The 41,941-nt window shown below is 43.5% G+C and carries 28 protein-coding genes and 2 pseudogenes (1 of these 30 running past the window's edge); 11 read left to right on the top strand and 19 right to left on the bottom strand.

The window, feature by feature from the left end; translation table 11 throughout:
* Positions 1–140: 140 nt before the first annotated feature.
* Positions 141–371, bottom strand: a pseudogene (locus tag LC605_RS01875) (J domain-containing protein); the annotation flags it as partial.
* Positions 372–386: 15 nt separating this feature from the next.
* Positions 387–773: pseudogene (locus LC605_RS01870) on the bottom strand (pyridoxal-phosphate dependent enzyme); the annotation flags it as partial.
* Here LC605_RS01870 and LC605_RS01865 point away from each other — a divergent pair.
* Positions 724–876: a hypothetical protein gene (locus LC605_RS01865; RefSeq protein ID WP_229545881.1), complete on the top strand. Its 153-nt coding sequence runs from the start codon at positions 724–726 to the stop codon at positions 874–876. The pseudogene LC605_RS01870 and the gene LC605_RS01865 overlap by 50 nt on opposite strands.
* A 496-nt stretch (positions 877–1,372) precedes the next feature.
* Here the strand turns inward: LC605_RS01865 and LC605_RS01860 are convergent, their stop codons facing one another.
* The 4 genes from LC605_RS01860 to LC605_RS01845 all read right to left on the bottom strand — a co-directional run bounded on the left by LC605_RS01860 (position 1,373) and on the right by LC605_RS01845 (position 6,735).
* The gene (locus tag LC605_RS01860; RefSeq protein WP_229545880.1) at positions 1,373–3,124 is read right to left on the bottom strand and encodes an iron uptake porin; all 1,752 of its coding nucleotides are present in this window, start codon (positions 3,122–3,124) and stop codon (positions 1,373–1,375) included.
* Between the two features lie 489 nt (positions 3,125–3,613).
* Positions 3,614–3,895: a 4a-hydroxytetrahydrobiopterin dehydratase gene (locus LC605_RS01855; RefSeq protein ID WP_229545879.1), complete on the bottom strand. Its 282-nt coding sequence runs from the start codon at positions 3,893–3,895 to the stop codon at positions 3,614–3,616.
* Positions 3,896–5,180: 1,285 nt separating this feature from the next.
* Positions 5,181–5,636 carry a DUF4332 domain-containing protein gene (locus tag LC605_RS01850; protein ID WP_229545878.1) on the bottom strand — a complete coding sequence of 152 codons (456 nt, stop codon included), beginning with the start codon at positions 5,634–5,636 and terminating at the stop codon, positions 5,181–5,183.
* 301 nt (positions 5,637–5,937) lie between these two features.
* On the bottom strand, positions 5,938–6,735 hold the full coding sequence (locus tag LC605_RS01845) for a PhzF family phenazine biosynthesis protein (RefSeq protein ID WP_229545877.1): 798 nt from the start codon (positions 6,733–6,735) through the stop codon (positions 5,938–5,940).
* Positions 6,736–7,229: 494 nt separating this feature from the next.
* Here LC605_RS01845 and LC605_RS01840 point away from each other — a divergent pair, with 494 nt between their 5' ends.
* Positions 7,230–7,484, top strand: a complete 255-nt coding sequence (locus LC605_RS01840) for a hypothetical protein (RefSeq protein ID WP_229545876.1) — start codon at positions 7,230–7,232, stop codon at positions 7,482–7,484.
* A gap of 389 nt (positions 7,485–7,873) precedes the next feature.
* Entirely contained in the window at positions 7,874–9,256 is a 1,383-nt protein-coding gene (locus LC605_RS01835; RefSeq protein ID WP_229545875.1) for an aminopeptidase P family protein, read from the top strand.
* 124 nt (positions 9,257–9,380) lie between these two features.
* On the opposite strand, the gene LC605_RS01830 is transcribed toward LC605_RS01835, so the two are convergent.
* Positions 9,381–10,076 (bottom strand): class I SAM-dependent methyltransferase, encoded by a 696-nt coding sequence (locus tag LC605_RS01830; RefSeq protein WP_229545874.1) that lies wholly within the window; start codon positions 10,074–10,076, stop codon positions 9,381–9,383.
* Positions 10,077–10,373: 297 nt separating this feature from the next.
* Positions 10,374–11,489: an iron-containing redox enzyme family protein gene (locus LC605_RS01825; RefSeq protein WP_229545873.1), complete on the bottom strand. Its 1,116-nt coding sequence runs from the start codon at positions 11,487–11,489 to the stop codon at positions 10,374–10,376.
* 672 nt (positions 11,490–12,161) lie between these two features.
* Here LC605_RS01825 and LC605_RS01820 point away from each other — a divergent pair.
* From LC605_RS01820 to LC605_RS01810, 3 genes are all read left to right on the top strand, one after another.
* Positions 12,162–16,004, top strand: coding sequence for a choice-of-anchor I family protein (locus LC605_RS01820; RefSeq protein ID WP_229545872.1), 3,843 nt, complete (start codon positions 12,162–12,164; stop codon positions 16,002–16,004).
* 242 nt (positions 16,005–16,246) lie between these two features.
* Positions 16,247–21,670, top strand: coding sequence for a phytase (locus LC605_RS01815; protein ID WP_229545871.1), 5,424 nt, complete (start codon positions 16,247–16,249; stop codon positions 21,668–21,670).
* A gap of 665 nt (positions 21,671–22,335) precedes the next feature.
* Positions 22,336–25,443 (top strand): esterase-like activity of phytase family protein, encoded by a 3,108-nt coding sequence (locus LC605_RS01810; protein WP_309143253.1) that lies wholly within the window; start codon positions 22,336–22,338, stop codon positions 25,441–25,443.
* A 524-nt stretch (positions 25,444–25,967) separates the two neighbouring features.
* On the opposite strand, the gene LC605_RS01805 is transcribed toward LC605_RS01810, so the two are convergent.
* The 5 genes from LC605_RS01805 to LC605_RS01785 all read right to left on the bottom strand — a co-directional run bounded on the left by LC605_RS01805 (position 25,968) and on the right by LC605_RS01785 (position 31,248).
* The gene (locus tag LC605_RS01805) at positions 25,968–26,138 is read right to left on the bottom strand and encodes a photosystem II assembly protein Psb34 (protein WP_229545869.1); all 171 of its coding nucleotides are present in this window, start codon (positions 26,136–26,138) and stop codon (positions 25,968–25,970) included.
* Between the two features lie 435 nt (positions 26,139–26,573).
* Positions 26,574–28,208 carry a mucoidy inhibitor MuiA family protein gene (locus LC605_RS01800; RefSeq protein WP_229545868.1) on the bottom strand — a complete coding sequence of 545 codons (1,635 nt, stop codon included), beginning with the start codon at positions 28,206–28,208 and terminating at the stop codon, positions 26,574–26,576.
* A 228-nt stretch (positions 28,209–28,436) separates the two neighbouring features.
* A complete protein-coding gene (locus LC605_RS01795) occupies positions 28,437–29,378 on the bottom strand; it encodes a LysR family transcriptional regulator (protein ID WP_229545867.1) in 942 nt (313 codons plus the stop codon).
* Between the two features lie 251 nt (positions 29,379–29,629).
* Complete coding sequence (locus LC605_RS01790; protein ID WP_229545866.1) at positions 29,630–30,418, bottom strand: BMC domain-containing protein; 789 nt, start codon at positions 30,416–30,418, stop codon at positions 29,630–29,632.
* Positions 30,419–30,474: 56 nt separating this feature from the next.
* The gene (locus LC605_RS01785) at positions 30,475–31,248 is read right to left on the bottom strand and encodes a transferase (RefSeq protein ID WP_229545865.1); all 774 of its coding nucleotides are present in this window, start codon (positions 31,246–31,248) and stop codon (positions 30,475–30,477) included.
* On the opposite strand from LC605_RS01785, the gene LC605_RS01780 reads away from it, so the two are divergent.
* A complete protein-coding gene (locus LC605_RS01780; RefSeq protein WP_229545864.1) occupies positions 31,247–31,384 on the top strand; it encodes a hypothetical protein in 138 nt (45 codons plus the stop codon). The genes LC605_RS01785 and LC605_RS01780 overlap by 2 nt on opposite strands.
* A 135-nt stretch (positions 31,385–31,519) precedes the next feature.
* On the opposite strand, the gene LC605_RS01775 is transcribed toward LC605_RS01780, so the two are convergent.
* From LC605_RS01775 to LC605_RS01760, 5 genes are all read right to left on the bottom strand, one after another.
* Positions 31,520–33,181, bottom strand: a complete 1,662-nt coding sequence (locus LC605_RS01775) for a ribulose bisphosphate carboxylase small subunit (RefSeq protein WP_229545863.1) — start codon at positions 33,179–33,181, stop codon at positions 31,520–31,522.
* Positions 33,130–33,255, bottom strand: coding sequence for a hypothetical protein (locus LC605_RS32730; RefSeq protein ID WP_267868375.1), 126 nt, complete (start codon positions 33,253–33,255; stop codon positions 33,130–33,132). Before LC605_RS32730 ends, LC605_RS01775 begins: the two co-directional genes overlap by 52 nt.
* A gap of 80 nt (positions 33,256–33,335) precedes the next feature.
* Complete coding sequence (locus tag LC605_RS01770; protein WP_229545862.1) at positions 33,336–33,638, bottom strand: EutN/CcmL family microcompartment protein; 303 nt, start codon at positions 33,636–33,638, stop codon at positions 33,336–33,338.
* Positions 33,639–33,644: 6 nt separating this feature from the next.
* Positions 33,645–33,989, bottom strand: coding sequence for a carbon dioxide-concentrating mechanism protein CcmK (locus tag LC605_RS01765; protein WP_010995041.1), 345 nt, complete (start codon positions 33,987–33,989; stop codon positions 33,645–33,647).
* Positions 33,990–34,079: 90 nt separating this feature from the next.
* Positions 34,080–34,388 (bottom strand): carbon dioxide-concentrating mechanism protein CcmK, encoded by a 309-nt coding sequence (locus tag LC605_RS01760; protein WP_015209255.1) that lies wholly within the window; start codon positions 34,386–34,388, stop codon positions 34,080–34,082.
* 658 nt (positions 34,389–35,046) lie between these two features.
* Here LC605_RS01760 and LC605_RS01755 point away from each other — a divergent pair.
* The 4 genes from LC605_RS01755 to LC605_RS01740 all read left to right on the top strand — a co-directional run bounded on the left by LC605_RS01755 (position 35,047) and on the right by LC605_RS01740 (position 40,366).
* A complete protein-coding gene (locus LC605_RS01755) occupies positions 35,047–36,903 on the top strand; it encodes an NAD(P)H-quinone oxidoreductase subunit F (RefSeq protein ID WP_229545861.1) in 1,857 nt (618 codons plus the stop codon).
* Positions 36,904–36,993: 90 nt separating this feature from the next.
* Positions 36,994–38,493: an NADH-quinone oxidoreductase subunit M gene (locus tag LC605_RS01750; RefSeq protein ID WP_229545860.1), complete on the top strand. Its 1,500-nt coding sequence runs from the start codon at positions 36,994–36,996 to the stop codon at positions 38,491–38,493.
* Between the two features lie 100 nt (positions 38,494–38,593).
* A complete protein-coding gene (locus tag LC605_RS01745) occupies positions 38,594–39,724 on the top strand; it encodes a CO2 hydration protein (RefSeq protein WP_229545859.1) in 1,131 nt (376 codons plus the stop codon).
* A 261-nt stretch (positions 39,725–39,985) separates the two neighbouring features.
* Positions 39,986–40,366 carry a hypothetical protein gene (locus tag LC605_RS01740; RefSeq protein WP_229545858.1) on the top strand — a complete coding sequence of 127 codons (381 nt, stop codon included), beginning with the start codon at positions 39,986–39,988 and terminating at the stop codon, positions 40,364–40,366.
* Between the two features lie 52 nt (positions 40,367–40,418).
* Here LC605_RS01740 and LC605_RS33235 read toward each other — a convergent pair whose 3' ends face one another.
* Positions 40,419–41,941 carry the 3' portion of a GUN4 domain-containing protein gene (locus tag LC605_RS33235; protein WP_306426834.1) on the bottom strand. Its footprint extends 1,270 nt past the window's final position, so only the last 1,523 of its 2,793 coding nucleotides appear in the window; its start codon lies off the right edge, out of view — the gene reads right to left on this strand; its stop codon occupies positions 40,419–40,421.

Below are 41,941 nucleotides of genomic sequence, written 5' to 3'. Positions count from 1 at the left end.
TAGTCATTGGTCATTTGTAAAAAACAAAGTCCAAAAGACAAATGACAAATGACAAAAATTATTGACCACAACACTTATCAATTCCCAGGCTTTCTAAGAGTAGATCGCTGACGGCGTTGGCGATCGCTATTTAATTTGTGAGAGTCATCTTGCAGTTGTTGGTCATAATTGCGGCGATTATGATTATCGCCTAAGACCTCATAAGCTGCATTGATGCGGATAATCTGCTCGTGATCGGCTGTATCCTGATTACTGTCAGGATGAAATAACTTAACCAAGCGGCGATAAGCTTGCTTAATCTCCGCAAGGCTTGCACTTGGACTAACTTTGAGAGTTTCGTAATGGTTAGAAACGTGCTTAGAATTGACCATTAATTCAATGTAGCGCTAACTAACGCTAGTGGCTAACCTTGCATCCAGGTCTTGCAACAACGGCGTACTCAAATACCCCTCACCAAAACTCGGCTGAATCATCACAATTAAACGCCCCTTATTTTCTTGACGTTGGGCGACGCGAATTGCTGCACATAAAGCTGCTCCACTGGAAATACCAGATAGTAGCCCTTCTTCTTTTGCTAAACGCCGACTGTAGGCGATCGCTTCTTCATCGGTGACAGTAATCACTTCATCAATCAATTTTATCTTTAACACTTGGGGAATAAACCCAGCCCCAATTCCCTGGATTTTGTGGGGCCCTGGTCGTCCCCCGGATAAAACTGGGCTATTGGCTGGTTCAACTGCGATCGCCTTAGAACTAGGTTTGCGTGCTTTTACGAACTTTGGGGGTTTAAGTCAAGAGTCTCTACAGGCAGAACGTTTTGGGTCGGGGTCTAAATCCCCGTCACAAAACTTAATTACGAATTACGAATTATTTTAATCAGTTCTGCTAGACCAAAAAGCCAAAGAACTCTAGTTCCAGGCGGGTGAGGAAGCCAACAGTTAAGCTGTTTCTAAGCTTTTGTTGACACCAATGGGCAATGCCGTTGCCCCTACCAGAGTATTTGTGTCATTTTTAAAGTAAAATAGTATTAACTCAAAACTTTTAACTCACCACTCCTAACTTTTCTATTATACTCCGGTTCACTACTGGAGTTTTTCTATAGGAATCCGATTTGATTTTTGAACAAAATTAGTATTTGTAGGGTGCGTTAGCGTTTCGCGTAACGCACCACTCTTAAGGGTTTAGTGCGTTACGCTGTCGCTAACACAACGCCAGTTCGCTCAAGTCGGGAAACCCGCCCACACGACTGGCTCCCCTACGTATATTTTCAAAAATCAAATATGAGTCCTATATTGCTGCTAACTACAACAAAAAGCCCCACCTAATGGTGGGGATAAATAGAGTTCAAAATTGTTGGTGGATAGTCAACACTCTAGAAGGTGAAAGTTGTTCTCAGCGTACCGATAATTGCATCGTCGTTATCACTGTTTTGACCAGGAGAGGTCAACCAGATTACACCAGGGGTAACAGAGATGTTATCCGACACGCGATATTTGTAGAAGCCTTCAAAGTGATAGGGTATATCATTACCACCAACGAAATCTGGACGGTTAAAGGAATAGGGCTGTGCACCAGCAAAGAAACCTAAAACGTTACCCTGTTTCCCAAAATCAGCTAATGCAACCCCAGCACCGTATGACCAAGCTTCATAATCATCACCTCTACCAAAGCCACTGATATCGTGGTAAGAGACGAAGCCACTAATTGACAGTTTGTCGCTGGGTCTAAACGCAGCAGACACACCGTAGGAATTACTTGAAGATGGGTTTGCTACAGGAGGTATTGCTGCATTACCTGCTGCATTACCTAAAAAGTTAGCTTGTCTAGTACCTACTGCAACAGATCCAACTGTTCCGTCTGACGTAGAACCAGAGTCGAATAAAGCACCACTTGCGTTATATCCGTGAACGTAGGTAGCAGCTAAAGCCAAGCGATCGCCAACACTAAAGTTCAACTGTCCTAAAGCGGCATAGTCGCCGTTGGTCAGACCTGAACTAACACCAGGATTATTAGCTTCTGATGCCAAGTAACCCGCAGTGATTGAGCTATTTCCCAAGATACCGCCACCTTTACCAAGGGGTAGATTGAGCGCTATACCTGCACCGCCACCAATCCGATAGATGGGACTTTCAGAGGCAAAGGTAGATAAAGCACCGTTACCGCCGTCGGTCTTGTCAAAAAAGTAAGGATTGTTCACAGCAGCATAATGGCTGTGTCGTCCGCCACTGGCTGCGAGGTAAACTTGGGCTGGGCCTACGGGAGCTTCGTAGGTCAAACGGTCTATCTTGACAGCGTTGTTACCAGTGCTACCAACTTGAAATGTTTGTGTGCCTTCGGCAGTATTGATCTGATTACCAACATTATCAAATTGTGTAAAGGCTGTTGCATTACCTGCTGCGAGACGAGTATGTAAAACGTCTCTACCAGTGAAGCTGGTTTGCAAGTCTAAACGTACCCGATCTTGGAAGACGGTGTTGTTGTTGTCACCAGTGTTACCCCCAAACACATCACTGACGGCAAAAATAGCTTCACCGACTAGTTTTGTGGTAGTAGAGAACTGATTAGCTTCCAATTCAGCAGTCCGCGCTTCTAGGGAATCTACGCGACCGCGTAGAGTTGCTAATTCTGCGGAAAACTCTTCTTGTAACCGTTGTAAAGTAGCTAAATCTTGTTTAGTCACCAAGTCAGCTGTTGCTGTAGCAATCAATTCGTTAACCCGATCCAAACAGGCGTTCAAACCAGCAGCAAATTCATACCGGGTCAAAGCCCGATTACCGCGATAAGTGGCATTGGGATAACCTGCAATACAACCATAGCGCTCAACCAAGGACTGCAATGCTTGGAATGCCCAGTCCGTGGGTTGTACGTCGGAAAATTGAGAAACCGATGTTACTTGAGACTGAGAGTTATTTTGGTTGCCTTCGTTGCTGTAGCGATTAACTTGATCTATCGTTGTTTGAGCCAATATTTCTGGCTGTTGGGCAACTTCAGTGACACTTGCTTGTTCGGCTGGTGAGACTTCAGTGGTTGTGTTTGGAGACGCAATTGCTGTTGTCGAAACTAACAATGTTGCTCCCAAAACTGCTGGGCTAACCACCAAGGATTTCCACAATAGATTAGACATCTTTTCTTTACTCCTCACACCTTGTTTAGACAATTGGCTTCGTTGCACCTAATTCTCAAAAATGCGACATCTCATTGAAACCTGTGGATGAGGCATACTTGCCAATACTACAATTTTAGTTTTTGCAAAGCTAATAAACGATTAACTTAGGGTTAAAAACCTATGGGATTAACTTATGCAAAAACATATCTTTATATCATAACATTATAAAACATTTGATCTGGTTGGCAAGATTGGAGCGATCGCCTTAATAACTGTCACACCTACTTGTCTAAATATCTAAGCAGGGAGTAGGCTTTAGCTTATTCACTTCTGACTTGGGTAAATTACTGAAAGCTTTAGACAGTGTCGCGGTCACTTACGCTCGTTTAATAGACATCTGGTGAAATTAAATATGCGTTACCCAGAACCCTTGTTTTGACGTAGCACTGCTACGTCAAAACAATTCTTTTTCGGATATGTCTAATGTAAAATTCCAGAATAAATCACTTAGTTGATTTGGGAAATCGCCCCCGCTAGATCAAAGTCTGCCTGCGTCAACCCGCCTGCATCATGTGTTGTGAGTATAATCTTCACTTTGTTGTAAGAAATCTCTATATCTGGATGATGTCCTGCTGACTCAGCCGGCTCCACCAGCTTATTGACAAACTCAATTGCTTGGATAAAATTTTTGAATGTGCGGGTAATCTGCAACTTGGAGTCTTCAACAGTCCAACCTGACAGAACCTTTGCCTGTTCTTGAATTTCCGCTTCGGTGAGTAGTTGTGCCATATCAAAAAATTCCTACTTATATATCAATACAGTTCAGTTAAGGCTAAAACTCTTTGCCAAAGTCAATTTTTTTAACGAACCGCCTTCGCCTTAGCGTCTCCCCTTCTCCCAAAGGGAGAGGCTAGCGCCAAGGGAGAAGGACGCCAACGCGGAACGTTTCGTAAGAGTTGGACGCAAAGAAAGAGAAGAAAGAGAACAAAGAAATGCTTAACTGAACTGTATTGACTTATATATCTGTTAGAGGACGTTTGAAAAGTCCTCTTGTTGGTATCAAAAGTTCTAGATCCCCCTAAATCCTTAAAAAGGGGGACTTTGATTCTTCCCCCTTTTTAAGGGGGGTTAGGGGAGATATAAAAGTGCCTAAAGTCACAGTGAAATACTTTTCAAACTGCCTCTTAGATTTTGCATCTGACAAAGGCAAACCCCTTTTATTATTCACACAAGAAGTATGGGAGGATAGACTAAGGCATAATGCATACGCACATATTTAATCAGACTTGGTAGGTAGCCACTATTCCTCACATCTAGTCAGACCCAAAGGTTTGCTACAAGATATTTTTATTTTTAATAAAACTTAAACATACTGGCTTTGCTCATCACAGGTATCGCCATGTAACCTTTTAAAAAGCAACCATTAATAAAATAAAAGTCATTTATAAAAAACTATCCGCCCTAATTTAGATCGGATGATCTAAATTAGGGCGGTCTAGCGGGTCTTCAGGTTGCAACCAGACTGCCGGAAGGAACTCCGAGCTTGCCTAGCTACTTGAGCTAACTTAGTATCTCAAAGATGACTAAGGCTAACTTTTAGAGAACAGCCCCGGCGCACAGCCGGCTAACTGCAACCTGATGACCCATGCATTTACTACTTTCTATCATGGGCATCACCTCCTTATTGCCTAATCGGTCTTAGTCTCAAAAGGGCAGAGCATTTACTCTGGGTTTATAACCTTTACCTAACATAACATATAAATTTCGAGATATTAACCATATAGTTCCAAATCTCATAGTCAAATATAGTCAGACGTTTGAAATTTAGGTTTAAGCTACCCCAAATTCAGGATGGACATCCTTGGATATTGGGATTAGTGGCCTTGGATGTACTACCAGACATCCCCTATCCCTTGACGGGATTACTTTTTTTATTGATTAAGGTCTTCTTAATCAGTCTGAGGTAGCTTCTTACTGCTCTCAGTAGAGATTATAGCCAATAAATGGCTATATCTGAATAGATTTTGTTTAAAGTTTTCTAATACCTGTCAGCTACTCCCCAGTACTGAAGCGATTAATCGCGTATCTCCCTACTCCCGACTATTTTTGCTTGCTGACTCCACTGTTGTACTAGCTCAATCGCTGGACACAGATCTCTTCGCTGCATTGTTGCTACCTGCAAGCGCATAATTTGTTGATGCAATCTGTGAGTTGGAGTTTGAGCTAACTGCGCCACAGAAGCAATACCTGCATGGAGTAATAAACCACAATATTGTATGCCTACACTGGGAATACGTGCTAAGTCAGCTAAAGCCATCCATTTATTTACGTACTGAAGATGAATCTGTAGTTTATTTGCTAACGCTAGTCTTTCCTCTAGGGTTTTGCCTTGTTTGACTAGCGCTACTGTGCTGATAATCCCACAATTTTGCAGTTGAGATTGTTCGTCTTGGCTGAGTCCAGGTAATTGCTCAATTGGCCAGTCACGAGATTGCATAGGATTTCTACTATCTTTGTGTTTAGCAGACATTTTTAAATTTCAAATATAAACTTGTTTAAATATTGTGACAGTCGCTTCTTCGCAAAAGTACGTTTTTGCGGTTTAGTGTTTGTATTGCCGTGCCATCTGAATTCAGCCTCTTGCAATGGCATTGTTTGGAGTCACAATGGCATTGTTTGGAGTTACAATGGCATTGTTTGGAGTCACAATGGCATTGTTTGGAGTCACAATGGCATTGTTTGGAGTCACAATGCCATTGTATCGCCTAACAAAGACTTTTCAAACAACCTTTAAGGGCTAAAGTCTTAACTACAAACATTCAAAATTAGCTTCAGGTAAATAATTCGCCTCGCATCACAGTTACCGCTTGTCCGCTAAGAAAGACGCGATCGCCTCCGTCATAATACACCCTCACCACGCCACCGCGACTGGATGCCTGATAAGCCAACAGTTGATCTTTGTGCAAGCGATCGCGCCAAAAAACAGCGAGACAGCAATGAGCCGCTCCAGTCACCGGGTCTTCATTAACACCTACTCCCGGTGCAAAGAAGCGAGAGACGAAATCATATTGGGAATCAGGTGGTGTGAGGCTGGTGACAATCACACCAGAAATAGGCAACGTTTTTAGTAGTTGAAAATTAGGCTGTATTTGCCGCACTAATTCTTCAGACTCTAGTTCTACTAAATAGCCGAGAGCATTTTGGCAGACAGATTTGTATGGTACACCTAAAGCTTGTCCCAGTTCTGGAGGTGCAACTGTGGCTTGAGAGTGATTCACTGGAAAATCTAACTCAATCCATTCACCTTGTAACTTAGCAACGAGTACTCCACTTTTGGTATAAAAACGCGCAACTTCATTGGGTGATAAATGTCCCTCTGACCAAAGTACATGGGCACTAGCTAGAGTTGCATGACCACAAAGGGGTACTTCCACCGTTGGCGTAAACCAACGCAGATTGAAGCGATCGTTTTGTTTGACTACAAAAGCCGTCTCAGATAAGTTCATCTCTTGCGCGATGTTTTGCATCCAGGTATCATTTTGGGGAGTAAGCAAAACACATACAGCAGCAGGATTACCTGCAAAGGCTGTATTAGTGAAAGCATCAACCTGGGTAATGATTTGTCCCATAAAATTACTCTGAAAGTAGTATCATACGCAAGTGTCACAAAAAATAAAAGCTTTTAGTTTGTAGTCAGGGCTACCCTACGGGAACGCTCCGCGAACAGCCCGGATTTTGAGACGCACTCGCGTTGACTACAAACTCAAAATAATATGCCAGTTACGTAATATTGGTGTCAACTTAAGTTCAAACGCTAGACCTCTCCCCAAACCCCTCTCCGAAGCGGAGAGGGGCTTTGAAGATTGACTCCCCTTCCCTTGTAGGGAAGGGGCTGGGGGTTAGGTCTGAGAGGGGAGATTTTGTCAGTAGACAAAAGCGGGGTCGGGTTGCGAGGGTATAATTAGTAATTGAGTAGGCTTGGTATAACGCCATTGCAAGGGTTTCACGTTAAGTTGACACCAATGGTTGCGTAAGTCCTATTCTGATTTTTCTCAAAAAGATTCGTAAAAACTGCGGTAAAAATAGAATGAAATAGCTCTACTCTACATCCAACCCCAAATCAATGTTGAATCCAAATGGAAACTTAACGATAAAAATCTTCAGAAGCATCTTTGCTGCTGTCAACTTAGCGCTGATTTTTGGAGGATTAGTTAGTTGTGGTGTTCAAGCACCGCAGCCACCAGCTCCAACTGAGCAACAAAAACCAGTCCTACAGCCTAACCAGGAACAACAGAACGACAAAGATGACGACGACAAAGATGGCGACGACAAAGATGGCGATCGCAAAGATGGCGACGACAAAGATGATAACGACTAAATAAAGCAGGACTTACGCAAAATCATGAAAAAACGAACCGCAAACGCGAGTGCGTCTACCCCTGGGAGAAGGACGCAAAGGAGAGGCAGCGCGGTCTTCTCCCAAGGGGAGACGCTTTAGCGCATGGGGGTTTCCCCCATGAGCGACTGCCGTCACAAAGGAATAAGGTTTTACAGAGTTATTGCGTAAGTCCTATAGGAATCCGGTTTGATTTTTGAACAACATTAAGTATTTGTAGGGTGCGTTAGCGACAGCGTAACGCACCATTCTTAAGGATTCGGTGCGTTACGCGAAACGCTAACGCACCCTACATATCTGTTCAGAAATCAAATAGTAGTCCTATATAAAGGTAAAAGTATCACCTTTATCCTTTTTTTGAGTTTAGATTTATGCTGATCCAACAAACTTCTAGTTCTCTGATCGATACATTACGCCAGCGACGGGAACAACTAGCCAATCTGATTGATTTCCCGGCAATTCTGTGGTCAGGTAGCAACAGTCCGCGCAACTTTCCTGCAAATTCCCTTCCGTTTCGTGCTAGCAGTCACTTCCTCTATTTCGCCGGACTGCCATTATCAAAGGCGGTAATTCGTCTAGAAGCAGGTAAGTTAGAACTATTCATCGACGATCCGTCACCCAGCAGTGGGCTTTGGCATGGAGAAATGCCAACGCGCGAGGAAATAGCGCTACATATTGGGGCGGATGTTGCTCGACCAATGGCAGAATTAGAGTCTTGGATAGAAGATGCTGCCACACTTGCTGTACAAGATGCTGCTACTTGGACGCAACAATCGCAGCTATTAAATAGATGGGTTTTACCACAGAGTCCTCCTCAAGGAATTGACTTGGAGTTAGCTAAGGCGATCGTTTCTGTGCGCCTCACTCACGATGATGCGGCATTAACCGAGTTGCGAAAGGCTGCGGCTGTCACCGTTGAGGCACACAAAGCTGGTATGGGTGCAACATCGAAAGCGAAACTCGAAGCAGAAGTTCGTGCAGCGATGGAAGGGGTAATTATTGCCCACAATATGACCACTTCCTACAATAGTATTGTCACAGTTCACGGTGAAGTTTTGCATAACGAGCAGTATCACCATCCCCTGCAACCAGGTGACTTACTCCTTGCTGATGTTGGCGCTGAAACGGAGACGGGTTGGGCAGGTGATGTCACTCGCACGTGGCCAGTTTCCGGTAAGTTTTCATCTACCCAGAGAGATATTTATAATATTGTATTGGCAGCCCATGATGCTTGCATTGCCAAAATACACCCTGGTGTAGAGTATGGGGATATCCATCTGCTAGCTGCTACGGTGATAGCTGAAGGTTTAGTAGAGTTAGGAATTTTACAAGGAAATCCCCAAGATTTAGTAGAGATGGATGCCCACGCCTTGTTTTTCCCTCATGGTATCGGTCATCTATTGGGTTTAGATGTCCATGATATGGAAGATTTGGGCGACTTAGCAGGTTATGAAGAGGGACGTGAAAGGAGCGATCGCTTTGGCTTAGGCTACCTGCGTTTAAATCGTCCCCTGCGTCCGGGAATGTTAGTCACAATTGAACCTGGTTTTTATCAAGTACCAGCAATTTTCAATGATGCCAGTGTTCGCTCAAAATATCAGAGGGTAGTGAATTGGCAGCGTTTATCTGAATTTGCTGATGTGCGTGGAATCCGCATTGAAGATGATGTTTTAGTTACTTCAAATGGGAGCGAAGTTTTAACAGCCGCATTACCGAATGATGCCGATACTATAGAAAATCTAGTCAATGGCTGAGAACCATAGTCCTGTAGAGACGTTGCAATGCAACGTCTCTACACTGTCCACTGCACAAGGGTTTTAGTCTTATCCCAAGGGTATTGCACCATAGCTGCCTTGTCTTGTAAATTGTTCTCGATTTTCACAAACTAGTCATAACCTGAGCTAATTGATTAGATAAATCAATTACAGACGAATGGCATTTTTTAAATAAAACACCAGCTAAAAAATAATAATCGCCAGAATAAAATGCCATCTGATTTTTTCGGAGATGTTTGATGTGTTTCTTTACCTTGGGATCGGAGCTATAATAGCCAAACTGCAAAGGTAATACCATGAAGTTTTGAACATAATAACCATTTTCTTTTGCTAGGTTTAGGGTACTTCTTGGATTAGAAAAGCTAGATATTAAAACCAAGACATTTTCATAACCTAACAACAAAAGCTCGTTAGTAATTGTGGCTCCATCTACGCCCCCAAATAAGAGTGGCATATAGATATCGTTATCAGGTGCAGGGAGATAGGGCGGATTGGCTACAAGATACTCGGCATTGGGTTGAGAAGAATTAAACAAAGATGAATTATGGATAACGTATTTATTAGTGAGATTGTATTCATCAATGGTTGAATTTGCGACTTTCCATGCAGAAGTATTTAATTCAAATCCTTGGATGACTCCATCAAAGTTGTTCCTCAACAAGGAATTAATTACAGGGCTGCCATCTCCTGAGCCAAACTCCACAATAGATTCGGAATTCTTACAATTTCTCAGAACAAAGTTCTCTAAGCAATTGGAGTAAAAATTAGATTCTTCCGGACAAAAAAAGATGTCTTTCATTTGACTACAATTCAAGGTGTAAGGTATAATCAATGTAATAGAAGGTTATTTGTTGCCCTGTATTCAGTCCATAAAAAACTGTTCCTTTAGCAAAGGGTTACTAAAGAAATGAGTTTGCAGGTGAATAAGCAATAAAATGACTTAGAAATGTCAAATTAAAACGCTAAGAATAACCTGCTATTTCTAATTTTTGCGATTGATTCTGGGGCAGGACTTACGCAAAATAATGAAAAAACGAACCGCAAAGACGCGGAGGACACAAAGGAATAAGAGTTTCAGAGAGTTATTGCGTAAGTCCTATGGGAGTAAAGTGGTTTTTTCTGCTTCACATATTGATCGCACAACAGCCCTCGCTGCGCGATCGCCCATTAGTTTCTCCTGGTCATAGCCAAGGAGGAGTTCCCACGCATCATTGGGATAGCGTTCTGCCAAAGACAAAGCTACATCATCTAACATCCAACGACCGTGGCGTTCATCTTCTCTGATGTGCAGTTCCCAATAACCCATCGCCGCCTCTGACAGTTCTAGTCGTTGCGCCGCCGCCAGATAGTTTTTGTAAGCCGCAGGGCCAGCCACCTCAAAATATGTCAACGCGCCACAATAACGTAGAAAATAGCGTTTGCGATCGGTAGTCAAAAAGTTATGATTATCGCAAGCTAAGACTTCCCAGGGTACTAAATCGAAGTATCCTTCTGGTTGGGTGTTCATCCCAAACTCAGCCAGCATTTGAGCAAAAAATGTCGAGTGCTTGCGGGATAAACGACCATTGCCGTATTCTTCTAGTAGTACTCGCACCAACGTACACTGCACTTCATTAGCAGCACCACCCAATACGTGGCAAAGACGACTACCTTCAACCAAACCATCAAAGGAGCCGATGGCTAGCAAGTGAAGATAGCCAGCTTCAGTCATTTCCTCTCGGATATAGCGGCTACTCTCCGACAACGGCGGATTTAAATCGGCAGATGTGCGCTCAATTAAAGCTTGTTTTACATCCAATTGTTGTAGTGCAGCCACATCCAATTGTGCCAGTTCCCAGTGTTGCCAAGCAGATTCAATTTGGTCACGATATGAGTACAAATACAGCGATCGCTCATTGGTGTAGTTCTGCAAATCGTCGTACCAGAACAGCTTTAGCCGATTGATTCGATAAAGTATTCGTTGCAGAAAAAGGTGAGCTTGTTCATCAGAGCGATCCTTTCCATAAGCAGCGCCAATTGCCATCGAGAGCGTCTGTTCAAACTCACTAGTTCTTGTAGGGTTTAGATCCAGTTTAGTGTCCAAATCCTCCATTGCTAGCAGTTCTATAAATTGCTCCTCGCCACGGTCGTACTTGGTAATTGTTCTTTCTTGAGTTTGTGTGCTATTTTTTGCAGCCTCAGCCTTAGGAAATATAACTAAATTGCTTTGCATGAAATCTTTGGTAGCTAGAAATTACTTTCACCTCTTATATCTAAGTTTCCATACAGTAGCTTTCTCTACCTCTTTCCCTGGTTATAAACAAAGATTAAGTTTCAAAGGTTGCACATTTGGGATGCTCCCGCAGGCCAGTAGCCCTTTCAAGGTGACTTGAAAAATCTCTTTTTTTCTCTGTGTTCTCTGTGCCTCTGCGGTTTAAAAGTAATTTATCTAACCACAGAGACGCAGAGAACACAGAGGTAAGAGGTTAAAGAGAAATTTTTGGAACAAAATTTTTACTAGTTTTTAGGACTTGTGTTGCCCTAACTATTTGTTGTTTTAACCTCTTGCTAGCGGTTTCTTAACGTTGTTGAGATAACTTGAGTTTGCTCAATATAAATTAACACTAGTAAAATAAGTAGCTTTTTTAACTAGAAAATAGTTTTTTTAATGGTGATATTGCGATTGTCAATGGGAGTTGATTACAGTTGCAAATTATTGCTGAACATAAGTAGGTTGGCGCAATTAAAGTTAACTGGCTAAGGCTGTCCTTTGTCATTGGTCATTAGTAAATGATTTTAAGCTTATTTATGTTTCGTAACATAATTGACTTTTTTCGCACCAACGTACTTAGGCTTTTCGGGCGGTTCTCAAACAATACAAAGTCAATTGAAGGAGACGTTATTAATGGCTTTGACACAAGGCGATAATAGTGACCACACTACTACAGTTCCAGACACTACAAACTTGGCGATCGCCAGTGTAAATCCCACAGTCAACTTATCTGTCAACACTAACTCCAGCTTTTTGCAGAAAATTGGGGGCTTCACCAGTACCAATGGAGCTGAAATATCCGCCTTTGATTCTGGAAGCGATCGCCTGTTTGTCGTTGCGGTTAGCATAGTTGAAATTTATAGTGTCAGCAATACAGGGGCGCTGACCTTGACTGGTTCTTTGACAACAGGATTTACCCCCCCCGCAGGTACACAAGCTATTCCCAATAGTGTTGCGGTGAAAAACGGCATTGTCGCAGTCGCCTACGCGGTTCAAAACACCACCACAAGCGCCCAACAAACAGGACAGGTGAGTTTTTATAATGTTGCCGGTAAATTCTTAAACTCGGTAGCAGTAGGTGCATTACCCGATATGCTCACCTTTACGCCTGATGGCAAAAAGGTATTAGTAGCAAATGAGGGAGAACCCAACAGCTACGGGCAACCAAATTCAGTAGATCCTGAAGGTTCAGTCAGTATTATTAACATTTCCCGTGGCGTGGCGAATGCAACCGTTGCCCAAGCCTCATTTACTAGCTTCAATAGCCAGATTGCCACACTCAAAGCCGCAGGTGTGCGGATTACTGGGCCAGGCTCGACAGTGGCACAAGACTTAGAACCAGAATACATTGCTGTATCTCCAGACGGTCAAACTGCAAGGATTACGTTGCAAGAAAATAATGCGATCGCGATTCTGGATATAGCCAGTGCTACCATTACCAGTATTTGGCCTCTGGGTGCGAAGAATCACAATCTCCCAGGTAAGGGATTAGATGCTAGCGATCGCGATTTAACCAGCAGTAGTGGTAAAATTAATATTCAGAATTGGCCAATATTTGGGTTATATCAACCGGATGCGATCGCTAGCTTTACCGCTAACGGACAAACTTACTACATCACCGCTAACGAAGGAGATTCCCGGGACTACACTGGTTTTAGCGAAGAAATCCGGGTGGGCGCAGCTGGATATGTTTTAGATGCAACTGTTTTCCCCAATGCAGCAATTTTAAAGAATAATGCCAATCTGGGACGGTTACAATTAACCAACGCCACAGGAGACACAGACAAAGACGGAGATTTTGATCGGATCGAAGCATTTGGGGCGCGTTCCTTTTCGATTTGGGACGCAAGGGGCAATCAAATATTCGACAGTGGCGACCAATTGGAACAAATTACGGCAACCAAAGTACCAACCCTGTTTAACTCAGATGGTACAGTTGCTACCTTTGACAGCCGCAGCGATAACAAAGGGCCTGAACCCGAAGGTGTGGTAATCGGAGTCATCAACAACCGCACCTATGCTTTTATTGGTTTAGAACGTACTGGCGATGTCATCGTCTACGAGGTGACAAATCCGCAAGCGCCAACCTTCGTTGAATATATCAACACTCCCGAAGATATTGCGATCGAAGGGCTAACCTTTGTTTCGGCGGCTGATAGTCCCACAGGCAAACCTTTATTAGTTACTACGAACGAAGTCAGCAAGACGGTTGCGATGTTTGAAATCACTCCATCTGTTCGGATTAGCGACATTCAGGGAACGGCACATATTTCATCCTTGAGAAATCAGACCGTTAGCAATGTACCAGGAATTGTCACAGTTGTAAAATCTAATGGCTTCTACTTGCAAGACCCCAACCCAGATAGCGACGATCGCACTTCCGAAGGCATTTTTATCTTCACCTCATCAGCACCAACTGTGCAAGTGGGTGACTCAATATTAGTTGACGGTATGGTGAGCGAGTTTCGACCTGGTGGTGCTAGTGGTGCTAACAACCTGACTACCACTCAGATTACTAGCCCGACAATTGTGAAACTATCCAGTGGTAATGCTTTGCCATCTGCCACGATTCTGGGTAATGGCAACAGAACCATCCCAAGGACGGTAATCGATAACGACACTACTGGTAATATCGAAACTGGAACGACCACCTTTGACCCTGCCCAAGATGGCATTGATTTCTACGAAAGCTTGGAAGCAATGGTGGTACAGGTAAATAATCCTGTAGCAGTGAGCCAGACTAATTCTTTTGGAGAGATTTGGGTGTTGGCAGACAATGGCGCTAATGCCACCAAACGCACAGCGCGTGGTGGTATCGTGATTAGTCCCAATGATTTTAATCCAGAGCGGATCCAAATTGATGATACCCTATTTACCTCTGGTAGCTCACCCCAGGTTAATGTCGGTGCTACTCTCGCCACGATTACGGGTGTGGTCGATTATAGCTTCAATAACTATGAAGTTTTGCCCACCTCAGTGAGTGTTACTTCTAACAGACTCCGCAGGGAAGTCACAGCCCTAACTTCCACCACTGACCAACTGACAGTTGCTACCTACAACGTCGAAAATCTTGATCCAGGTGATGGTGCAACCAAGTTTAACAACCTTGCCAACCGGATTGTTAATAATCTCAAATCACCAGACATCATTAGTTTGGAAGAAATTCAGGATAATAACGGGCCGACAAATGATCGCGTAGTTGATGCCAGCACCACCTTCCAAACATTAATTAGGGCAATTACTGCTGCTGGTGGCCCTACATATCAATATCGCCAAATTAACCCAGTGGACGATACCAATGGCGGTGAACCTGGTGGAAATATCCGGGTGGGCTTCTTGTTTAATCCCAGTCGTGTCAGCTTTGTAGATCGCCCTGGTGGTACTTCCACCTCCAGCACCACAGTTAGCAACATTTCTGGTGTTCCCACAGTTTCTAATAGTCCTGGTTTGATTGACCCCACCAACTCGGCCTTTACTAGCAGTCGCAAGCCGTTAGTTGGTGAATTTACTTTCAACGGTAAAACTGTTTATATAATTGGCAACCACTTTAATTCTAAAGGCGGCGACCAACCGCTATACGGGCCGAATCAACCGCCAACCCTCACTAGCGAAGTCCAGCGTCAGCAACAAGCTACGTTGGTGAAAAACTTTGTTCAAAGTATTTTAGCGATCGACCCCAATGCCAATGTAGCAGTAGTGGGGGACTTGAATGACTTTGAGTTTTCTACCCCTGTCAGCACCCTAGAAAGCGCTGGACTGACTTCCTTAATTGAAACTCTGCCTCGAAATGAGCGTTATACCTATAACTTTCAAGGTAATGCCCAAACACTTGACCACATTTTAGTAAGTAGCAACTTGCTTAACAAGCTAGATGGGTATGATGTAGTTCATGTCAACTCCGAGTTTGCCGACCAGGATAGCGATCACGACCCAAGTGTGGCTCGATTTAATCTCCCTAGAAACATAGCTGGGAGCGATCGCCTGATCGGCACTAATGGCAATGAGTTAATCGACGGTGGATCAGGCAATGATTACCTTGATGGCAAGACAAGTGCCGATATACTCCTTGGGGGCGATGGCGATGACACCATCTTAGGCGGACTTGGCAGTGACACCCTTTCTGGAGGCAAGGACAATGACCGCCTCATCGGTTGGGGGGGTGGCACAAGGGAAATTGACCTACTCAAAGGCGATCAGGGTGCAGATACTTATGTCTTGGGTGATACCAGTTCCGTTTTCTATGCCAGTTCCGCTAACGGCGACTATGCCGTTATTGCCAGCTTTCAGGCTCAGGATAAGATTGAACTCAAGGGATTTGCTAACAATTATTCACTCAGGTCTGCATCAGCCGTGTCTGGCAAAAAGTCTGCTGTCGGCATCTTTACCAGCAATGGAACAGAGTTAATTGCTGTTGTTGAAGATGGGTTAAAGCTAAAGACGAATTTGGCAAGCGATACTAGCTTTGTCTTTGTTTAACGCAGATTCAAGCAATCGTCCTTTGGGGAAACTTGAGGGCGATCGCTTGGCGTCAGCAAGTTGGCGCAAAAAACCTAAATATAGTGAAAAAGAGACGTAGCAGTGCTACGTCTCTACAAGGGTTCTGGGTAAGGCATATTTAATTTCACCAGATGTCTACTTGGAACCGAGATTTCGCAACAAATCCCCATTCCCAATTTTCAAAGCAGTCTCATATCTGGAATCTATCTCAGAATTCAACTATGGTAACTACAAGCACAATTCGCTTTTCTCAGTTCAATGCTTCCCTAAATCGCAACGCGGAATCTGGGTTAGTAACCGACCTGTCTACCCAGGGCAATGCTCAAGCAAAGGCGATCGCCGAAATCATCCAGCGTAATAACCCGGATGTGCTGCTAATTAATGAGTTTGACTACTCCCCAGAGGCCGTTCAACTATTCCGGCAAAATTATTTAGCCATCAGCCAAAATGGTGCAACTCCCGTTGACTACCCCTACTTCTATATCGCTTCTTCCAACACGGGTATTGCCTCTGGCTTTGACTTGAATAACAACGGTACAACAGTTACAACCCCGGGCGCAGTCGGATACGGCGATGATGCCTTGGGATTCGGTAATTTCCCTGGTCAATTCGGGATGTTGCTGCTGTCCAAATATCCCATTGACACTGCCAACATCCGCACCTTCCAAAACTTCCTCTGGAAGGATATGCCCAATGCTTTGCTTCCTGATGATCCCACAACACCACAGGCAAATGATTGGTATTCCGAGGAGGAACTGGCAGTTCTACGGCTTTCTTCTAAAAGTCACTGGGATGTCCCCATCCAGGTGAACGGTGAGACAATTCATGTCCTCGCCAGCCACCCCACACCCCCAGTATTTGATGGGACAGAAGACCGCAATGGTAAGCGCAACCACGACGAGATCCGTTTTTGGGCAGACTATATTACCCCTAGTAAAGGTAATTACATTTACGATGACGAGGGGAAAACAGGTGGTATTGCTTCTGGGTCAAGCTTTGTGATTGCCGGTGATCAAAATGCAGATCCGTTGGATGGTGATAGTTTTGACAATGCTATTCGCCAATTGTTGCAAAATCCTGGTATTAATACTAATGTTATTCCTAGTAGTCTGGGTGGCCCCCAACAAGCAAATTTACAAGGTGGTGCAAACGCTAGGCAAAAGGGTAATCCTAGCTTTGACACCGCCGACTTTGCTGACACGGCTCCCGGAAACCTACGGACTGACTATGTGCTACCCTCCTCTGACCTGACAATTGCCAATTCTGGGGTATTTTGGCCTCTAAATACCGATTCGACGTTTCCCTTGGTAGGTACTTTTCCCTTCCCCAGTTCTGACCATCGCTTGGTGTTCGCAGATGTGCAAACTGGCGCAACGGAACCAGGTAAAACCATTCCTAATATCGGATTTTTGAGACAAGGTACTTTTGTGACTGGCTTTATTCCTGCTGGCGTGGCGGGAAGTGTGAATGGGGTACAGACTCCCGTGGGCGGATTATCTGGTGTCACTTACGATGGTGTTAACAACCGCTACTACGCGATCTCAGACGATCGCTCGCAAGTTGGCCCTGCCCGCTTCTATACTTTCACTACGGATACCCAGGTGACTTTTACCAATGTCACACCCCTAAAAGATACCAACGGCAACTTTTTTGCCATCAACACTATCGACCCTGAAGGTATTGCTTTAACTAAGAATGGGACTGTTTTCATCTCTTCAGAGGGTGAAGTTAATCTTGGCACAGGTCGCGTTAGCAATCCCTTTATTAAAGAGTATTCGCTGACCACAGGGCAAGAAGTAGGATCCCTACTTGTGCCCAGAAAGTTTTTGCCAGTAGTTGAGGATACCAACGGCAATGGTATTGTCGATGGGAATGATACGCAAACATCAGGTGTTTACAATAACTTAGCATTTGAAAGCCTCACCATCACACCCGACCAGAAAACCCTATTCACCGCCACCGAAAACGCCCTTTCTCAAGATGGATTAAAGGCTTCACTCAGCAGTGGCAGCCGTTCCCGAATTTTGCAATACAATTTGGTTACTGGACAACCAGAAAAAGAATACCTTTATATTACAGATGCGATCGCCCAACCGCCCAACCCTAGTACAGGTTTTGCTGACAATGGTTTAGTGGATTTACTCGCCATCGATAATCGTGGCACATTACTGGCCTTAGAACGTTCCTTTGCACAAGGTGTAGGCAACACCATCAAAATCTACGAAATTTCTTTGCAAGGTGCAACAGACATTAGTTTCTACGATTCTCTCAATAATTTAAGTGCCCAACAACTAAGGACAATTGCACCCGCCCAAAAGCGCTTACTGTTAAATTTAAATGACTTAAACTTGCCTAACGGTACAGATAACATCGAAGGTATTACCTTTGGCCCCAAACTAGCAGATGGTCGTCAATCCATTGTGCTGGTGAGTGATAACAACTTCAACCAGAGCCAATTTACCCAAATTCTCACTCTAGATGCAGACTTAGTTCCTACTGCTGCACCCACAGTAGAAACCCGCCCTGATTTGTTGGATGATGAAATACTCCCGGTGGATCAACGTGCTGATGCTGATGATCCTGCCATCTATGTTAATGCCACAAATGCTGCCGATAGCCTAGTATTGACCTCAGTCAAAAATGCCGGACTCCGGGTTTATGATTTGTCTGGTAATTTGTTACAGACAGTTAATCCTGGTGGTATTCGCTACAACAACATTGACCTGCAATACGGTTTTAAATTAGGCAATCAATCTGTTGATATTGCCGTAGCTAGCGATCGCGGCAATGATCAACTAGCAATCTTCAAAATTAATCCCAACCCTACCACCCCCGGTAACTACCTGGAAGATATTACCGACAGCAGTCTGGGAACCCTCTTCCAAGCAGCACCTTTTTCAGAACCTTATTCCTCATCTTCTCGGAGTGCTTACGGGCTGGCATTATACCGTAGCCCAATCACCAATGATTACTATGTCTTTGCCAATCGTCGAGAAACCGGAGATGTTGCTCAGTTTAAACTGATTGATCAAGGTAATGGCAAAATTGGCATTGAACGGGTACGAGAATTTACTGTACCGACAATTGGCGATGGCGATCCGCAAACAGAGGGTATGGTAGTAGACCAGGAAACTGGCTTCCTCTACATCGGACAGGAAAATGTCGGTATTTGGAAGTTTCAAGCAGAACCAAATGGTGGCACAACTGGTAAGCTAATTGATCAAGTCAGAGATTTAGGTGGTAATTATCTCACCGATGACGTAGAAGGATTGACCATTTACTACGGCAAAAATGGCACAGGCTACTTGCTAGCATCTAGCCAAGGTGACAACACCTTTGTTGCCTACACTCGTGAAGGTAACAACGAATACGTGGGTAACTTTGCTATTGGTAACAGTGGGGCAATTGATAGCGTACAAGAGTCAGATGGTGCAGATGTCATTAACCTGCCACTAGGGCCTAACTTCCCATTTGGTTTATTTGTCACTCAAGATGGCTCCAATGAACCTGCCAAAATAGTCAGCGATGAAGGTGAAGAAGAGAACATCAATTCTAACTTCAAGCTCGTACCTTGGGAAAATATTGCCAATGCCTTCCCCAATTCTCTAACTATTGATACCACTAGTTACGATCCACGTCATCCTGTTGCTCAACCCAAGCTGACTATTTATGAATTTGAAAACCTACCTAAGTTAGGCACAACCTCTAAAGGTGAAGATATTTTCTTAGGTGGTTTCTCTGGATTGTATTTCCAAGGGTTTGCAGCAAATGGGAACTTAAAATTGGTCACCAACACAGACCGTGGCCCCAATGGAGATTCTAATGGTTCAAACAGACCATTTTTCTTACCCAACTTCCAGCCAGAAATAGTTAGTTTTGAACTCAATCGCACCACGGGCGAAATCAGCATTACCAAGAGAACGGGATTATTCCGCCAAGATGGGACGACACCATTAACTGGACTGCCTAACTTGCAAGGTGTAGCCAACGGTTTGGCTTACACGGATGAAATTGCCGTTGATTTAGACAACAATGTTCTCCCTAAGGATCCTTTAGGTGCTGACCTCGAGGGAATTGTCGTTGCAAAAAATGGTGATTACTGGATGGTAGATGAATATCGTCCGGCAATTTACCACTTTGATGTTAATGGTAAACTCATTGACCGCTTTATCCCTCAAGGAACTGCCACAGCACCCAACCCAGATCAACCATCTGGAACTTTTGGCACTGAGGTATTACCAGCAGTTTATGCCCAACGCCGCAATAACCGGGGATTTGAAGCTGTAGCACTTGAAGGTAATAAATTATATGCCTTTATTCAGAGTGCCATCGATAATCCCGATGTTGCCAATGATGCGACTTCCAAAGCTTCTCTTAACCTGCGGATTCTAGAGTTTGATATTGTCACCAAGCAGGTAACAGGAGAGTATTTATATCTCCTAGAAGGTCTACCGGCAACCGATAAGATTGGTGATGCAGTCTCTTTGGGTAAGGGCAAATTTGCGATCGTTGAACGAGACGACAATGGTACATCTGCTGGTAATAAACTAATTTACCAAATTGATTTAGCCGGGGCGACCAACATCAACAACCCTGCTAACTTTACTTTGCCAGTTGGTAAAACTATTGAACAACTTACCTCTACGGAGTTAGCTGCTGCCAATATTACCCCTGTCACCAAGAGTTTAATTGCTAATGCTGCTCAGTTGGGTTACACGGGGGTGGAAAAACTGGAAGGTCTAGCGCTGGTAGCACCCAACACTCTAGCCCTGATTAATGACAATGACTTCAATGTTACGGGTAATACGGCTGCTCAAAAACTTGGCATTCTCGAATTACCCAATAACCTAACAGTTGTAAAGCCTACTTTCCCAAAGGGTTTTGGTTCTAGCAACAGTGATACTGTCAATCTTCAGCCAAGACAATTCTTTAGTGCAGGTGATGGAGCAGACTTTGTAGAGGGTGCAAAAGGTAACACAATCGTGGGTGGAAACGGTGATGACACGGTGCTTGGAGGGAGTAACTCTTCACTATCTGGGAATCACGGTAATGATCAGATATTTATTGGTCAAAATGGCTCGGCTAAAAATACCAGTGCTGATGGTGGCAATGGTGATGATCTGATTGTGGTAGTGAAAGCTTGTGGTAGTAATAATTTGTTTGGGGCAACCGGTGATGATACTCTCACAGTAATTAAAGGTTCTCGTCAATCATTATTTGGTGGCTCAGGCAATGATACCCTTAGCAGTGGCGGTAGCAATAACTATCTCTACGGTGGTTCTGGAGATGACAAACTCTTCTCTAATATCAATGATTGGCTATTTGGTGGCGATGGTGATGATGTGCTATTTGCTGGTCAAAAAGGTAGCGATCGCCTGAGTGGTGGTGCTGGTACTGACCAATTCTGGATTGCTAACGCCAGTCTGCCAACTAGCAAGAGCATTGTAACTGATTTGGCGATCGGTATTGACAAAATCGGGCTAGGCGGTATTGGTGTTACTCAGTTTAGTACCCTGACACTATTGCAACAGGGTGGTGACACCTTAGTGAAAATCGGCAATACAGAGTTGGCTTTATTAATTGGAATTACATCAATAAGCCTCACAGTAAATGACTTTGTTTTCTCTATTAGTGTCGTGACTTAGTAGACCTCTTGCAAAAGTCACTAACACCCCACCCCCAACCCCTCCCCGCTTGCGAGGAGGGGAGACAAAGGGTGGCTTTGGCGGGGTGGGGTTCTTATTTTTGACATACAGTTCAGACCTAACCCCCAGCCCCTTCCCTACAAGGGAAGGGGAGTAATATTCAAAGCCTCTCTCCTTTTAGGAGAGAGGTTTGGAGAGAGGTCAAACTGTATTGCATCCAAGCGAGAACCGCTATAAATTAGACTTTTAAAACATCCTCTAACGAGACCCACTCGCGAATGCGGCTCGTTAAAAAAATTGACTTTGGCAAACAGCTTTTACGATTTTTCAAACAACCTCTAAGTGGATTTTAATAATTTCTTGCGTTTAGCTTATTCTTTTCTTAATCTTCTAATGAAAATATCTTTAGAGCTAAGTCATCTCATAATTCCTATCGACAAATTTAAATTCTGAATCTCAGTTTTGCATACTCATTAAGTATTCTCAGTGTTGATGACCAAATCAGACTTAACGGACTTACCCAAACTAGATTTTTGTAATTATTAAATTTACCCGTAATTCCGGTTTCTAGCTTGAGAACATGATTTATCTTTTCCACAAGTAATGCAAGTAGAGAACTTGAATACCTTGTAATGCAGTGAAATCCAAATACCCAACCAACATTAATTATGGCAATTGAGTTAGTAGGCTTTGCTTCTTTACCTGCTGATACCTATGGTGATGGGCCAGCTTCTGGTGAAAAAATTTCAGCCAATGGTAGAACCGGGCCTTTCCCAGGACAGCCAATACAGGGCTTTAGTGGTGTCCAATTTGCTAACAGTAACTCTTTCTATTTCTTGTCAGATAATGGTTACGGTAGCAAAGATAATAGTCAAGACTTTTTATTGCGGATCAATCGTCTAGACCCAAATTTTAAGGGGAGAGAAAATGGAGACGGTAGCGTTAAAGTTTTAGACTACATCCAATTGTCTGACCCTGACAATAAAGTTCCTTTCCAAATTGTGAATGAGGAAACTACTGAAAGATTACTGACTGGTGCAGATTTTGATGTAGAATCATTCGTCTTTGATCAAGACGGGACAATCTGGGTCGGAGACGAGTTTGGCCCCTACCTATTGCATTTTGATGCCAGTGGTAAGTTATTAGAGGCTCCCATCGCTACACCTGACCAATTCAAAACTCTAGATGGAGAAGCACCTAAAGTCATTGGACACAGAGGTGCTAGTGGCGATCTTCCAGAGCATACCCTGGAGGCGTACAAACGGGCAATTGAAGATGGTGCTGACTTTATTGAGCCTGACTTAGTAGTTACAAAAGATGGCGTGTTGATTGCTCGCCATGAGCCTGCTTTGGCAATTTTGAATGCTGATGGCACTGTCAATCTCAGCAATACAACCACAGACGTTTACGATATTACCAAGTATCCACAGTTTGCCGATCGCCAGAAAACTGTCAGCCTAGATGGAACTGAAATCACAGGTTGGTTTGCTGAAGACTTTACTTTAGAAGAAATCAAGACTTTAGGCGCGATCCAACGTTTACCTTTCCGCGACCAATCTTTCAATGGTCAATTTGAGATTCCCACTCTTGCAGAAATCATCGACTTGGTTAAGCAGGTAGAAGCCGAGACAGGTAAAAAAATTGGCATTTATCCTGAAACAAAGCATCCCACCTATTTTGCCGCAGAAGCTACCTATATAGGCACGACGGAAAAAATTAACAGAAACATCAGTGAGATACTGATCGATACACTCAAGGCTGAGAACTTTACGGATCCAAGTCGGATCTTTATCCAATCCTTTGAAGTCGGTAATCTCAAGGATCTCCACGATCGCATTATGCCTAATGCAGGTGTAGATATTCCACTGATTCAACTTCTAGACGCAGCTGGAATTGAGCTAAATGGTACGCTCATAGAAAGTCGTCCTTATGATTTAGAAGTCAGTAATGACCCTCGCACCTATGGCGATTTACGAACTCCCCAGGGTTTAGCTGAAATTGCCACTTATGCTGATGGTATTGGCCCTTGGAAACGAATGATTGTTAGTGTCAAAGGTACTGATGCTAATAACGATGGCTTGGCAGATGATATCAACAACGACGGCACTGTAAATGATGCTGACAAAACTTTGGTATCTCCCACTACCCTAGTTCGAGATGCTCATAATGCAGGTTTACAGGTTCATCCCTACACCTTCCGCGATGAAGACCAGTATTTAGCAGCAGATTACAAAGGTAATCCCGAACTAGAATTTCAGCAGTTCTTTCAATTAGGCGTAGATGCGCTATTTACAGACTTCCCAGCTACAGGGGATAAAGTACGAGATTTCTTGAGTGATCCTCAGAATAACTTAGTGCGATCGCCACAAAATCCCGATGTGCTTTCAGGAGATGCTTTTGCTAACTTGGGTGGCTCGAAAGGTTTTGAGGGCGGAGCAATTAACGCCAGCAAAACCAAGCTTTATATGCTGCTAGAAGGTACGGTTCAAGGTGACCCGGCTGGTGCTTTGCGGATTAACGAATTTGATATTGCCAGCCGCCAGTACACTGATAAAAAGCTATACTATCGATTGAATAATGCTGCAAATGCCATCGGTGATCTAGCAGTCATTAATGATCATGAGTACTTAGTTATTGAACGGGATGGTGGTCAGGGAACCTCCGCTAAATTCAAGAGAATCTACAAAATTGACTTGTCGAAAACAGACTCTAATGGCTATGTAGCCAAGCAACAAGTTGCAGACTTGTTAAACATCCAAGACCCCAACGACCTGAATGGAGATGGTAAAACCACCTTTGACTTCCCATTTGTCACAATTGAAAATGTTTTAGTTATTGACAAAAATACCATTTTGGTAGCTAATGACAACAATTATCCTTTCTCAACAGGTCGTCCTGGGAATGATCCTCAGAATCCAGTCATAGACAACAATGAAATTCTACTGCTGAAGTTGGACAAGCCCCTTAACCTTGCTCCTGGTTTAGGTCAGCCAAAAGCTGAAGAAATTAACTTTGGCTCCAATAACAGTGATGATATTACTGTTGGGCCAAATCAAACCTTATTCACAGGTAACGGAGGAGATTTTGTAGAGGGTAGTCAAGGTAACACAATCCTGACTGGGAATGGTGAAGACACGGTAGCGATCGGTGGTGACTCCTCGGTGTCCACAGGAGACGGTAACGATCAAGTTTTAATTGGCGCCAATGGCCCTGCTAACAACACTAGTGCTGATGCTGGTGCTGGTGATGACGAACTTACCGTAGTTGAAGCCAATGGTGGTAATAATTTGTTTGGGGCAGCAGGTAATGATACGTTGACAGTAGTTGAAGGTACTCGTCAATTGTCCCTGGGTGGATCCGGAAACGACACCCTCAAGAGTCAAGGTAACAATAACCGTCTCTACGGTGGTTCGGGTGATGATAAACTCTTTTCCAATGCTAATGATTTCCTGCTTGGTGGTAATGGTGATGATATGCTATTTGCTGGTCAAGCAGGTGGTAATCGCCTCAGTGGCGGTGCTGGTGCTGACCAATTCTGGATTGCTAACGCCAGTCTGCCAACTACCAAGAACATTGTCACTGATTTGGCGATCGGCATTGACAAAATCGGGATAGGCGGTATTGGTGTTACTGAGTTTAGTGCCCTGACACTATTGCAACAGGGTAGTGACACCTTAGTGAAAACCGCAAATACAGAGTTAGCTTCATTAGTTGGAATTATATTAACTAGCCTCACAGCAAACGATTTTGTTTTCTCTGCTGCTGTCCTTTAACCGAAAGAAATTACAGCTTCAATTCAACATTCAAAATTAGTTAAGCTGTAGCGATTTTGCTAATGCGAGGGAGTATCACTCCCTCGCTTTTTAAGTCCTAAAGCAATCTAATGTATAAAAATACACTTAGTTTCAGTATTTATTCCCTCTCTCTCTCTCTTCTCTCTGTGTCCTCTGCGCCTCTGCGGTTCGTTAAAGAAAAAGAGTTTTAGCCCTTTTGTGAACCGTATTGCTGTATAAAGAGCGATCACTGTTATTTGACCTGACTTTTCACGGTATGTGGAAAACCTCTCTCTAAATCTCTCTCCTAAAAGGAGAGAGACTTTGAATTTTCCCCCTTCCCGACTAGGGTAAGGAGGTTAATCGTTAGCTTTTCCACATGACGTGAAAAGTTAAGTTATTTGACAACGCAACCACTACCATTTGGGACGCGTACAACACAAAAAACCTCGGCTAATTTAGCCGAGGTCAAGTCGAGAAGTGAGATTAGCGATGAGATACAGCGATACCGATGTCAAAAGATCTTAGCTAACGCTAAAACCAACCAAAACTAAAGCGGTGACGATTAAAGTTGCAAAAATACCCTGTAAGACGTATTTACGTTGTTCCCAAATTGCTGGGTACTCAGCGTAGTACATCTGGGGTTCTGCTGCGTAGTTGTTGAGAATGCCGTCTTCGTTAATGGTGGTGTACATAGTTTTTTCTCTTCTTTGTTTACTTATGTAACTAAATATAACAACTTTGTTACAAATAGTCAACAGGACTTGACAAAAAAAGATTTATGGTTTTTATAAGATTGACTTATCAGCGATCGCAGGCTTAATAGAGGTGAGCAGTAGAGGTTATATTTGTAGGTTGGGTTGAGCCAATGCGTTACCCAACAAACCCCGCTCTTCCGTTGGGTTTCGTTCCTCAACCCAACTACACATTTTTTATTTTTCAGGACTTACGCAAAATCATGAAAAAACGAACCGCAAACGCGAGTGCGTCTCCCCCTGGGAGAAGGACGCAAAGGACGCAAAGGAACAAGAGTTTCAGAGAGTTTTTGCGTAAGTCCTATTTTTTTGCCAAAACCTGCCCAGTATTGCCAAGTGTTGGACGACCGAAAAAGAATTAAATTTTAGAATCCCCTAAATATCTAACCCAACTACCATTAAGTCAGGCGGATATTCAACGTTAAACTGGTAATATATCTCTCGTCGCTCTTGGGCTGGAAGAGTTAACAGCCATTGTAAAATTCCCATTTCACCAAGTTGAATTTGCGGGCTGCTGCGACTGAGGCGGACTTTAATTTGCTCGTTGCGACTAACTGGTAATTGTTCAGTTAGTTTCAGATTTACTTCTTTGTCGAGTAAATTAGTGATTATCAACCGATAACTATAAGTAATGCGGCGCTGGTTGCCAATTAATTTTTTATCTACCAGCCGATCAACTAAGTCGCGTTCAATTTTTAAACTTTCGTCAATTCCTAACTTCAGTTTGAATTCTTGCCCTGGTGCAATATTCTCTAACTCAGTAGTGCCAACAAAAATGTTGTCGCGGAAAATATTCGCTTTTCCTGGTAACAAAGTCGCACCGTGAGGACTATTTTTCACATTCGCTTGTAGATAAGCAAAGCTTACCAAGCGCGGCATTGCTACATAATCAAAGCTACAAGGATAATCATCGTTGAAAATTGTAACTTTGTGGGGTGTGCCATCACTGGGAATGTTACCACCACTATTCAGTTTCAGTTTAAAGGTAACTACACTTCCTTCTTTGGATACTTCTGCTGTAACGGTTTCTGCTGAGATCAGACTATCCTCTGCAACTTCGTCTTGTTCTTCCCAATCTGCTCTGGCAGCAGAAGCAGGCGGTTCTGCGATACTAGGTAGTAGTGGTGGCTGGGTAGCAAATCGTTGTCGCACCCTTTGGGGAAGTGGGGTATCAATATACCAAGGTTCAAGTTTGGGTGGAAGTGTACCTAATCCTGGTTTGGCGGTAGAAAGGGTGAGATTTGCACCAATCCAATCTTCGCCAGTGCTTTGAGTGATTTCTGCAAGGTAGCTCAGATGTACAATATCGCTGGTAGTGCTAAAGCGCAAGTCATAAAGGGGAGTCCAACTAGCGCGATTTACTATGTAGGATAGTTCTAATTCAAATTCGCCTTCACCCGCTACTTCAACGGCGACAACTAAGCTCAAATTCTCTTTGGGATGGGGTGTTTGGATTTTTTGCAATGAGGTGTAGAGTGCTTGCAGTTGTTTGTCTAATTCCTGCTGTTGGGTTTTGCACTCTCCAGATGCGATCACATACTCACTATACTGGCTTCCGAGAAAGTTTAAGAAATCTAAAGTTTCGCTGAGGCTGAGATTTTTCCGAGACAAACTGTGTGAAAAGGGTTCTTCTGTTTTTTCACCTAAGCCGGCGATAAAACTAGACTGCAAGGCTAAAGCATCCACTTGGGCTTGCAGGTGGCGTTTTTCTGCTTCTAATTGCTGAATTTGCTTTGTCAAATGTGCTACTCGCTCCCCTACAGGTTCAGTAGCGTAAATGCGATCGCTACTAACTCCCATCAAGCGCACCCCTACTGTCCCTGTACCGCTAACCCTGACAGACTCAGTTTCTAAAGTCAGTGGAACTGGGGTAATTACTAATTCCTGTTCAATTCCTGTTAAATCAACTACACCCCGCCGTGTAACCAATGCTCTGTCAGCATACACGGTAACAGCTACAATCTCGCTTTGTACTGTTTTGCGCCAAGACGGTATTTCCGGGTTAACCACTGCCAGTTTTCCCCCATTTTTAATTGATTATGCTGGTTAATTGTCAATGCTTCCCGGCGTAACCGTCAACCCCTTTAAGTAATTCGTAATTACGAATTAAGTAAGTTGGCGCGAAAAAATCAAACTATGTTACGAAACGTAAATAGGCTTAAAATCTTTACTAATGACCAATGACAAAGGACAAATGACAGCCTTAGCCAGTTAGCTTTAATTGCGCCGACCTACTTATTATCCGTGAGTTGGTTCAAGCGTACTGGAAGCAGTGTGAGTATTTTGGTCAACAATATTTTTTGCCGCAGCTAGTAGATACTCATAATAGGCACGAGCGACGATAGATAGCTGCTTGCCAGATGGGTAAACCATGTACCAATGTCGCTGAATCGGGAAGTGTTGTACATCTAAAATGCTAAACTCTGAAGTGTCTGATAGTAAGGTATGACGAGATAAAACAGAAATTCCTAAACCACCTGCGATCGCTTGTTTAATTGCTTCGTTACTTCCCAATTCTAGCTTGACTTTTACCGTTACCGCTTGTTCTTCAAATAGCTTTTGGACGGCGCGACGAGTTCCTGAACCAGGTTCTCGCATAATAAAAGGTTCGTTAGACAAGCGTTGGATAGGAATATTTTTTTCTTTGGACAACGGATGATTATTCGGTGCAAAGACGATCAAAGGATTTTCTAAAAATGGTTCACAAGTCACATCGATATTGTCTGGAATTTGACTCATAATATATAAGTCATCCAGATTCTGACTCATTCGTTCCAAAATTTGTTCGTGATTTGTGACTTGCAGCGAAATATCAATCCCTGGATAAAGTTCGCAAAAGGGCCCTAACAAACGCGGGATAAAATATTTTGCTGTTGTAATCACTGCCAAGCGTAATTGTCCCTGTTTTAGCCCTTTTAAATCTGCTACCTTCATTTCATACTGAGCTATATTGTGAAAAATCTGCCGACAAGTGGCAAATAATTCCCGTCCGGCTTCCGTCAGATACAACCGCTTCCCTACTTGCTCAAATAATGGCAACCCTACCGATTTTGTGAGTTGCTTGATTTGCATAGAAACGGTAGGTTGAGTGAGAAACAATTCCTCAGCAGCACGAGTAAAGCTACTGTGCCGTGCCGCCGCCTCGAACACCTTTAACTGGTGCAGCGTCGCTTGGTTCAAAGGTGATTCTCCTGTAGATCGCGATAAATAGATATAAAACTAGTATTGCTGAAGACTGGCAAATGATATAGCAATGCTCACAGAAAGTTACGAGTTGTATCATAGATATAAATCTATTGATTGTATTAAAACAAAGGTATTTTACTTATGGATTCAAGAAGCTATCATCAGAACAGCAAAAGCGTAAGATGCCTTCCATCTCCCGATGAATGCTGAATGATGAATGAGGATTTTACCAAATTCATCTATCATCATTCATCATTCCATAATTCTTCTTTAACTTTTGTCGGTAGCTTGGTTAAGTCTGGTAATCTTAGTACCTCGATTTCGGCAACTTGTTCTTTAATATTGACTGGCAAGTTTAACGGTTCCCGTTCTTCTATCCAGCATCTTGCTAATGGCAAGGTTAGCTCCATTTCGTCTAGAGGTCGAGGAATTACCATCACTGCATTCAATTCCCCAATGCGTTCTGCCTCAAACATTCCCGCTTCCACTGCTACTGCCACATTTGCTACAGAACCACGAATAATGGCTGTACACAAACCCGCACCAATTTTTTCATAGGCTGCTAAATGAACATCAGCAGCTTTTAGCATGGCATCACACGCTCCTACCATCGCTGGAAATCCTCGCGTTTCTACCAAACCAATTGCTTGATTACTCAAACGGCTGTAATTGCCTTCTTCCATCAATTTAGTAAAACGGGTTGTGATGGGAAGCACTATATCTAGGTTGGGATAAGGTCGGGGAATCACCAAACTAGAAACCAACTGACCAAACTGTTCAGCCGTTTGCACGCCTGATTCTACCGCCAGACGCACGTCAGCAATTCCACCCCGGACGATGGCAGTACAATGGCCGCTACCAATTTTTTCATATCCAACGAGGTGAACTCCCGCCGATTTCAGCATCATATCCGCCGTACCAACGATCGCGGGAAAACTGCGGGTAGAAACTAAACCCAAAGCAGTATCCTGAAAGGTTTCTTGACTACTCGCCCCTTGGATGGTATGAGTAGACCGTTGATTGTATGTTTCCATGTGAATTCTCCAAAATACGGAAAAAGCCGACAACTTACAATTAACACTTACTCGGACTAATCGTCAGAGTTTGGGTCGCTCAATGATTGTCTATGAGGAAACAATGTGGTCAACAGTCTGCTTATGCTCCCTTGTCCATAAATTTGAGTCCCAAAACCGTTAGGGGGTTCTGCATCTGGCTGACTGAGGTCTGAGTTATGTTCTGTAGACTCTTGGGCGGCTTCCTCCAAAGTAGAGTTAGCATCATTGATCGGTTCCTCCACGGGAGGAGACTGACTTTCTGGAGTGGCGGGAGATTTAAAGTAAGAAATCGACTTGTTTTGTTTGAAATCCACAAAAGCCGAAGCTGAGAATTGAGTCGAGGAAATTACCTTTTCCTTAACTTCACCTGAACCACTTTCCTCTTCCTTGGGCGGTGGTGCATTTGTAGAAGCTGGGTTGTTTGTAGATGGTTCTGGTTCCTTCGCTAAGGAGATCTGCCGAGTGGTGTCTCCTAAAATTGAACCAGGTGGTACTACTTGTCCAGGTTCAACCGAACAGTTAAAAACTGTTGTTGCCGAACCAATACAAGCATTTGCTCCAATTTTGCCCTTACCAACCATCAAAAACCCGGCTCCCAGGTTTGCACCTACTTCTACCTCTAGAGTGCCTTCATGGACTTGGAGAATTGCTCCCATACCAATGCAGACCCCTGGCCCAATGATGATCTTGCTGTTGACAGCCGCTTGGAGGATCACCCCAGGTGCAAGTACCGCGCTTGGATGAATAGTCACCTCACCACTAATGTAAGTATCAAAGTTATTGCTGAGGCGCAGTAGCGGCACAGACATGGAAATTTTAACCTCCGAAGCCGGAAGAAAAAGAGAGTTAGGAGTTAAAAGTGAGGAGTTAGGAGTTAAAAGTGAGGAGTTAGGAGTTAAAAGTGAGGAGTTAGGAGTTAAAAGTGATGAGTTAGGAGTTATTTAAAAGTGATGAGTTATAAATTTTAAGTTTAGAGTTATGAATTAACAATCTTTTTAACTCCAAACTCCAAACTCCAAACTCCAAACTCCAAACTCCAAACTCCAAACTCCAAACTCCAAACTCCTAACTCCTAACTTCTCATGGTCGTTGAATAATCGTTTCTAGTACCCGACGCTTGGCTTTGGGGTCAACACCAATCAAGCGCACATATTCCCCTGGATATTCGCTAAGTTGCCCTTCTACAGCTGCGATCGCTTCTCTTTCTGAGGAGGCTTGAATTTGACCGGTACTAGTCCAGGAACCAGTACGGAACCGCCGTTGATCTACGTGTTCAATGCTAATTTTCGAGCCGCCAGCCAATAATTGCCGGAGTTGGTCTACTACTTCACTACTCAAACGATTACTGGTAGCCGTTGTCGTAGCAGAGGATGTTGTACTGGTAGTAAATGATTTCTGACTACCACTACCAGAAGAAGCTACTTGACCATTGGGACGTTGGATAATGCTTTCTAATACCCGCCGTTTGGCTTTGGTATCAATGCCGATTAAACGCACATACTCGCCCTGATGGCTTGCTATACATTCTTCCAAAGCGGAGATGACTTGATTTGTAGAAGTTCCTTCAATTGGCTTGCAACTAGTCCAAGAACCAGTTCTGAAGCGACGCTCATCTACGTGTTCCATGCCAATTTTGTAACCACCTGCCAAGAGTTGGCGGATTTGCTCTAGAGTTTCGCCATTGACTTTGCCACTGCTAGAGCCGTTACCATTACCGTTACTGCTGCTGTAGCTACCATTGCTATGACTACTAGCCGGAGCCTTAAAGCTGGTAGCTGGTTTAACATCACTATCTGGACGTTGGATGATGGTTTCTAGGACACGCCGTCTACCTTTGTCGATGCCAAACAGTCGAACATATTCGCCGCTATGGTCTCTGACACAGCTTTCTAATGCTGCGATCGCTTCACCGAGCGATCGCGGTTCTATTGGCTGACAACTAGTCCAAGAACCCGTGCGGAACCGTCTTTTGTCTACGTGTTCCGTACCAATTTTATACCCTTGCTCCAATAGATAGCGCAACTGATCTATTGTTTCTGCACCCAAGCTATTGCTCGACACTTCACTACTCCTTTCCAACTCTAAAACAGTAATACCATCACCTGTATAAGATTTAGCGTTCTCATCCCGAATGGGTGCTATACATTTGCTATCCGCAGCACAGAGATAACCAGCTCGTAATGCCTGATTAATCCCAACCACATGATGAGCAAATTCCTTATCCTGATCTTGCACATCTGGCAAGCGGTCAGCTTGCTGCTGGCTGGTAATTATCGCTCCTGAAGGTACATATTTACCTGCGGGAATTTCTACGTCTTGAATCAAAGCGTGCATCATCACGATGCAACCTGCACCCACCCTGGCATTAAACACCGTAGAGCGAAAGCCAATGAAGGAGTTGTCTCCAACATAAGCTGGCCCGTGAATTAGAGCCATGTGGGTAATGCAAGTATTTTTGCCAATCCATACCGAGTATTGATTTTGGTCATCGCCAATTACTCGACCTTGCTCTAACCCATGAATAACAACACCATCTTGAATATTGGTGTTTTCACCAAGATAAAAAGGTGTGCCTTCATCCGCTCTAATCGTAGTCCCCGGAGCAACGATTACATTTGCACCTATTCGTACATCCCCAATCAGATTGGAGAATGAATGTACAAAGGCAGTTTCATCAATTTTGGGTTCAGCTAAATTCCTTGACCACGGGGTTGGGGGTGCCGCCGTGCTGCGGACTGCCATCGCGAGATTCCTCCTGTATTACCATTTGTCATTTGTCCTTTGTCATTTGTCAGTTGTCCTTTGTCATTTGTCATTTGCTCTTTGTCCTTTTTTGAGAGCTAATGACCAATGACTAATGAGCAATGACTAATGACTAATGACTAATGACCAATGACTATCGATATTGATCTTTTTTGCTGTATATGAGGCGATCTTCAACGTGGATGGTATCTATAATCGCCACCACTACTGCATCTAATGGACGTTGTTCATTTCCAACAACTTGACGAGCAGCACTGCCACGACTAACAAGTACCCACTCATCTACTCCTGCTCCCACACTATCTGCTGCTACCTCGTATTGTGGCAGGATGTTTCCATCTTCATCCACTAATTGTAACAACAGTAGCTTCACACCTCGGAGACTGGGATCTTTTTGGGTGCTAACTACTGTGCCGCGAACTTTGGCAACTTGCATTATAAATTACGGTCTTCTACCGAAAGGACGAATTGCATTCACATTTTCGCGGAACTGCTCTACGTCTTCGGTATAACGAATTGGCAGAACGTATTCCAAGTTTTCGTGAGGACGAGCAATGATATGGGTAGATAGTACTTGTCCGCCGTTGACTCGCTTTACAGATTCAACACCTGCGGCTACGGAAGCTTGCACTTCCGAAACGTCACCCCGAACAATCACTGTCACCCGACCACTACCGATTTTTTCATAGCCTACTAAAGTGACGCGAGCCGCTTTCACCATCGCATCAGCAGCTTCTACTACTGCTGGAAAGCCCAGCGTTTCAACCATTCCTACTGCAATTGACATTAGTTTTAATCCCTATTTAAAGTTTCTAGCCCTGGACAAAAGTGATGCTTAATCAGGTAAAAAGCGTTAATTACTTTGTTTAAACAGCTTTTAAGTACGGAATTGTTCCACAGCTTCTGTGTAACGTATCGGCAAGACGTATTCCAGATTTTCGTGAGGACGAGCAATGATATGAGTGGATAACACTTCACCTCCATTAACTCTTCTTGCCGCTTCGACCCCAGCTGCTACGGAAGCTTGGACTTCCGATACATCTCCCCTAACGATCACGGTGACACGAGCGCTACCAATTTTCTCATACCCCACTAAAGTGACACGGGCGGCTTTCACCATCGCATCAGCAGCTTCTACTACTGCTGGAAAGCCCTTTGTTTCAATCATCCCAACTGCAATTGGCATCGCAGAACTCCTACAAAATGAATCTAATCAGTACTGTTTTTTGAAATTTTTGACGGGGAGGGCTTTATCTTAGAGTTAAGAAAACACTTCCAAATTAAGCATAGGAAAGGTTGGCGTCCCTGGCAATATAAATTACTATAATAGTTTATGATAAGAAAGTTTTAAAAAACTTAACAAAAATTTATCTGTGCCTCTGGGCAATTAAAGTTCACTGATTCCTAGAGCAGCCACTTATGCTTTATAATTTCTTTATTACATTTACTTGCATGAGATTCATAACCAAGGCTAATCCTATCTAGCAAGGGACAAGCAGAGGCTGTACCTATTGGTGTATCTATCTTTTACTACATATTGCTACATCCACAAGGACTAGGTGAAAAATAGATAATTTTTTCAAATATATCGTATAAAGTACTTTGCTCAAAGTAGAAATATAAATGTAAAAAGGTCGGTGATGTTAAGGCAAGTAAATGCTTTTACTTATGTGAAGTTATATTTTACTTATGTTTAGTAGGGTAAAGTTAAGTAAAATTATTTCCGGTAATTGAGTTGAAAAATATTAAAAAAACAACGGTATTTTGGTAAATTAATCTTATTAAATAAATAATTGTTTTAAAGCTTTTTTTCAATCAAGGCTGAGTCGTCAAGGGAAATTTAAATGGATCAATTTCTATTTTCAACAAGTTGGTTTGTGCCTTTCTATAGCTTATTGGGCGCAATTTTGACCTTGCCGTGGGGAATAGGAATAATTCAGCGAACAGGGCCAAGGCCTGCGGCATACTTGAACTTGTTGACGACCATTCTGGCTTTTGTCCATAGCTTGTTTTTATTTAAAAATATCTGGGATAGAGAGCCACAAAACTTACTGGTTTCCTGGTTCAAAGCTGCTGATTTAGACTTATCTTTGAGCTTGGAACTATCACCAGTCAGTATTGGGGCAACAGTTTTAATTACGGGGTTGAGCCTGCTGGCACAAGTTTACGCTCTGGGTTACATGGAAAAAGACTGGTCATTGGCGCGTTTTTTTGCCCTGCTGGGATTTTTTGAAGCGGCGCTGAGTGGTCTGGCGATCAGTGATTCTTTGTTTCTTAGCTATGCCCTTTTGGAAGTATTGACGCTTTCGACTTACTTGTTGGTGGGTTTCTGGTATGCTCAACCCCTAGTAGTGACGGCGGCGCGGGATGCCTTTTGGACTAAACGGGTAGGAGACTTGTTGCTGCTGATGGCTGTAGTGACACTTTCCACCTTAGCGGGGAGTTTGAACTTTTCGGACTTATATGAGTGGGCGCAAACAGCTAATTTAAGCCCGATGACATCAACATTGCTAGGGTTGGCATTAATTGCTGGCCCTGCTGGTAAATGTGCCCAATTTCCACTGCACCTGTGGTTAGATGAGGCAATGGAAGGGCCCAACCCGGCTTCGGTAATGCGGAACTCGTTGGTAGTAGCTGGTGGTGCTTATTTACTGTATAAATTTCAACCATTGTTAGCACTGTCGCCAGTTGCCTTGAACGCCTTGGTAATCATGGGCACGGTGACAGCTATTGGGGCAACATTAGTATCCATAGCTCAAATTGACATTAAGCGATCGCTATCTCATTCTACCAGTGCATACATGGGGTTAGTGTTTTTGGCAGTGGGGTTGGAGCAAGGGGGCGTAGCCTTGATGTTGCTGTTAGCTCATGCGATCGCTAAAGCATTATTATTCATGAGTTCTGGTTCAGTGATCTTGACCACCCAAAGCCAAGACTTAACAGAAATGGGTGGTCTGTGGTCACGGATGCCAGCCACCACCACTGCCTTTGTAGTCGGTTCGGCTGGGATGGTAACACTGCTACCCTTGGGAAGTTTCTGGGCAATGCTAGCATGGGCTGATGGCTTCGTAAATACTAGCCCTTGGGTAATTGGGGTTTTAATAGTGGTCAATGGTTTGACAGCATTGAACTTGACCAGAGTATTTAGATTAGTCTTCTGGGGGAAACCGCAACAAAAGACCCGTCGCACCCCAGAAGTTGGTTGGCAGATGGCCTTGCCAATGGTGATTCTCACAGTGCTGACTCTGCTTCTACCTCTGATGCTACAGCAATGGTACTTACTTCCCGATTGGGAAAGTATTAATTGGTATGTGGTATTAACCTTGTTTGGCTCTACCGTGGTTGGGGTAGGTGTAGGATCTACAGTTTATCTGCACAAAGCTTGGTCAAGATCCAGAATTTTGTCCTGGAGATTTCTGCAAGACTTGTTAGGTTATGATTTTTATATAGACCGAGTTTATCGTCTAACCGTGGTGAGTGCAGTAGCGCTGCTATCTAAAATTTCTGCTTGGAGCGATCGCTACTTGGTTGACGGTTTTGTAAACTTGGTTGGGTTTGCGACAATTCTGGGCGGACAAACTTTAAAGTACAGTATTTCTGGCCAATCTCAGACCTATATGCTGACCATCCTAGCAGTTGTCAGCGTCCTGGGTTTTTTCATCAGCTGGTCATTGGGTTTGCTAGATAAATTGCCTTTTTAAAGATGTCGGCGCAAATTGAAGTCAACTAGTGGGGGTTGTCATTTGTCATTTGTCATTCCCCATTCACCATTCCCCATTCCATATCTGCTTATGCTTAGTGTTTTAATTCTAGTGCCGTTAGTCGGCGCAGCTTTAATTGGTTTCTCGCCCTCTGGCATCAGTGGGAAATTCGCCCGTGGGGTGGCTTTAGTCTTTGCTAGTATCGCTTTCTTATGGACAATTGTATTAGCAATTCAGTTCCATCCAGGAGAAATTACTCAACAGTTTGCCGAGTCTCTGCCTTGGATAGATGTTTTAGGCTTGAATTATAACCTTGGGATAGATGGTTTATCTTTGCCCTTGCTGGTTTTAAATGGACTGTTAACTTGCATTGCTATCTACAGCAGTGATGAATCCCTACAGCGTCCGAAATTTTATTATTCTTTGATACTATTATTAAGCGCTGGGGTGACGGGAGCCTTTCTGGCACAGGATTTACTACTATTTTTCCTGTTTTACGAATTGGAACTGATTCCGTTGTATTTGTTGATCGCCATTTGGGGTGGCGCGAAGCGGGGTTATGCTGCTACCAAATTTCTCATTTATACAGCCGTTTCGGGAATCCTGATTTTAGCAAGTTTCCTCGGCATGGTTTGGCTGAGTGGTTCCTCTAACTTTGCGCTAGCAACTTTGAACGCGACAACTTTACCTCTAGGAACACAGCTTTTACTGCTAGCGGGAATTTTGGTAGGTTTTGGGATTAAAATTCCTTTAGTTCCCTTCCATACTTGGTTGCCAGATGCTCACGTTGAAGCTTCCACACCGATTTCAGTGTTGTTGGCTGGGGTACTGTTGAAGTTGGGTACTTACGGCTTACTGCGATTTGGCATGAACTTGTTACCAGAAGCTTGGAATTATGTGGCTCCTTGGTTGGCGATTTGGGCAGTGGTAAGTGTGCTGTATGGTTCATCCTGCGCGATCGCTCAAACCGATATGAAAAAAATGGTAGCATACAGCTCCATTGGACACATGGGTTACGTGCTTTTAGGGGCGGCAGCAGCTACACCTTTAAGTGTGTTGGGTGCTGTAATGCAGATGATTAGCCACGGCTTAATTTCCGCAATGCTATTTTTGCTGGTGGGAGTTGTGTATAAAAAAGCCGGAAGCCGCGATTTAGAAGTCATCCAAGGATTGCTGAACCCAGAACGGGGTATGCCAGTAATTGGTAGCTTGATGATTGTCGGAGTCATGGCCAGTGCTGGCATACCGGGAATGCTAGGGTTTATTTCCGAATTCATAGTTTATCGGGGAAGTTTTCCAGTTTTCCCAGTACAAACCTTGCTATGTATGCTTGGTACTGGTTTAACAGCAGTTTACTTCTTAATACTCGTTAACCGCGCCTTTTTTGGCCGCTTGTCTGCACAAGTTACCAACTTACCGCGCGTGTATTGGAGCGATCGCGCCCCGGCGGCAATTTTAGCTGTGCTGATGATGATTTTTGGCATTCAACCTGGTTGGTTAGCACGCTGGACTGAACCAACAATTACAGCAATGGTGAATACCCAAAATGTAGTAGCAACAGTGTCCTTGGATAAAGCTAATGGGGAGTAGAGACTAGGGATTAGGGACAAGAGGAATAACCGTGTCCAATGACAAATGACAAATGACAAATGACAAATGACTAATCCCTAAATTTTTTGGAGAGATGGCAATGGTAACTATTAAAAAGAAAGCTACTCACAATCCCTTAGCTGAGTATATTGAACGGCTGCAAAAAGGAAATGCATTACTCACCGATAGTCCAGAAAATGTCCTAGAAGTTGTTGGTATTCTTAAAAGCTATGGCGTAGTTTTAGATGCCTACTCAAAAAATCTTAACTATATTGCAGAGCATCAGTTTTTAGTATTTTTTCCATTTTTTAAATACTTTAATGGAAAGGTTTCTTTCCAGAAATTACTCCGTCACTGGTGGCATAACCGAATTAATTTTGAATATGCCGAGTATTGCATGAAAGCCATGATGTGGCACGGTGGCGGCGGACTCGATACCTATCTAGATACAAAAGAATTTCAAGAAAGAGCGCAAGCCGTTATTGACGCCAAATTTCCAAATAATCCTTTAATTTTGGGTATTAACCAACTGTTTCCAGATTTTTTAACAGAATACTTGCGCGTCTCTGCTTACTACACCGGTTTAGGTCAATTTTGGCGAGTCATGGCTGATATGTTTCTCAACTTATCAGACCGCTACGACCGAGGCGAAATCAAATCGATTTCCCAAGTTGTAGACCACATTAAAACCCGGTTAGTGGCAAATGCATCAAACCCAATTACCTACGCTGTCAAAATTCGGGGTGAAGTTTATGAAATCATTCCCAAAAGCGTTGGTTTGACCTTCTTAGCAGATACAGCCATACCTTATGTAGAGGCAGTATTTTTCCGGGGGACTCCTTTCCACGGTACAGTTTCATACAACGCCCAAGCATATCAAATTTCCCCAGATCAAAGCCGATTTCAATATGGCGCATTGTATGCCGATCCTTTGCCCATCGGCGGTGCGGGTATTCCTCCCACGTTGCTGATGCAGGATATGCGTCACTATCTTCCAGAGTATTTACACGATATTTATCGTCGCAGTCTTCGGGGTGAAGATGATTTGCGGGTACAAATATGCATGAGTTTCCAAAAATCGATGTTTTGCGTGACAACAGCAACGATTTTGGGGCTGATGCCTTATCCTTTGGATACTAAAGATCCAAATGAGGAGAAAGGTAATCAAGTTTATTTAGAAAAGTGGATGAGTCGGTTAGAAACTTCGCGATTGCTGGATGTGAATAAATAAGTTAGGACTTACGCAAGTGTCACAAAAAATAAAAGCTTTTAGTTTGTAGTAAGGGCTTCAGCCCTCAATACGGTTCACAAAAGGGCTGAAACTCTTTTTTTTACGAACCACAGAGGCGCAGAGAACACAGAGAGAAAGAGAAGGAGGAAATGCTTAACCCAAGTGTATTGCTGTATAGCCCAATACGCTTGGGTTAGCGTCAAAAACCTTGTATTGCGTAGGTTGGGTTGAGGAACGAAACCCAACATTTCGTGGGGTTTGTTGGGTAACACTAAAGTTCAACCCAACCTACAATTATCCTTAACTCACGATCGCTTGAGTAATGATGGCATAACTCAATGGCATCCAGCATTTTTAAAATTGGGGCGAACTTTGTCAGAGTGCGCGGCGAGATATCGCAGATTTTGTCAGAAATATAAGCCAAAAGCGAAACCAGAGAAACGAAATTATTGGGGAAGTCGTTTTTTGCCTTCGATGGTTAAGAGTGGGAAGGCTAAAAAGTCGTCGCCTGGGCAGATGAGTTTACCTTGGGATAAGCAGAGGGTGACGGAATCTACGGAGGTGCATGAGGTAGCGGAAAAATTTATTCACGCAAATTGTTATCAGCCGCCCGTGCCAGGTATCGGATTTTTGAAATGTTGATTATTGCGTGGGAAAGGAGGCTGTGATAAATGTTTACAAACTTCTGAAAGCTTTATATGTTACATTTTACAAGTCTCGACGCGAGAGAACGAACAACGCTCCCACCCAGGTGCCACGCTCCACCGACCCCGCTCCAGGGCAAGTGTCCCCTGATGGCAGAGGTATTATATTTTACTTTATTATCATCAATCCACTCTTCTTCCACTCTCCACTCCACGCGATCGCCGAAGCGATAATAAGCTTTAATAAATTGCTCGTCCTCCCGTCTAACTCTACCACCAAAACGAGCATATATGCTTATGAAGGGGGCGAAAATCTTCACCAAAGGTGAACTTGTTCGACTTCCTTCTAAAATTCCACCCACACTGAGATAAATTTCTTTCTGAACACTAAACCCAAATTTTCCATTGCTGTAATTGACCCACAGTTGGTCAATAATTCTCAAGTCTTCACAGGGAAATTCCTGAATGTCTTCTAGTTGTAGATAGCCTTGTTTTTCCCGTCCCGCTACTTCCAGCATCACCTTAAATGTTTCCTCGTCAGCTTCTTTCCACATACCTGCTGCTAAGTAGTAAGCGAGTTGATGATACTGTTCTGGTATGCGAAACCGAACTAGGCGGAAGTTGTCTGAGGTTTCCCGTAAATAACAGATTCCTGCCTCACCAAATCGTTCTCTAGTTCTCTGACTCAACCAGGCACAAAATGCATTTCCTTGGGCAAAGCCGATTTCACCTGGTTTGATTTCAATAGTTAAGTCGCTGTTCGTTGTCTCTAAGAAAAACAGCCGATATTCTGCCTCCGTGATCTCAGTATCATCTACCACTTGTCTAGCCCAGATTTTTTCACCTGTTTCTGTCGTGGCGATCGCACGCTGGTCTTCTTTTTCTGAACTCCCGACAAAACAATCTTCGTTCAGGCGGTTTAGCCGTTTTTCCAGTTGCACTGATGCTGCTAGCTTAAAAACTTCCACGTCATCTGACTTCAAACCCTGTTCTACCTTTTTCAGTAATTCCTGCTCTTTCTCCGGACTAACCCTGAGCTTGTTTTGCAAACACTCGTAAGCAAGGGTTAGGGTGGCTACACTTGGGTTGTTTAATGCCGCATCAATCAGGTTATCTACTTTGACCTGACCTGCATAGAACAAAATAGTTTGTCTTCTCCAATCCAGGTATTGTTTATCTTTTGTAAAAACTTCTAATAAATAAGGCTCATGCTCTGCCTTTGTGAGTTCAACCGCTGTTAAATACTCTTGAAAGGTGCGATGGGTAAATTCATAGAGTTTTTCTTGTTTGCGATCGCTCAACAGTTCTCGCACACCACTATCATCTCTTTCGATAAAATCTTCTGGTTTAACCTCTTGTCCCCCCTCAACCATCTGAGCTAGTTCTGCCTGAAGAAACTCTTTTGCTAAAAAAATATTATTGTCCTGATTTCTCTCATCTAGCGTAAACTGAAGTACTTGGCGTTTGGTCATCTCCAATGCAAGTGCCTGCAAAGCTTCTTGCTTTTGCTCTGGCTTGAGTGGATATCGGGTAGTTCCAGAAGCAGATTGCCGTCCTTGGAGAAGCACATCAC

The sequence above is a fragment of the Nostoc sp. CHAB 5836 genome (assembly GCF_020829445.1).
Classification (GTDB): domain Bacteria; phylum Cyanobacteriota; class Cyanobacteriia; order Cyanobacteriales; family Nostocaceae; genus Nostoc.
Note: the sequence above shows the minus strand (reverse complement) of the source record. Positions and strands in the feature narration are given on the sequence as shown.

What these genes read in the sequence shown, in the direction of transcription:
- LC605_RS01860 (WP_229545880.1), bottom strand. Translation starts at nt 3,124, where the DNA reads ATGTCTAATCTATTGTGGAAATCCTTGGTGGTTAGCCCAGCAGTTTTG.
- LC605_RS01855 (WP_229545879.1), bottom strand. Translation starts at nt 3,895, where the DNA reads ATGGCACAACTACTCACCGAAGCGGAAATTCAAGAACAGGCAAAGGTT.
- LC605_RS01850 (WP_229545878.1), bottom strand. Translation starts at nt 5,636, where the DNA reads ATGTCTGCTAAACACAAAGATAGTAGAAATCCTATGCAATCTCGTGAC.
- LC605_RS01845 (WP_229545877.1), bottom strand. Translation starts at nt 6,735, where the DNA reads ATGGGACAAATCATTACCCAGGTTGATGCTTTCACTAATACAGCCTTT.
- LC605_RS01840 (WP_229545876.1), top strand. Translation starts at nt 7,230, where the DNA reads ATGTTGAATCCAAATGGAAACTTAACGATAAAAATCTTCAGAAGCATC.
- LC605_RS01835 (WP_229545875.1), top strand. Translation starts at nt 7,874, where the DNA reads ATGCTGATCCAACAAACTTCTAGTTCTCTGATCGATACATTACGCCAG.
- LC605_RS01830 (WP_229545874.1), bottom strand. Translation starts at nt 10,076, where the DNA reads ATGAAAGACATCTTTTTTTGTCCGGAAGAATCTAATTTTTACTCCAAT.
- LC605_RS01825 (WP_229545873.1), bottom strand. Translation starts at nt 11,489, where the DNA reads ATGCAAAGCAATTTAGTTATATTTCCTAAGGCTGAGGCTGCAAAAAAT.
- LC605_RS01820 (WP_229545872.1), top strand. Translation starts at nt 12,162, where the DNA reads ATGGCTTTGACACAAGGCGATAATAGTGACCACACTACTACAGTTCCA.
- LC605_RS01815 (WP_229545871.1), top strand. Translation starts at nt 16,247, where the DNA reads ATGGTAACTACAAGCACAATTCGCTTTTCTCAGTTCAATGCTTCCCTA.
- LC605_RS01805 (WP_229545869.1), bottom strand. Translation starts at nt 26,138, where the DNA reads ATGTACACCACCATTAACGAAGACGGCATTCTCAACAACTACGCAGCA.
- LC605_RS01790 (WP_229545866.1), bottom strand. Translation starts at nt 30,418, where the DNA reads ATGGAAACATACAATCAACGGTCTACTCATACCATCCAAGGGGCGAGT.
- LC605_RS01780 (WP_229545864.1), top strand. Translation starts at nt 31,247, where the DNA reads ATGGAAATTTTAACCTCCGAAGCCGGAAGAAAAAGAGAGTTAGGAGTT.
- LC605_RS01785 (WP_229545865.1), bottom strand. Translation starts at nt 31,248, where the DNA reads ATGTCTGTGCCGCTACTGCGCCTCAGCAATAACTTTGATACTTACATT.
- LC605_RS01775 (WP_229545863.1), bottom strand. Translation starts at nt 33,181, where the DNA reads ATGGCAGTCCGCAGCACGGCGGCACCCCCAACCCCGTGGTCAAGGAAT.
- LC605_RS32730 (WP_267868375.1), bottom strand. Translation starts at nt 33,255, where the DNA reads ATGACAAATGACAAAGGACAACTGACAAATGACAAAGGACAAATGACA.
- LC605_RS01770 (WP_229545862.1), bottom strand. Translation starts at nt 33,638, where the DNA reads ATGCAAGTTGCCAAAGTTCGCGGCACAGTAGTTAGCACCCAAAAAGAT.
- LC605_RS01765 (WP_010995041.1), bottom strand. Translation starts at nt 33,989, where the DNA reads ATGTCAATTGCAGTAGGAATGGTTGAAACGCTGGGCTTTCCAGCAGTA.
- LC605_RS01760 (WP_015209255.1), bottom strand. Translation starts at nt 34,388, where the DNA reads ATGCCAATTGCAGTTGGGATGATTGAAACAAAGGGCTTTCCAGCAGTA.
- LC605_RS01755 (WP_229545861.1), top strand. Translation starts at nt 35,047, where the DNA reads ATGGATCAATTTCTATTTTCAACAAGTTGGTTTGTGCCTTTCTATAGC.
- LC605_RS01750 (WP_229545860.1), top strand. Translation starts at nt 36,994, where the DNA reads ATGCTTAGTGTTTTAATTCTAGTGCCGTTAGTCGGCGCAGCTTTAATT.
- LC605_RS01745 (WP_229545859.1), top strand. Translation starts at nt 38,594, where the DNA reads ATGGTAACTATTAAAAAGAAAGCTACTCACAATCCCTTAGCTGAGTAT.